40 protein-coding genes and 3 pseudogenes (2 of these 43 only partly in view) are annotated in these 57,671 nt (G+C 61.1%); 18 read left to right on the top strand and 25 right to left on the bottom strand.

Going from position 1 to position 57,671, the window contains the following annotated elements:
• From ACX12D_RS36085 to ACX12D_RS36055, 7 genes are all read right to left on the bottom strand, one after another.
• Positions 1-269 carry the 5' end (the start) of an ABC transporter permease gene (locus ACX12D_RS36085; protein ID WP_459376630.1) on the bottom strand. Its footprint begins 622 nt before the window's first position, so the window shows 269 of its 891 coding nt (coding positions 1-269); its start codon is at positions 267-269; the stop codon falls past the left edge of the window.
• A gap of 30 nt (positions 270-299) precedes the next feature.
• Positions 300-1,403, bottom strand: coding sequence for an ABC transporter substrate-binding protein (locus ACX12D_RS36080; protein WP_459377396.1), 1,104 nt, complete (start codon positions 1,401-1,403; stop codon positions 300-302).
• On the bottom strand, positions 1,400-2,191 hold the full coding sequence (locus ACX12D_RS36075; RefSeq protein ID WP_459377395.1) for an ABC transporter permease: 792 nt from the start codon (positions 2,189-2,191) through the stop codon (positions 1,400-1,402). Before ACX12D_RS36075 ends, ACX12D_RS36080 begins: the two co-directional genes overlap by 4 nt.
• Before the next feature lie 10 nt (positions 2,192-2,201).
• Positions 2,202-3,074, bottom strand: coding sequence for an ABC transporter permease (locus ACX12D_RS36070; RefSeq protein WP_459377394.1), 873 nt, complete (start codon positions 3,072-3,074; stop codon positions 2,202-2,204).
• A 26-nt stretch (positions 3,075-3,100) separates the two neighbouring features.
• Positions 3,101-4,174: an ABC transporter substrate-binding protein gene (locus ACX12D_RS36065; RefSeq protein ID WP_459377393.1), complete on the bottom strand. Its 1,074-nt coding sequence runs from the start codon at positions 4,172-4,174 to the stop codon at positions 3,101-3,103.
• 49 nt (positions 4,175-4,223) lie between these two features.
• Positions 4,224-5,750: a porin gene (locus ACX12D_RS36060; protein WP_459377392.1), complete on the bottom strand. Its 1,527-nt coding sequence runs from the start codon at positions 5,748-5,750 to the stop codon at positions 4,224-4,226.
• 306 nt (positions 5,751-6,056) lie between these two features.
• A complete protein-coding gene (locus tag ACX12D_RS36055; RefSeq protein WP_459377391.1) occupies positions 6,057-7,178 on the bottom strand; it encodes a sigma-54 interaction domain-containing protein in 1,122 nt (373 codons plus the stop codon).
• Between the two features lie 477 nt (positions 7,179-7,655).
• Between ACX12D_RS36055 and ACX12D_RS36050 the strand changes: the two genes are divergently transcribed.
• Positions 7,656-8,519 carry a TauD/TfdA dioxygenase family protein gene (locus ACX12D_RS36050; RefSeq protein WP_459377389.1) on the top strand — a complete coding sequence of 288 codons (864 nt, stop codon included), beginning with the start codon at positions 7,656-7,658 and terminating at the stop codon, positions 8,517-8,519.
• 55 nt (positions 8,520-8,574) lie between these two features.
• Here ACX12D_RS36050 and ACX12D_RS36045 read toward each other — a convergent pair whose 3' ends face one another.
• The gene (locus tag ACX12D_RS36045) at positions 8,575-10,107 is read right to left on the bottom strand and encodes an amidohydrolase family protein (RefSeq protein ID WP_459377388.1); all 1,533 of its coding nucleotides are present in this window, start codon (positions 10,105-10,107) and stop codon (positions 8,575-8,577) included.
• A 287-nt stretch (positions 10,108-10,394) separates the two neighbouring features.
• Here ACX12D_RS36045 and ACX12D_RS36040 point away from each other — a divergent pair, with 287 nt between their 5' ends.
• On the top strand, positions 10,395-11,477 hold the full coding sequence (locus ACX12D_RS36040; protein WP_459377387.1) for an ABC transporter substrate-binding protein: 1,083 nt from the start codon (positions 10,395-10,397) through the stop codon (positions 11,475-11,477).
• Between the two features lie 138 nt (positions 11,478-11,615).
• Here ACX12D_RS36040 and ACX12D_RS36035 read toward each other — a convergent pair whose 3' ends face one another.
• The 9 genes from ACX12D_RS36035 to ACX12D_RS35995 all read right to left on the bottom strand — a co-directional run bounded on the left by ACX12D_RS36035 (position 11,616) and on the right by ACX12D_RS35995 (position 23,650).
• Complete coding sequence (locus tag ACX12D_RS36035) at positions 11,616-12,914, bottom strand: LLM class flavin-dependent oxidoreductase (RefSeq protein ID WP_459377386.1); 1,299 nt, start codon at positions 12,912-12,914, stop codon at positions 11,616-11,618.
• A gap of 38 nt (positions 12,915-12,952) precedes the next feature.
• A complete protein-coding gene (locus ACX12D_RS36030; RefSeq protein WP_459377385.1) occupies positions 12,953-13,942 on the bottom strand; it encodes a Bug family tripartite tricarboxylate transporter substrate binding protein in 990 nt (329 codons plus the stop codon).
• A gap of 334 nt (positions 13,943-14,276) precedes the next feature.
• A complete protein-coding gene (locus tag ACX12D_RS36025) occupies positions 14,277-15,056 on the bottom strand; it encodes an ATP-binding cassette domain-containing protein (protein ID WP_459377384.1) in 780 nt (259 codons plus the stop codon).
• A complete protein-coding gene (locus ACX12D_RS36020; protein WP_459377383.1) occupies positions 15,034-16,140 on the bottom strand; it encodes an ABC transporter ATP-binding protein in 1,107 nt (368 codons plus the stop codon). Before ACX12D_RS36020 ends, ACX12D_RS36025 begins: the two co-directional genes overlap by 23 nt.
• On the bottom strand, positions 16,133-17,029 hold the full coding sequence (locus ACX12D_RS36015) for an ABC transporter permease (RefSeq protein WP_459377382.1): 897 nt from the start codon (positions 17,027-17,029) through the stop codon (positions 16,133-16,135). The genes ACX12D_RS36020 and ACX12D_RS36015 overlap by 8 nt, the downstream gene beginning before the upstream one ends.
• A 73-nt stretch (positions 17,030-17,102) precedes the next feature.
• Entirely contained in the window at positions 17,103-18,089 is a 987-nt protein-coding gene (locus ACX12D_RS36010; RefSeq protein ID WP_459377420.1) for an ABC transporter permease, read from the bottom strand.
• 21 nt (positions 18,090-18,110) lie between these two features.
• The gene (locus ACX12D_RS36005; RefSeq protein ID WP_441637327.1) at positions 18,111-19,718 is read right to left on the bottom strand and encodes an ABC transporter substrate-binding protein; all 1,608 of its coding nucleotides are present in this window, start codon (positions 19,716-19,718) and stop codon (positions 18,111-18,113) included.
• A 51-nt stretch (positions 19,719-19,769) separates the two neighbouring features.
• Positions 19,770-21,503, bottom strand: a complete 1,734-nt coding sequence (locus ACX12D_RS36000) for a hydantoinase B/oxoprolinase family protein (protein WP_459377381.1) — start codon at positions 21,501-21,503, stop codon at positions 19,770-19,772.
• Positions 21,500-23,650, bottom strand: a complete 2,151-nt coding sequence (locus ACX12D_RS35995) for a hydantoinase/oxoprolinase family protein (protein ID WP_459377380.1) — start codon at positions 23,648-23,650, stop codon at positions 21,500-21,502. Before ACX12D_RS35995 ends, ACX12D_RS36000 begins: the two co-directional genes overlap by 4 nt.
• Positions 23,651-23,989: 339 nt before the next feature.
• On the opposite strand from ACX12D_RS35995, the pseudogene ACX12D_RS35990 reads away from it, so the two are divergent.
• A pseudogene (locus ACX12D_RS35990) lies at positions 23,990-25,269 on the top strand (ISL3 family transposase); the annotation flags it as partial.
• A 1,136-nt stretch (positions 25,270-26,405) separates the two neighbouring features.
• On the opposite strand, the gene ACX12D_RS35985 reads toward ACX12D_RS35990, so the two are convergent.
• The 3 genes from ACX12D_RS35985 to ACX12D_RS35975 all read right to left on the bottom strand — a co-directional run bounded on the left by ACX12D_RS35985 (position 26,406) and on the right by ACX12D_RS35975 (position 31,746).
• Complete coding sequence (locus ACX12D_RS35985) at positions 26,406-27,476, bottom strand: ParB/RepB/Spo0J family partition protein (protein ID WP_459377379.1); 1,071 nt, start codon at positions 27,474-27,476, stop codon at positions 26,406-26,408.
• On the bottom strand, positions 27,476-28,192 hold the full coding sequence (locus ACX12D_RS35980; RefSeq protein ID WP_459377378.1) for an AAA family ATPase: 717 nt from the start codon (positions 28,190-28,192) through the stop codon (positions 27,476-27,478). The genes ACX12D_RS35985 and ACX12D_RS35980 overlap by 1 nt, the downstream gene beginning before the upstream one ends.
• A 2,207-nt stretch (positions 28,193-30,399) precedes the next feature.
• Positions 30,400-31,746 (bottom strand): replication initiation protein, encoded by a 1,347-nt coding sequence (locus ACX12D_RS35975; RefSeq protein ID WP_441637340.1) that lies wholly within the window; start codon positions 31,744-31,746, stop codon positions 30,400-30,402.
• A gap of 3,024 nt (positions 31,747-34,770) precedes the next feature.
• Between ACX12D_RS35975 and radC the strand changes: the two genes are divergently transcribed.
• From radC to ACX12D_RS35955, 4 genes and pseudogenes are all read left to right on the top strand, one after another.
• The gene (radC, locus tag ACX12D_RS35970; RefSeq protein ID WP_459377377.1) at positions 34,771-35,280 is read left to right on the top strand and encodes a RadC family protein; all 510 of its coding nucleotides are present in this window, start codon (positions 34,771-34,773) and stop codon (positions 35,278-35,280) included.
• Between the two features lie 239 nt (positions 35,281-35,519).
• Positions 35,520-35,759 (top strand): annotated as a pseudogene (locus tag ACX12D_RS35965) (tyrosine-type recombinase/integrase); the annotation flags it as partial.
• 60 nt (positions 35,760-35,819) lie between these two features.
• Positions 35,820-36,095 carry a hypothetical protein gene (locus ACX12D_RS35960; protein WP_459377376.1) on the top strand — a complete coding sequence of 92 codons (276 nt, stop codon included), beginning with the start codon at positions 35,820-35,822 and terminating at the stop codon, positions 36,093-36,095.
• A 4-nt stretch (positions 36,096-36,099) separates the two neighbouring features.
• Positions 36,100-36,627, top strand: coding sequence for a helix-turn-helix transcriptional regulator (locus ACX12D_RS35955; protein ID WP_459377375.1), 528 nt, complete (start codon positions 36,100-36,102; stop codon positions 36,625-36,627).
• 14 nt (positions 36,628-36,641) lie between these two features.
• On the opposite strand, the gene ACX12D_RS35950 is transcribed toward ACX12D_RS35955, so the two are convergent.
• The gene (locus ACX12D_RS35950) at positions 36,642-37,028 is read right to left on the bottom strand and encodes a helix-turn-helix transcriptional regulator (protein ID WP_459377374.1); all 387 of its coding nucleotides are present in this window, start codon (positions 37,026-37,028) and stop codon (positions 36,642-36,644) included.
• A 109-nt stretch (positions 37,029-37,137) separates the two neighbouring features.
• Between ACX12D_RS35950 and ACX12D_RS35945 the strand changes: the two are divergent.
• The 5 genes and pseudogenes from ACX12D_RS35945 to ACX12D_RS35925 all read left to right on the top strand — a co-directional run.
• Positions 37,138-37,380 (top strand): annotated as a pseudogene (locus ACX12D_RS35945) (reverse transcriptase domain-containing protein); the annotation flags it as partial.
• Between the two features lie 405 nt (positions 37,381-37,785).
• Positions 37,786-40,485 carry a TrlF family AAA-like ATPase gene (locus tag ACX12D_RS35940; protein WP_459377419.1) on the top strand — a complete coding sequence of 900 codons (2,700 nt, stop codon included), beginning with the start codon at positions 37,786-37,788 and terminating at the stop codon, positions 40,483-40,485.
• Positions 40,486-40,642: 157 nt separating this feature from the next.
• Positions 40,643-41,485, top strand: a complete 843-nt coding sequence (locus ACX12D_RS35935; RefSeq protein WP_459377372.1) for a DUF5677 domain-containing protein — start codon at positions 40,643-40,645, stop codon at positions 41,483-41,485.
• A gap of 144 nt (positions 41,486-41,629) precedes the next feature.
• Positions 41,630-41,917 carry a hypothetical protein gene (locus tag ACX12D_RS35930; protein WP_459377371.1) on the top strand — a complete coding sequence of 96 codons (288 nt, stop codon included), beginning with the start codon at positions 41,630-41,632 and terminating at the stop codon, positions 41,915-41,917.
• A gap of 551 nt (positions 41,918-42,468) precedes the next feature.
• The gene (locus tag ACX12D_RS35925) at positions 42,469-43,320 is read left to right on the top strand and encodes a hypothetical protein (RefSeq protein ID WP_459377370.1); all 852 of its coding nucleotides are present in this window, start codon (positions 42,469-42,471) and stop codon (positions 43,318-43,320) included.
• A 553-nt stretch (positions 43,321-43,873) separates the two neighbouring features.
• On the opposite strand, the gene ACX12D_RS35920 is transcribed toward ACX12D_RS35925, so the two are convergent.
• On the bottom strand, positions 43,874-44,695 hold the full coding sequence (locus ACX12D_RS35920; RefSeq protein WP_459377368.1) for a hypothetical protein: 822 nt from the start codon (positions 44,693-44,695) through the stop codon (positions 43,874-43,876).
• A gap of 147 nt (positions 44,696-44,842) precedes the next feature.
• On the opposite strand from ACX12D_RS35920, the gene ACX12D_RS35915 reads away from it, so the two are divergent.
• Positions 44,843-44,986 carry a hypothetical protein gene (locus ACX12D_RS35915; protein WP_459377367.1) on the top strand — a complete coding sequence of 48 codons (144 nt, stop codon included), beginning with the start codon at positions 44,843-44,845 and terminating at the stop codon, positions 44,984-44,986.
• A gap of 1,067 nt (positions 44,987-46,053) precedes the next feature.
• On the opposite strand, the gene ACX12D_RS35910 is transcribed toward ACX12D_RS35915, so the two are convergent.
• From ACX12D_RS35910 to ACX12D_RS35900, 3 genes are all read right to left on the bottom strand, one after another.
• Positions 46,054-47,241 (bottom strand): adenylate/guanylate cyclase domain-containing protein, encoded by a 1,188-nt coding sequence (locus ACX12D_RS35910; RefSeq protein ID WP_459377366.1) that lies wholly within the window; start codon positions 47,239-47,241, stop codon positions 46,054-46,056.
• 18 nt (positions 47,242-47,259) lie between these two features.
• Positions 47,260-48,852, bottom strand: coding sequence for a PAS domain-containing hybrid sensor histidine kinase/response regulator (locus ACX12D_RS35905; protein WP_459377365.1), 1,593 nt, complete (start codon positions 48,850-48,852; stop codon positions 47,260-47,262).
• 223 nt (positions 48,853-49,075) lie between these two features.
• Positions 49,076-50,389, bottom strand: coding sequence for a peptidoglycan DD-metalloendopeptidase family protein (locus ACX12D_RS35900; RefSeq protein WP_459377364.1), 1,314 nt, complete (start codon positions 50,387-50,389; stop codon positions 49,076-49,078).
• 387 nt (positions 50,390-50,776) lie between these two features.
• On the opposite strand from ACX12D_RS35900, the gene ACX12D_RS35895 reads away from it, so the two are divergent.
• The 5 genes from ACX12D_RS35895 to ACX12D_RS35875 all read left to right on the top strand — a co-directional run.
• Positions 50,777-51,619: a phytanoyl-CoA dioxygenase family protein gene (locus tag ACX12D_RS35895; protein ID WP_459377363.1), complete on the top strand. Its 843-nt coding sequence runs from the start codon at positions 50,777-50,779 to the stop codon at positions 51,617-51,619.
• A gap of 16 nt (positions 51,620-51,635) precedes the next feature.
• Positions 51,636-52,049, top strand: a complete 414-nt coding sequence (locus tag ACX12D_RS35890; RefSeq protein WP_459377362.1) for a RidA family protein — start codon at positions 51,636-51,638, stop codon at positions 52,047-52,049.
• 147 nt (positions 52,050-52,196) lie between these two features.
• Entirely contained in the window at positions 52,197-53,564 is a 1,368-nt protein-coding gene (locus tag ACX12D_RS35885) for a DUF1329 domain-containing protein (protein WP_459377361.1), read from the top strand.
• 86 nt (positions 53,565-53,650) lie between these two features.
• A complete protein-coding gene (locus ACX12D_RS35880) occupies positions 53,651-55,477 on the top strand; it encodes a DUF1302 domain-containing protein (RefSeq protein ID WP_459377360.1) in 1,827 nt (608 codons plus the stop codon).
• 64 nt (positions 55,478-55,541) lie between these two features.
• Positions 55,542-57,671 carry the 5' portion of an efflux RND transporter permease subunit gene (locus ACX12D_RS35875; protein ID WP_459377359.1) on the top strand. It continues 231 nt past the right edge of the window, so only the first 2,130 of its 2,361 coding nucleotides appear in the window; the start codon lies at positions 55,542-55,544; the stop codon falls past the right edge of the window.

Genomic DNA, 57,671 nt, shown 5'->3' with positions numbered 1-57,671 from the left:
TCGCGGAACGTCTCCGCCACCACCGGTGGCGCCGGCAGGATCTGCGAAGGCACCCACTCGTTGGCCGCCGCGACCCACCACAGCGCCAGCGCCGCTAGCGGGAAGGGCCAGGCCAACAGCAGGCGCCGGAGCCTGGCGCCGTTGAACCAACGCGCAGCGCGGCCTGGCCAGGTGCGCGCGCCACGCGGCGCGCTTGGCGCCGGGCGCCGCTTGGCTGCCTCGGCAAGCGGCCGCGACGGCACGTGCTCAAGGATGGGTAGGGATGACATGGGGCGATTTCCTCTTTGCTTTGGATGGGATCAGGGCGATCGGCGCGCTGCCGCCAGCGCCCTGCCTTGCGCGTCATTGGCGGTCCAGTAATGTTCGAGCTTCAACTCCGCCAGCGCCCGGTCGAGGAAGCGCCGGTCGATCCAGGGCTCGACCGCGAAACGGGTACGGGTCAGGCGGTAGCGCGGCGCCTGCTCGACGGCATCCTGGTAACGCGCTACCAGGAAGGGATCGAACAGCGGACTCAAGCGCTCGCGCACCGGACGCCCGCCAAGGTCTTCCAGCAGGTGCGCCTTCGGCACGCCCATACGGGCCCACAGCGCCAGCGTCTCGTCGCGGTGGGCATCCTCCGAGCCCCAATGCGCGGCCCGCACCACTGCTGTCACCACGCGCTGCGTAGCGTCGGGATAGCGGCCGGCGAAACTCTCGGTCACCAGCAGATGGCTTTGCCGGGTGAAGACCGGAGAATCTCCACGGCTGCTGTAGACGATCCGTGCCTGGCCGGCATCGCGTAGTTGCAGCAGGTCGTAGCCGCCGAACACGGCATCGATGTCGCGCGTGACCAGCGCCGCCTTGGCCGACGCGTTGTCCAGGTTGACCGCGCGGATATCCCGCTCGCTCAGGCCGTTGGCTTCGAGCAGCCGGTTGATCGGCAATTGCGAATTGGTGCCTTTGAACAGGGCTACGCGCTTGCCGCGCAGGTCCGCGAGCGAGCGCACCGGCGAATCCGGCGGCACGGCCAGGTAGATGTTGACCAGCGTGCCGCTGGCCATCAGCAAGCGCGTTTTCAGTCCGCCCGCGCGGCCGATGATGGACGGCAGGTCGCCCTGGAAGGCGAAGTCGATCTGGCCATTGGTCAAGGCTTCGTTGACGGCCGGGCCCGCACCCTTGAAGAAAGAGAATTCCACGCGCGTCGCCGTGCCGGCAAAGGCTTCCTGCACCCAACCTTTGGTGTAGGCTAGCCCCACAGCGCCCGAGGTAAACACCGGCGGGTTGCCCGGTGCCGGCGCGGCCACGCCAATGCGCACCGCAGCGGGAGCCGCCTCGGTACAGGCGGCGCCAAGCGGCACAGTGCTGAGCGCCAGCGCCAACAGCCCGCGCGCGCCCGCGTGCATCAACCGAATCACAGCGCTCATCCCTGCACTCCCCGCCAGCGCAGCACGCGCCGCTCAAGCCGCTGCGCGGCCAGGTTGAAGCCAGTCCCGACCAGGCCGATCGCCAGCATGCCGAAGATCACCAGCTCGACATTGAACGCCGCCCTGCCGCGAATCACGATATTGCCCAGCCCCTCGCCAAAATTCGCCAGCAGGAATTCGGCGCCGATGGTGGCCACCCAGGCGTAGATCAGCCCCAGGTGGATGCCGGTCAGGATCTGCGGCGCGGCGGCGGGCAGCACTAGGCGCAGCAGCAGTTGCAGGCGCGTGAAGCGGTAGACCCGCGCCACCTCCACCTGAGCCCGCGTGACCGCGCGCACGCCTTCGAAGGTGCCCAGCACCACCGGGTAGAAGGCGGACAGCGCAATAAAGGTCAGCTTGGAGAGCTCACCGGTGCCCAGCCACGTAGTCAGCAGCGGCAGCCAGGCAAACAGCGATATCTGCTTGAGCGTATGGAAGCTCGGCCCAATCAGCCGCTCGGCCCAGCGCGACACACCCAGCAAGGCGCCCAGCGCCACGCCGGCCAGCGCCCCCAGGCCGAAGCCGCCCAGGTCGCGTAGCAAGCTGGCAGCCACCCCGCTATAGAAGGCGCCCTGCGTCAATGACTGCCACGCCACCCGCGCCACGTGGGCCGGCGGCACGATCAGCCGCGTGTCTACCCAGCCGAAGGTGGTGGTCACCCACCAGGCACCCAGTATCAGCACCGGCAGCGCCAGCCCGCGCCAGTCGCGTGTTGCCAGCCCGCGCCGCAATGAATCGAACGAAGTCATCGCCCTCTCCTCAGAATGCCCCCCGCCGCCATCCCTGCAACCGCGCTTCCACCCAGCACAGCGACAAGTCCAGCGCCACCCCGACTACGCCGATCGCCAGCATGCCGACCACCACCAGGTCCAGCTGCAGCAATTGCCGGCCCCACACCATCAGGTAGCCGATGCCCTCGCTGGAGGCCAGCAGCTCGACGAACACCAGCGACAGCCAGGCCTGCATCACGCCCTGCCGGATGCCGTTGAACAGGCTGGGCGCGGCCGCCGGCAGCACCACCTGCCGCAGCACCTGGGTGCGGCTGAATCCGCACACCCGCGCCACTTCCAGCCACGCCCGCGGGATATTGGCGATGCCCTTGTAGGTGTTGACCGTCACCGGCACTACTACTGCCAGCGAGATCGCCGAGATCTTCAGGCCTTCGTCAATGCCCACGAAGATGATCAGCAAGGGAATCCAGCCAATCACCGGAAACTGCGACACGACCTCGAAGGTGGGATAGAAATACGCCCGCACCGAGCGCGACAAGCCCATGGCCACCCCCAGCAGCAGCCCTGCGGATCCACCGATCAGGCAACTCCAACCCACCCGGGACAAGCTCACCAGCAGCTGCTTCTGCAACTCGCCGTCCTGCCAGAGTTCCACTGCGGACTGCCACACCAACGTGGGCGCCGGAAGAATCTGCTCGGGCAACCAGTGCCGCGTCGCGCCGAGCTGCCACAAGCCGAGCAACAGCAGCGGCAGCACCAGCCCGGCCACGCCATAGCCGGCCCTGGCCAGCAGTGGCCCCGCCAGGCGGCGCAAGCTGGGCCAAGGGAATGCAGGCGCGCGATGCACGCCGCGCAGGCCGCCCAGTGCGGCGGGATGCGCTTCACGCAATAGCTCACTCATCGGCATGCTCCTGGTTGCGTGCGCCATCACCGTGCGGCGGTGCTGGTGCGGGTCTTGCCGCCGGCGGGCCAGGCCGCCCAATAGGCTTGCAGGCCAAGCTCCTTGAGCGCGACCTCCTGGTACTTGGGCTCGATCCAGCCCTCGATTGGTACTTCGCGCCGCGTCAGTTTGAAATCCTTGGCTTCGCCGATGGCCTTCTTGATGGCGGCCACGTAGTATTCGTCGAGCAGCGGCGAGAGTCTGTCCTTGAGCAACTGGCCTTCCCAGCTACGCTTGAAATCGATGTACGGCGTCGATCCAGCCTTTGCCCAGATCTGGAACTGCGCATCGCGGTTCTTCTCGTCGCCAGCCCAGGCAGCCGTGCGGTACAGCCGGGTGACCACGCGCTGCACGATCTGCGGATATTTCTTCTCGAACTCCTCAGACACCCAGAAGGTGCTTGGCGAAGTCAGCGTGGGATCGTCGACATAAGTCTCCAGGATGCGCGCCACGCCCCGCGCTTCGAGGTCGAACGGCGCAGCGCTGATGGTGCCGTCGATATCCTTGGTCGCCAGCGCGGCCTTGGTGGTGTCGTTGTCCATATTGACCACCTTGAAGTCCTTCTCGCTGAAGCCAGCGCGCGCCAGCACGCGGTTCAGCGTGAGCTGCCCGGCCGTGCCCTTGAATACCGCCAGGCGCTTGCCCTTCAGGTCCGCAAGCGACTTGGCGGGCGAGTCGGACGGCACCACCAGGTACTGATTGCCGCCGCGTCCATAGCTGGCGATGATGTGGTGCTTCAGGCCGGTCGCGCGGCCCACGATCAGGGGCAGGTCGCCATGGCCGGAGAAATCGACCAGGCCGTTGGCGAAGGCTTCATTGACTCCCGGACCAGCGGAGGGAAAGAACACCCATTTCACCTGGATGCCGTCTTTCTTGAATTCCTCCTCGAATGCGCCGGTCTGATGCAGCGTGGCCAGCAAGCCGGTGGTAAGCGGCCTGCCGCCCGTTCCTGCGTTGGGCACAGCGATGCGGATGACGGACGGCTTCTCCTGCGCCTGCGCGGCAGGCAGCACTGTGACAAAGGCAATGAAGGCGCCCAGCAGGGCAAAGAATCGTTTCATGATCGAGTCCTTCGAATGGCGGTAAGACGGTGAATACGGTCAAGCACAATCAGAATCCATACTGGAACTGCGCCAGCACGGCGGTGGAGTTCTTCATGGACGGGTCTTGATAGAAGGTCCGCAGCAGGTTGAGCTGCAGCTTGGTGGTCTCGGCGAAGAACACGTTCAGGCCCAGCGTGGCCACCTTGATCTGGTCGTTCCCCACGGCCGTATTGGGGTCGTACAGGTCGTAGCGCAGGAAGGCCTGGTAGGTCTTGGGCCACCAGTCGTCGTACTTGGCCTGGCCGCGGTAGCTGCGCAGGAACTGCTCCCCCCACTGGTAGTACAGCGTCACGTACTGGCCCCGCGACTTGATGGTGGACTTTCCGGTGCCGGTGGATCCCGCCAGCAACTCGGTCTCGCCATCGGCGTATTCGTAGGTGATGCCGTAGGGGTTGTGGTTGTAGTAGAGATCGAGGCCACGGCGGGTGAAGTTGTTGCTTGCCACCGTGGTGGTGGTGGTGCCGACCGTGCGGGTCAGGTTGCCCGTGCCCTTGAGGTAAGACACGCCCAGCTTCAGCTCGCGAAAGACGCTGTTGTAGTCCACCGGCAGCGTAAAGGCGAGACGCCCGATAAAGTCCTTGGCGCTGTTGTCGTCGGCCTTGTTGGGGCCATTGCCGTTGAACACGCCGAAGGCGTACTCGACCAGCGGCGCGCGGTAGTTGAAGCCGTAGTCCACATAGGAGTCGTAGTCGCCACGGAAAACCACGCCGATCTGCCGTGTGCCGACCCCGAGCGCATTGACGAACTGCGCGTTGTTGATCACCGGCCGCAATTCCTCGCTGGTCTGCGCTTCCAGGCCAAACGGGATCTGCTGCTGGCCGAAGCGCACTGTCAGCTTGTCCTCCTCCAGGCCGGTAGTGGTCGGCAGGAAGCTGTAGTCAAGGTAGGCATCGGTCAGGTTGAACTGGCTGCCGCTGCTCTGCGCGGTGGTGGTCAGCCCCGAGCTGACGTTCTGCGCGTAGGCCAGCGCCAGCCGATAGGTCAGGTTTCTCCCTTCCGCGTAGTCCCGGTACAGGCTGCCGCTGAGGTTCAACTGCGCGGAGGCGATATCGAAGCTACTGCTGCGGGCCTTGGCGCCTGGTGTGGAGGAGCCGGTGGTACCAGGATTGAAGTAGCTTCCGCGCACGGCCACCGTACCGCCAATGGTCGTGCCACGCGTGGTCAGTGCGGTCTTGGTTTCGCGGCTGCGGGTCTGCTCGTACTTGTAGTTCTCGAGATCGCCGCGGATGCCATCGATATCGGCTTTGGTCGCGTAGTCGCCTTCCGGGGCTGTCGAGGCTGGTGTCGGTGTCTGCGGTGCTACCGTGACATGCTCGGCGGTCAATGCGGGATTGCCGGCCACCACGGGCTTTGGCCTGGATGCTGCCAATTCTTGCCTGAGGCTCTGTACCGCGGCTTTCAGCTCTTCGACTTCCTTCTGCAATTGCTCCGTACTGGGTGCCGCGGCAGCGGAATGCCCGGCTATCGCCAATAGTCCCGCCCCCAGCAGGTAATTAGCTCTTCTTGTATGGGAATGATGCACGACATGTTCCATGGAGTATCCGCAAAGCGTGTGCACCGCAGTGCGTGGTTAACTTGAATGGCGCCTTAAGTGTGATTTGGTGCAGAGTTGCCGATCTCTAATTGCGAAATCCATGCCATGTCGGAAATCACGGCTTTCACGGCGAAAACGCGGCGATTCCCTATTGACCTGTTAGCAAGACAACAACGGCCTTGCTCATGGTGTTGAGCACGCAGCAAAGGTAGAAGACACCGAATTTGCAAAGAACAAGGGCCCGCATAAGCGGGCCCGTTCTTCGTCGCGGAGGTTCAGACCGTCAGACTATTGGCGATTCGAGGCCTAATCGACGGACACCATGAAGGTCTCCCCGAGCAGCCCGAAGCGCTTGAGTTGCGCGCGCAGGACGTTGCGGGAAATATCGAGGCTGCGCGCTGTGCGAACCTGGTTGCCGCCGCAATGATCATAGGCAACCGTCACCAGCGCCCGCTCGACAGCCTCGTGCAAACGCGGGTGTTGCTGTTCCAGCAACTGTCGCAGGATCTCCTGCATCGATTCCATCAGCACCTCCGGCCCGGCATCGCGCATGCGCGGCACTAGCGCTTCCCTGGCGATCTGTTCCGGCAAGCGCAGGTCAGAGTATTCGATGCATCCGGTGCCACTGATAATCAGCGCGTAGTGCACTACGTTTTCCAGTTCCCGGATATTCCCGGGCCAGTTGTAGCGCAGCAGCGCTTGCTCCGCCTGCGCGGAGATGGAACCCTCGGACAAGTTCAGCTTTCGCGCATAGATCTGCGCGAAGTATTGCGCGAGCGGCATGATGTCACCACGCCGCTCGCGCAACGGCGGCAGCTTCACGGGCGCGACGCTGAGGCGATAGAACAGATCCATGCGGAAGTTCCCGGCCTGCACCGCCTTCATCAAATCGACATTGGTCGCCGCAATCAGGCGAACATTGACCGGCACCGGCACGCGCGCGCCGATGCGCACCACCTGGCGCTCCTGCAGCACGCGGAGCAGCTTCACCTGCAGCGCGAGCGGCATGTCGCCGATCTCATCCAGGAACAGCGTGCCGCCGTTGGCGGCCTCGAACCAGCCCTGGCGCGCATGCGTGGCGCCGGTAAAGGCCCCGCTTTCATGGCCGAACAACTCGGCGTCGACCAGCGCCTCGCTGAAAGCGCCGCAGTTCACGGCGACGAACGGCCCGGCGCGGCCACTGCATTCGTGGATATGGCGTGCGACGAGTTCTTTGCCGGTGCCGGTCTCGCCAACGATCAGCGCGGTGACGTCGCTCGCGCCAACGCGCTCCACATGCGCCAGCAATTGCTCGGATACCGGATCGTTGAACACCAGCGCCTTGGCTCGGATCGACAGGGCCATTTCCTCCGGCTTGGCGAACTTCAGCAACTTGTTCTGGGCGACGCCTCGCGGCTTTCCATGCCGATCGGGATGATATTCGCTCATTCTTCTCCTGCCCTACCTCTGATCCTGTCTGGACGGTTAACGACGATGACGCGTGATGACCTCTGTCATGCGAGCCGCGCCGGCCAAGGGGCCCGTGGCACCGCGAGGCGGGGTCATCGACAACGTTGCGGCATGGGCATCGGGGCGCTCCCTGGAAACCGTCCATCTCCATTGTGTTCGTTTTGGCGCAAAGTTTCACAGCCCATTTGACATATGAATATTCGGGCAGCGTCACCAGCTCGCCACCACAACTGCAGCACGTTCCGTAAGCCCGCGCGCGCTGCCCTTCGCCCGGTGCACCTCTGCTGCTGCCGCAACAGTCGCCGGCTCGCGGCTGCACCGTGCGCAGCAGGCTTGCGGCAGACCTGCGCTGGCACCGGAGCACGCCAGCTGGTACGCGCCTTGCTCGCACGTACCGTCAGTCGCCATAACCTGCAAAGGGACGGGCATTCCCACCGACAACCGGAACCTGCCAAGATGACCATCCTCGCTGAGAGCACTGCGCACTCGCACGCAAGCCGGCCACGGCCGCGCGCACGCGGTGCCGACACACTCGAAATCCGCACAAGCGGACGCGGGCTCGGCGCCTTCGTCACCGGCCTGGACGCCCACTTCCCGCTGGACGCAGCGCGGCTCCTGCGGATCCGGCACCTGTTGCAGGAACATCGCGTGTTGATACTTCCCGGCCAGACCCTGGACAAGTCGACCTTGGCGGATTTCGCCAGCTACTTCGGCATGCCCGCGCCGGCTGGCCCTGCCGGCCCTGAGGCGATATCCATCAAGCCATATCTGCGCTTTGCGCATATCGACAGGCACTGGGCCGAGCTGCCCAGCGCTGCCTGCCTCCTTTATGCGGCGGGTGCGCCGCACGAAGGCAGCGAGATCCGCTGGATTGACCTGCTGCGCGCCTATGCCGATCTCGATGCAGAAACGAAATGGCAACTCGCCAGCCAGCAAATATGGGTCCGCTCGCCATCCACGCCGCCGAATTCCCGCAGACCAAGTGCGGAAGCGACCGCGACAGGAAACGCGATGGCAGGCGAGCCCGGGACGATTCATCCGCTGGTGCGAACCCACCCGGAGCTTGGCAAGCCCCTGCTCTTCCTCTCCTCGCAGTTGGAAGTGGATCTGCAGGGCATCGGCGCAGGCCCGGGCCACGCCCTGATCGAGCGCCTCCGCGCGCATATCGCCAAGCCGCAGTTCAGCTATACGCACCGTTGGCAGCGAGGCGACCTGGTCTGGTGGGACAACCAGGCGGTGCTTCACGCACACACCGGCGCGCTCCCTAGCGCCCCGGGGACCTTCCTGCGAGTCGACCTGGCTGGAGCCAGACCCTTCTAACTGTGCGAGGCGGGCCGTGGATGCCTTGCTGCCAAGGCATCCGTGGGGCGCGGACTCAGCCGCGCGATGCCGCGCCGGCCTCGAGCTTCCGCGCTACCGCCGTGCCCTCGAAGAAGCTGGCGTTGGCTTGCGTGTAGAACTTGTAGGGATTGCCGAACACGTAGGCCTTGAAGTCCTCCGAGCTGAGGATGCCTTGCTCCACCAGCCCCCAGCTATTGGACAGGGCATGCTGCAGGTCGGGCACATCCCAGTGGCCAACGTCGGACGAATAGATCGCATTGATCTTGACCCCCAGCGGGTTGGCCTTGTCGTTGAATGCCGCCGCGATGGTGCGATCGTCTGACTCGGAGCCGAAGAAGAAGCTGTCCACCCAGCGCTCGCGTATGTCCTCCGGCTTTTCGATGCCGGCCGCCGCAAAGTCTTCCAGCTCCGCGCCGGAGGGCTGGAGCGCGCCGCTGGTATATGCCGCGCCCAGCGTATCGCGGATCAGGTCTTCGCCCTCGATCGAGCGGCCCTTGCTCAGGTCCGCGCCGTACTGGCGGAACAGGTCCGTGAGCAAGGCACGGTCGGTGGCGGCGGGATCATATTGCTTCAGCCCTTCCAGGCCGCGCTTCTCGAAGCGGTCGATCAGGTGGATGAACACATTGGCGCCCCAGGCCGCGCCGCCTTCCAGCATGGCCACGCGCAGGTTCGGGAAACGGCGCGTCACGCCGCCGAAGAACAGCGCCTTGGCGAACGCTTCCGAGCCATCGGCGAAATGGCCGATATGGTTGTTCATGTAGTTGCTGATCGAGTTGCGGCCCGTCCAGCCCTGGCTGCCATAGTGCGTGGTGACGGGCACGCCTAGTTCGGTCACCTTGGCCCAGAAAGGGTCGTAGTCATACTCGCTGTCGATGCCGTAGAAGTCGATGTACGAGGCGTACTTCGCCACCTCCGGGTGCTCCGCCGGCGGATACTTGTCGGCGATGGCCTTGATGGGACGGCGCACACCGCCGCTGATATTGATCACCTTCAGGCCCAGCGTCTTGACGGCGAACTCTAACTCCTCGATCCCTTCCTGGGGCGTATTCAGCGCGATGCCGGCCACCGGGGTCAGCCGGTCGCTGTATTTGCGGTACAGGTCCGCGTGGTAGTGATTGACGGCACGCTGCAGCGCCTGGCGCACGTCGGCGTCCTTCTCCGCCAGTGGCGCCAGCACATTGTTGGGAAAGAGCACGGAGTAGTCGGAGCCCTGCTCCGCCTGCCGTTCGTAGAGCAACTCGGGTAGATGATAAGTGGCCACGTCCAGCGTATTGCGCGTGACGCGCGCCCACCACGGTGAACGGATGGTGCGGTAGTACTGGCGCTCCTCCAGGGTCTGCTCGTACCAGTTCTTGCCGTTGCCAACGCCTTCTTGCGTGCGACGGCGGGATGCGGAGGCCTTGCGCAGGGCGTCTACCAGCTTCACACCGCCGTAGTTCGCCACATAGTCTTCCAGCGCCGGGGTGTAGTCGTTGGTATGGACGTCGGTATCAATGACGGGATAGTCGAGGGCAGCCTTCACTGCCACCGACGGCGATGCGTTGTACCGGCTGAGACGGTCGTTCATGTGGGATCTCCGATTGAAATTGGACAGCACGGCGTGCCCTGTCGAGGCGGAACTGCGGCGCCGGCCGGCGGTCTTGTTTGCATAGTTCGTGCCATCCGCCTCTTCCGCATTCCGGCGCCGGATCGGCTTCTGGGAGCCCACCGCATTGCTGCCGTGACAACACTTGCGCGCACGCGTCCTGCTCGGAGCGCAGCATCTGAGTGGGGTGCCGTGGCCATATCTGCGGCAGATCCAGCAGGCACGCGTTTTGCGCCTACCGCCTTTCCCATCCTCATCCTTCAAACAACATGATTGCGTCCGGGCTGTCCATTTCTCTTCATCGTCTTACCACGCTCGCACTCATGCTCGCGGTGGCGACCGCGTTTGCGGAGCCCTTGCCGTCCGTGGTGCGCTTCGGGGTTTCCAACGCGGGCGTGGGCACACCACCGCGTATCGGCACGGGCTGGCTGGCGGTAGCGCAAACCAAGGGCTTTATCGAGGAGGCACTGAAGAAGGACAACATCAAGGTGCAATGGATCTTCTTCAAGGGACAAGGCCCACAGGTCAACGAGGCGCTGACCAACGAGCAACTCGACTTCACCACCCTCGGTGACCTGCCCTCCGTGATTGGCCGCTCGGTCGGCATCAAGGCGAGGCTGATCATGGTGACCAGCACGCGCGGCAACAGCTATGTCGCGGTACGTCCGGACTCCGACATCAAGACCATCGCCAATCTACGCGGCAAGCGCGTAGGCTTTCACAAGGGCACGGCCACTCAGCTCGCAGTGGACCGGATCCTTGAACAGAACGGCCTGAGCGAGCGCGACATCAAGGTGATCAACCTGGAACCCGCCAGTTCGCTGGCGGCGTTCCAAACCGGCGATCTCGATGCGATCTTCGGCACGCTGAATCTCAAGGTACTGGAGTCCAAGGGACAGGCCAGGATCATCTACAGCACGCGCGACAACCCCGCTGCGAGTGGCAACGGCCATGTGCTTGTGACGGATAAGTTTTCGAGCACCTACCCCGGGCTCACCCAGCGCGTGGTCACGGCGCTTGTCCGCGCCGCCAGCTATGCCTCGCAGGAAGCGCATCGCGACGAAGTGCTGAAGCTCTGGGCCTCGTCGGGCGGCATTCCCGCGGCGATCTACGACGAGGAGCTAAAGGGCATTCCCCTAGCCCACCGGCATTCACCGCGCTTCGACGACTACGTGCGCGCGGCCGATCAGCGCTCGATGGAAGACGCTTACCGCTTCAAGCTGATACGCAAGCGCTTCAGCGTGGATGCCTGGATTGACGACCGCTATGTGAACCAGGCCATAAACGATCTCGGGCTCGACCCAGCGTGGCCGCGCTTCGATGCCACAGCAAGGATCGTCACGAGGAACTAGGCTGGACGCAGGCTTACGCGATGTTCCTGGCCTGCTGCGCCGCGCGGGCAAGGGCGCGCCTGTTTATTCCCCACGGGTGTTCTCAGCACTAGCAAGCACGCCTGTGCGGAAGCGATCGCTGTGCATCCATACGCCATCTCAGTAGGGCCGCGGCAACCCAAGGTGCTCCCGCAAGGTGCTGCCTCGATACTCTGTGCGTGCCCGCCCTTGTGTCTGCAGCAGTGGAACCACCTCATTGGCGAAGTCGTCCAGCCCCCCGGGAAAGTACGCCGGCATGATATTGAACCCATCGGCGGCGCCTTCGTCCACCCAGGTGGTGATATGTTCGGCGACTTGCGCCGCCGTGCCAACGACGACCTGGTGGCCGCGAGCGCTGGCAACCACGTGATAGAGTTGCCGCAGCGTAAGGTTACGTTCGCGCGCGAGCTTCTTCAGAAGCCGGCTGCGGCTCTGGATGGATTCGGTGGATGGCAGCTCAGGCAAAGGCCCATCCAGCGGGTAGCCCGAAATATCGTGGCCCAGTTGCTCCGAGAGCAAGGCAGCCGCGTTGGATTGTTCGGTGCCATTCTGCAATACCGCCAGCTTTTCGTAAGCCTCTCGCTCGGTATGGCCGACAATGGGCATCAGCCCAGGCATCACCAGGCAGTGGGCCGGATCGCGCCCCTGTTTCGCCACCTGCTCCTTGATCTCCCCATAGAACTGCCGTGCCGCTGCCAGATCCTGTTGCGCCGTGAAGACGACCTCCGCATGACGAGCTGCAAGTGCCTGGCCCGGTCCGGAGGACCCCGCCTGGATCAGCACAGGATGTCCCTGCGGGCTCGGCGTCACGTTGAGTGGACCTGCTACCTCGAAGAATCTGCCGCGGTGGTTCAATGCGTGCATCTTGCCTGTGTCGACATAGATGCCCGCCTCCTTGTCCCGCACATAGGGATCAGGCTCCCACGAGCGCCACAACCCCTTGACCACCTCGACGAACTCATCGGCAATCGCGTACCGCTCGGCATGGTCGGGATGCCGTTCCCTGCTGAAGTTCACCGAGCCATCGGCGAAGGTCGTCACGATGTTCCATGCGGCCCGGCCCTTCGATATCTTGTCCACGGTGGCAAACATGCGCGCGAGGTTGAATGGCTCGCTATAGGTCGTGGATGCCGTTGCCGCCAGCCCGATGTAGCGAGTCACCATCGCCAATGCGGCCAGCAGTGTCAGCGGTTCAGGCCGCGTGATCATCGACGGATGCGAGTCGGGCGTGGTCAGCAAGCGGTCGCCAAAGAAGACCATATCGAACTTGGCACGTTCCGCTGCTTGCGCAGCCCGCACGATCAAGTCGATATTCTCCGTGCCGGACTCGGCGTCGGGATGGCGCCAGCCGGCGGCATGGTGACCGGCGGCCAGAAGGAACAGGCCAAGTCTGATTGGCCTTGGCAAAGGTGTGGACATATCAGGGAGTGAAATTGGTTGCGCCGGCACCGACGAGCCTAAAGCTGCGTTCCGCTGTTTTGAATGATGCGACGAGACAGGTCATGGACCGAGCGTATCGTGGCCTTGGTCTGCTCCGGCGTGAGCAAACGGGTTTCTACCTCAACACGGGCGAGCGCCTGGATAGTCGCGGGCTCTCGCAGGATCTCGTTGAGCCATCCCCGCAGCGCCGCCAGTACGCTCGCAGGCGTGTCCTTCGGTGCGGAGATGAAGAAGGAGCCGCCCAACGCATTTTCCCAGCCGTTGACTCCAGCCTGCGCGATCGACGGCACGCCCGGCAGTTCGGGTGATGTCTCGCTACCGAAGAAGGCGAGCGCCCGCAGCTTTCCTGCCTTGATGGATGCCGTGCTGAGGGGATCGAACACCACGTCCACATGTCCGGCGATGACATCCGCCACGGCAGGCGCGCTGCCCTTGTACGGCACATGGCGCATGTCGATACCCGCCAGCGATTTAAGCAACTCGCCGGCGATATGCCCGGGTGTGCCATTTCCCGAGGTGGCGTAGGTCAGCTTGCCAGGGTTCGCCTTGGCATAGGCAATGAGTTCCTTCAAGTTCCGCGCAGGCACGTGCGGATTGACCGCCACCGTGGCGCGTGAGTTGCCGATGTAGGCCACCGGGACAAAATCCAAGAACGGGTCGAACGTGGTCTTGACCAGTTGCGGCGCAATCGCGAGATTGCCGATCGACGTGTTGAGCAACGTATAGCCGTCGGCCGGCGCGTGCGCGACGTAGCCTGCGCCCAACGTGCCGCCGGCACCAGGCTTGTACTCGACCAGCACGCCCTGCCCAGTCTTCTCCGCCAGTCGTTTGCTGATGATGCGCGCCACATTGTCGTTGGTACCGCCAGGCGCGTAAGGTACGATATAGGTGATCGGCCTCGACGGATACGCCGCGCCAGCCTGCGCGAAAGAGGAAGCAGCGGTGACAGCCAGGACAATGGCTGTCGCGACGCGAATAGCGATAATAGACATGGCAGGGACCTGCAAATGGGCAAGTGACGAGTCTCACACAAGCGCGCAGTCCGGCCTAACGAACCATTCCGAGCTAGATAAGTTGAAGTCCTTCGTTGACGAAGGAACCACAGAGGGGTGATCAGGCGCCAGGGCCCTGCATCAGTTCCCGCCGACGGCGGCTGCTAGGACTCGGGGGGCACACGTGATTCCTCAAGCAGGCTCGTACGGTGCCGGGCGAAGGCTTGTATTGAAATTGGAAGACGCGAATCAGGGGACCAACTCACTTACGGTGACTCGCTTCTTCTTCATGCACGCGGCCGAATGCGCAGCAGCAGGAGGCGACCGCTCGTTGCATTGATCAGTGGCGTCAGTGTGCCCGCCTGATTACTGCCCCGGCTTCAGCAGCGATTAGCTGTCTGGTGTAGGGGTGAGCGGGATGACTCCACAATTGCTCCTGCGGCGCATTCTCGACAATGCGGCCGGCCTGCATCACCATGACGCGGTCGGCCAGGTAGCGCACCACGGCGAGGTCATGCGAGATGAACAGGTACGCAAGGCCAAACTCGCGCTTGAGCTCGACCAGCAGGTTTAGGATCTGCGCCTGGATCGATACGTCCAGCGCGGAGACCGGTTCGTCGCACACCACTAAGTCAGGCCGAAGGAGCAAGGCGCGCGCGATGCCGATGCGCTGGCGCTGGCCGCCAGAGAACTCATGCGGGTAGCGGGACAGCGATGACAGCGGCAAGCCTACCCGGTCGATCATGGCCGCCACCTGCCGTTGGCGCTCGCCCGCATCGGCCACGCCGTGCACGCGTAGCACTGTTTCCAGCGTGTCGCGCACGCTGCGGCGCGGGTTGAGCGACGCGTAGGCATCCTGGAAGATCATCTGCACGCGGGGGCGCAGGGCTCGCAACGGGCCGGGCTTCAGCGCGCCCAGGTCGATACCATCGAGTAGTACGCGCCCCGAGCTGGCCGGCACCAGTTGGAGCAGGGTCTTGCCCAGCGTGGACTTGCCGCACCCGGACTCGCCCACCAGGCCAACCGTCTCTCCTGCCGCGATATCGAACGTGACGCCATTGACGGCATGGGTCACACCTTCGCGGCTCGCGTAGCGGGTATGCAGATCAATCACTGACAACAGCGGCATGATGGTTTTGCGTCTGATCCTGGTTTTGATGTGGGCCCGGCATGGCGATGCGGTGTGCGGATACGCAGGCGACCCGGTGCGGCGTCGCGTCGGCTGGCACGGATACGCCCGGCACCAGCGTCGCGCTTGGTATCGGCTCGGCCCGCGGCGTCCCCGCCAGGCACTGTGCCTCGGCCTGCGCGCAGCGTGGTGCAAAGGGGCAGCCCGTGGCGAGCCGGGCGGACTCGACACTGCCGGGAATCTCGGTTAGCCGGGTGTCGCGATAGAACCTGCCCTGCTCCAGCCGCAGCGAGGCATCGAGCAGCCCTCGCGTGTACGGATGCGCCGGAGCGGCAAAGAGCTCGCTCACTCGTGCCTCTTCCATCTTGCGCCCGGCGTACATCACCACCACGCGATCCGCCCATTGCTCCACCAGCCCAAGATCATGGGTGATCAGCAGCAACGCCATCGACAGCTCACGTCGCAGGTCGTCGAGCAACGCCAGCACCTCCGCCTGGGTCGTGACATCGAGCGCGGTGGTGGGCTCGTCGGCGATCAGCAATTGCGGCTTGCAGGCGATGGCCATGGCGATCATCACGCGCTGGCGCTGGCCGCCCGACAGATTGTGCGCAAATGCGTCAACCCGTTGCGCCGGCGCGGGAACGCGCACCAGGTCCAGCAGCTCGATGGCCTGCGCGCGCGCGGCCTTGCGGGACAGGCCCTGGTGGTGGCGCAGCACCTCGGCAATCTGGTAGCCCACTGGTAGCACCGGATTGAGCGAGGTCATCGGCTCCTGGAAGATCATCGACACGGAGCGCCCCCGCAGGTTGCGCAGCGCGGGCGCGGGCAATCCCAGCAATGGCTGGCCAGCAAAGCGAATGCTGCCGCCGCTGATTCTCCCCGGCGCCGGCAGCAATTGCATCAATGCCAGCGCGGTGGCTGATTTTCCGCAGCCTGATTCGCCCACCAGGGCGAGGGTCTGCCCTGCTTCGATGGCAAAGCTCAGATCGTGCACCACGGTGTGCGCACCGAAGCGGATCTGGAGCTGGTCAACTTCCAGCAGGGTATTCACGGTGCGCGGGCCCGTGCCGTTGATCTCATGCATTGCGCAAGCGCGGGTTGAGCGCATCGTTAAGGGCGTCGCCCATCAGGTTCAACGCCAGCACCGTCAATATGATGGCGGTACCAGGGAGCGCGGTTAGGTACCACGCGCTGCGCAGTACCTCGCGGCCGGCACCGATCATGCTGCCCCAGCTCACCACGTTGGGGTCGCCCATGCCGAGAAAGGACAGGGCCGATTCGATCAGGATCGCGCTGGCCACCATAACGGAGGTGGTCACGATCACCGGCGGCAACGCGTTGGGCAGGATTTCCGCGACGATGATGCGGCTACTGCGATACCCCACGCTGCGCGCGGCCAGCACAAAATCCGCCTCCCGCAAGGTACGAAACTCGGCGCGTACCAGGCGCGCCACGGTTGGCCACGAAGCCAGCCCAATCGCCAGCGCAATAGTGGTGACGGATGGGCTGCCAATAGCCACGATAACGATCACCAGCAGGAAGCTGGGCACCGTCTGCACCAACTCGATAACACGGCTCAGCACCGCGTCGACGGTGCCGCCAAAATAGCCGGCCACCGCGCCCACCAGCATGCCGATTAACAGGCTAAGCGACGCCGCCGCCAGCCCAACCAGCAGCGACACGCGCGCGCCGTGCACGATGCCCGCCAACACATCGCGCCCCAGCGAATCGGTGCCGAGCGGGAAGGCCGGTTCGGCGCCCGGCCACAGGAACGGCTGCCCCACCATATCGAGCGGATCGCCGGGGAACAGGAAGCCAGCCAGCGCAGCCATCAGCACCAGCGCCACCAGCACCAGCACGCCAGCCAGAGCGGTAGGGTTGCGCAGGATGATGCGTAGCGTGCGCCAGCGCGGCGCGCTTTGCGGTGCGGCTGCCGACGCGGCGGCCGATGTGCCGGGAATAGCAAAAGTCATGTCGATCCGACTGTGAAGGGTCCGATTAATGAATTCATTGTGCGAGCGATTCAGTGATACCTAAGCCGGTTCTTCAGCGCGCCTTGATCCGAGGGTCCAGCCAGGCATGCAGCAAATCGACCAGCACGTTGGCGAGCACCACCAGGAAGGAAGACAGCAGCAGCACGCCCAGCAGCACGCTGAAGTCCCGCGCCATCACGGCCTCCAGCGCCAGCCGACCCAGCCCCGGCCAGCTGAACACGGTCTCGATCACCACCGTCCCGCCTAGCAAGGCGCCAAAGTGCATGCCAGCAACCGTGGTAATTGGCAGCAGCGCATTGCGCAGGACATGGCGCACAGACACCCGCAGCGGATGCAGTCCCTTGGCAGCGGCAGTGCGCACAAAGTCCTGGCGCTGCACCTCCAGCATGGCCGCGCGCGTCAGGCGCGCGTAGATGGCGATGAAGAAGGACGACATCGCCAGCGCCGGCAGCGCCAGATGGCTGGCCACATCGCGCAAGTGCGCCAGCCCGCCCAGGCCCGCGCCGATGGTGCTGGTGCCTTCGCTGGGCAACCAGCCCAAGTGGACCGAGAACAGCACGATCGCCATCAACCCGATCCAGAAGCCCGGCACCGAGTACAGCAGCAGCGCGGCCAGCGACAGCCCGCGGTCCACCCACGTGCCCACGCGCGCGGCCATGACGGCGCCGCAGGCAACGCCGAGAACCAGAGCGATGCACAGCGCGGCGCCGGTCAGCAGCAGCGTATTGGGCAGACGCGCCAGGATCAGCTCCGCCACCGGCGTGTTGTACCGGGGCGAGAAGCCCAGGTCGAAACGCGTGAGGTGCCCCAAGTAGGCCAGCAACTGGTGCAGCACCGGCTGGTCCAGCCCGAAGCGCGCCCGTATCAACGCCATGGTCTGCTCGGTGGCCGAGCCGGACTCGCCCGCCAGGACATCGGCGGCATCGCCGGGCACCAGCTGCAGCAACAGAAAGTTGAAGACGATCACGCCCAGCGCCGTGGGCAGCGCGCGCCATAGTGCGCGCCGCAGGGCCGTTCCGACTCGAAGCACAGTTGGCATCATGGAAATCCGGCCACCGGCCTACTTGTCCAGGTAGACGTTTGCGAGGTTCGACTCGACCCCATCCGCCGTCAGCGAATGGTCATGCACCCGGGTGTTGGCAATGGTGATGAACTGCGGCGACACCAGGTTCAGGTCGGGTACTTCCTTGCCCACGATCTGTTGGAACTGCTTGAATTGCGCCACGCGCCTGGCTGGATCGGTCTCGGACGTGGCGTCCTCCAGCAGCTTGTCCACCTCCGCATTGCTGTAGTGAGTGGCATTGGAGAAAGGCACGCCCTTCTTGAAGTTCTTGGACCAGTACAGGCGCTGCACGCCCACGGTGGGGTCGAACAGGTTACTTGCACCGTTGACGGTGAAGTCGTAGTCGCGCTCGGTGTAGATGCGCTTGACGAAGGCCGGCAGGTCCTGCGAGCGGATCGTTACATCGATGCCGACCTTGCCCAGCGCGGAGCGCAGGTAGTCGGCCAGCCGCTTGCTGTCCTCGCTGATCGGGTTGTAGTCCAGCGTGACGCGGAAGCGGGCGGCGCCACCCTTGCGGGGATAGCCGGCCTCGTCGAGCAGTTTGTCCGCCGCCTTGGTATCAAAGGGGTAGGGCGTCGGCGTGGCGTCGTGGAACGCGCTCAGGCCAGGGGCGATCGGCGACGCGGTGCGGGTGCCGTAGCCGTAGTAGACCGTGTTCAGCACCACATCGCGATTGACGGCCTGCGCCACTGCCTGGCGCACCTTCAGATTCTTGAAATAGGGATTGTCGAGGTTGAACTCCAGCCGGGTCACGTTGAAGGAATAGCTGTTGCCCTTGGTCTCGAAGGCCAGCTTGGGCACCTTCTTCAGCCGGGCCAGGTCGGACAGCGGCACCGGCGTGCGGTAGCCCAAGTCCACCGCGCCGGTCTCGAAGGCGATGGCGCGCGCGGCCGGATCGGGGATGAATTTCACCACGATGCGGTCCACGTACGGCTTGGGCTTGTCCCAGTAGTCCGGATTGCGCTCATAGACGATGTGGCTGCCACGAACCCATTCCTTGAAGCGGTACGGGCCCGTTCCCACCGGCGCATTGTTGTTGGGGTTGGCGATAGGATCGGTGTTCTCGTAGATATGCTTGGCCACGATCGGCGATTCGGTGGCTACCAGCGCCTTGATCAGGTAAGGCGCTGGTTTGGACAGCACGATCACAGCGGTGTACGGATCCGGCGTCTTGACCTCGGTCACGTTGGCAAACGTGCTGCTGCCGCGCGGGTGGACCTTCTTGAGCAGCAGAATCGAAAAGGCAACGTCGGCCGAGCTGAAGTCCTTGCCGTCATGCCACTTCACGCCCTTGCGTAGGTGGAAGGTGTACTGCTTGCCGTCCGGGCTGATGCTCCACGACGTGGCCAGTTGCGGACGCGGCGTCAGGTCGTAGTTGTACTCCAGGAGGCCCTCAGTCACCTTGGCGCTGACGCTGAGCGCCGGCGTGGCCACATTGGTGAGCGACACCAGGGTGGGCGGCTCGTAGTTGAGCAGCAGGTTGAGCGTGCCGCCTGGGGTCGGCGTCGCACGCGCGGGCAGTGCGGCAGCGCCGAGGGCCACAACCAGGGCGGAATACAGCCCGGCGGACAAGAGCCGTTTAAGCAGCGAAGGCGTCGAAGACATCGGCAATGGTTCCTGATGGAAAATCGGATGAAAGAAACGGAATGACGGTACTCAGGCCGGCGTGGCAAGATCGGACGCAACGACACCCGAGGGTTGCGCGCCGTAGCATTCGATTGCAGCCGCGCCGCCTACCAGCCCATTGCGCAGGTCCGCCGCCAGTTGGTGCGGCTCCCGCCTTGCCGGGTCGCCGATGCCGCCGCCGCCCGGCGTTTCCACTACCAGGCGATCACCGCCCGGCACCAGTTGCCGGCCCTTGCCTTGCAGGACCTTGCCGGATGCCAGCGAGACCCGGCCGGGCGCCCCTGCCAGGCCGCCATCGGCGCCCCGCGCGGGGAACAGCAGCCGGTCCCATGCCGCGGCCAGCACCATTGGTGCACCGTCGGCGTTGGACACCTCGATGACCTGGCCCAGCCCGCCACGCTGTTGTCCGGCGCCGCCCGAGTCCGGCCGGTACTCCTTGCGCCAGAACACCAGCGGGCTCACGGTTTCGAGAATCTCTACCGACACATTGCGCACACCGCTCGGAAAGGACGTGGTGGAAAGCCCGTCTTTGCCGGGGCGCGCGCCCGTGCCGCCGGTGGAGAAGCTGGTGATGGCGAAGGGCCGCCCCTTCATCAGCTCGCTGGCGGCGGCGCCGGCAAGCGGCTGGCCGCCCGACAGCTGGATATTCCACAGGCTGGATGCGCCCTCCGCCGGCACCGTGCCGGCGCGGGCCTGGCGCAGGCAACCGAACACCACGTCCGGCAGCATCTGGCCGATGATGTGGCGCGCGGTCACGGCGCAGGGAAACGGCGCATTCAGGATCGAGCCTTCCGGCGCATGCACACGCACCGGCGCCAGCGAGCCCGCGTTGTTGGGTATATCCGCGCCAATCAGGCAGCGAATGCCGAAGGAGGTATAGGCATCCGTATAGGCCTTGGGCACGTTAATGCCGCGCGCGACCACCGGGGACGTGCCAGTGAAGTCCACATCGATGCCATCGGCGGAGATCGTCAGGCTGGCGACCAATGTGATCGGCGACTCGTAGCCATCGATAGTCATGCTGTTGTGCCAGGTGCCGTGCGGCCACGCGGCAATCGCGGATTGCATGGCCTGGCCGGCCTGGCGGATGATGTACTCGCCTACCGCGGCGAGGTCGCCGAGACCGAACTCATCCATCATCGCGTGCAGGCGGCGCCCACCGATCTCATTGCAGGCCACCAGCGCGTGCAGGTCGCCAATGACCTGGACCGGCTCGCGCACGTTGGCGCGCACGATGTCGAGCACGGCTTGGTTGGGCTGGCCTTGCGCGAACAGCTTCAGGATCGGCAGGAACAGGCCCTCGTGATAGACCTGCGTGCCATCCGGTCCCGCGCCGATGCCGCCAATGTCCACCACGTGCAGCGTCGAGGCGAACAGCGCCACCACCTGCCCCGCGCGCACCACCGGTGTGACCATGGTCATGTCGAACAGGTGCCCGGTGCCCTTCCACGGATCGTTGGTGAGGTACACATCGCCCTCGGCCATGGTGTGCGAAGGAAAGGCGCGCAGGAAATGCTTGACCGATTCCGCCATCGAGTTGACATGGCCGGGCGTGCCGGTCACCGCCTGCGCGATCATTCGACCGTCGGGCAGGAAGACGCCGGCCGAGAGATCGCCCGCTTCACGCGTGGAGGTGCCAAAGGCGGTGCGGATCAGCGTTTGCGCCTGCTCTTCCACCACCGACAGCAGGCGGTTCCACATCACCTGGGCGTGGATGGTATTGCGCAGCGTGGCATGGCTGGCTGCTGGGTGTTGCGTGCTCATTGTGCGGCCTCCGCGAGTGTGGTTTCGTCTGTCGTAGCCTCGGCCAGCGGCGTTGCCTCCAGCACCAGGTGGCCGCCGGGGTCCAGCGAAAATACGAAGCCAGCAGGCACCACCGTCGTGGTTTCGTCCTCCACCACCAGCGCGGGGCCCTGCACGACGGCGCCGTGCATCAGCGCACCACGCTCGAACACTGGCACATCGCGTCCCGCGCCAAGCTCGCCGTCGAACAACGCGCGCTGGCCGCTGCTGGCCACCCCGCCGGCGGCCGTCTCCGCCTCACGCGTGCGCGCGATCGGCGGCGGCGCCGTGCTGACGTTGACTGACCAACTGATGATCTCGACTGGGTTGCCCGGCAAGGTACGACCGTAAAGCGCCGCATAGGCGCGCTCGAACTCTTCGCCCAGCGCCAATGCATCCTGCGCATCCAGGGCGCGTGCGTGCAACGGAACGGGGATCTCGTGCCCCTGCCCGGCATAGCGCATGTAAGCCAGCCGTTGCTCGCCCAGCGCTTGCCCCGGCGCCGCCTGGCCAACGATGTCGCGCGCATTGGCGACAAGCTGATCGAGTACGGCGTTGACCGCCGCCGCGTCAAAGGCGTCCAGACGCTGGTAGTAGCTGCGCACCGCCTGATAGGCGATCGGCGCCCACAGGAAGCCGAGGGCGGAGCCCACGCCGGCCGATTGCGGCACGATCACGCGGCGGATGCCCAGGCGCCGGGCAAGCGCCGCCGCGTGCAGCGGCGCGGCGCCACCAAATGCGATCAGCGTGTAGTCCTCGACAGCCTTGCCAAGCTCGGTGGCATGCACGCGTGCGGCGTTGGCCATGTTCTCGGTAACGATCTCCGTGACAGCCAGCGCGGCAAACTCCGGGGTGGTGCCCAGCCCGAGGGCGATGTCGGTGCCGAGCGCCTGGCGTGCCAACGCCGGCTGCAGCGCCACCTTGCCGACGGCAAAGCGCTGCGGGTCGAGCAGGCCAAGCACGCAATTGGCATCGGTCACGGTGGCTGCGCTGCCACCCAGGCCATAGCTGGCCGGGCCGGGGTCGGAGCCGGCGCTGTCCGGGCCGACCTGCACGCGGCCCAGCGCATCGATGCGCGCGATAGAGCCACCCCCCGCGCCAATCTCCACCATCTCGATCACCGGAATGCGGATCGGCAGGCCCGAGCCTTTCAAGTGCCGGTGCATGCGGCCAAATTCAAAGCTGCGCGTAATCTGCGGCTGGTAGTCGTCAATAAAGCAGATCTTCGCGGTGGTGCCGCCCATGTCGAAGGACAGCGCGCGGCCTATGCCGGCCTGCTCGGCCACGCGGCGCGACAGGATAGCGCCGCCCGCAGGCCCTGACTCGACTAGCCTCACCGGCTGCGCGATGCCAGCCTCTATATTGGTAATGGCGCCGCCTGAGGTCATCAGGAACAGCGGGCTGCGCAGGCCGAGCGCCACCACGCGTTCCCGCAGGCGCTTGAGATAGCCCGCCACCAGCGGCTGCACATAGGCATTGGCACTGGTGGTGGACAAGCGTTCGTACTCGCGGATCTCCGGGCACACGTCCGACGACAGCGACACCCAGAGGTGTGGCGCCAGTTCGCCCAGGATTGCGCGCACGCGCTGCTCGTGCGCGGGATCGACGTAGCTGTGCAGGAAGGTCACCGCCACGCTCTCCACGCCTTGCGCTTCCAGTTGCGGCACCAGCGCGGCCACGGCATCGTCGTCCAGCGCCAAGAGCGTTTGGCCGCGGCCGTCGACGCGTTCCGGCACGCCGAAGCGCAGGTAGCGCGGCACCAGGGGCGCGGGCTTGTCGAGGAAGATGTCGTACTGCGCGAAGCGATCCTCCCAGCCAATCTCGACCAGGTCGCGAAAGCCCGCGGTAGTGATCAGCGCGGTGCGCGCACCCTTGCGCTCGATCAGCGCATTGGTGGCAAGCGTGGTGCCGAGTATAAAGAGGTCGACCTGTGCCAGGGTCAGCCCTGCGCTAGCCAGGATGTCCTGCACGCCCTGGATCACACCGTTCTCGGGCGCCGTTGGCGTGGTCAGGACCTTGCTGGTATAGCGCTGTGCGCCCACCAGCAGCACGGTATCAGTGAACGTGCCGCCAACATCAACGGCGAGCCGTATGCCCGCCTCGGGTGAGTTCTGGTTGTGTGCAAGCATGTCGGTGTCTGGAGTGAGAGGGGGTCGGTTTCATCCCACGCGACGTGGTGCCGCGGCGCACTCGACAAATGACGTCCGTCGGGGATCGGAGACCGCCCATGGGGCAAAGTTCGGTAGACAGCTTCGCCGCATCAGGCCAGCGAGGGAGAGCCGATAGCGTTGAAATCCAGTGGTGCAGGATAACCATCGGCCTAGGCCTGGCGGAACGAAGTATTTCACGCATGCTTATGCCCCGACACGGGCTATGGATATGCGCAATGCTTAGTTGATTTGCGCGGCAACTGTGGCAATGGCCTTGTTGATGCTTCGAAGCGCGGCGCCAGTGACTCCCGCACCTTCGGTGGTGTGGCAGCTGCCCGGCTTGCTAACGTCTTGGGCTTGCGCACCAGTGCCGACACCGCACTGCAGGAGTTGCGAAGAGCTCCTGGACGCAAGCGCAAACCACGACCGCGGGTCGTCGGCATCGATGACTCGGCGATCGCGCGCGGTCACCAAGACGGAACGTATCATCGTCGTCCTGGAGCGACGTGAGCCGATCGAAGTGTTCGCCCCGGCAGGGAAACAACTGCGGTGACCGCGTGGATGCGTGCGCACCCATCGATCGAGATCGTCGCCAGGGACCGGGCGGGTGCCTACTTCGAGGCGGTCGACATCACGCTGCCGGCAGCCAAGCAAGTCTCCGATCGCTGGCATCTGCTGTGCGACCTGCGCGACAACGTCGAGAGGCTGCTGTACCGACTCGGACCGCAACTGCGTCAAGCCGCGCAGCAAGTCGAGACCGGTGGCGTGACCCTGGGCCGGCGGGGGGTGCTGTGCCGCACCTCACTACGGTCATGGCAGCGCGTGAGCGGTGCGCCAAGCGGCTGGCGCTGTAGGAGCGGGTGATGGCGCTACGCGCCCAGGGCGGCACGATGTGGGGAATCGGGCGCGAGTTCTCAATCAACCATCGAACCGTGTGCAAGTTCGTCACCGCGGGGGTCTTCCCCGAGCGCGCACCCAAGGCGCGAGGTCCGCGCCTTTGGATCCCCATCGCAGCTATATTGCGGAACGAATCGCCCAGGGCGGTCGCTTTCCTGAACTGATCTGGCAAGAACTCAAGCAGCGAGGCTATATGGGCAGTCGCTACGCCATGCAGAATTGCGTGGTCCGCCTCCTCTTTCCGCAAGGCAAAGTACCGCTTGTCCAGGCATCCGGGCGCACGATGCCGTGCCCGTCGGCCCGGCGCGTGTTCGGATGGCTTGTCGGATGGAAGAAGCTTGCCGTCGAGGAGCCCAGGAGTACGGACCACAAGCGCTTCGTGCAGGCGCTGTGCAAGATCGAACCCGTGGTGGGCGAGGTCCGCAGCCTCGCGCGGGAGTTTCTCGGGCTCATGCACCGGCGAAGTCTGCTGCAGTTCGATCGATGGTTGAGGCGTGTGTCGCGCTGCGACGCTGCGGAAATACGTAGGTTCGCGCAAAGCCTGCGCGCCGACTTACCGGCTGTGCGGGCGGCCTTCAAGCTGCCGTGGCAGCAATGGTCAGATCGAGGGTCACGTCAACCGGCTCAAGTTCCTCAAGCGCCAGATGTATGGCCGCGCGAACATCAAGCTTCTGCGGCTGCGGGTATTGAAGCCAAACTGAACGACCGGCCTGCCTTGTCTTGCTGGACGCTAGGCCGATCGCCATCGCAGGCGGGTGAACTCGTGCGGCCGGCACAAGGCTGGCGGGCTCGCCCACGTTCGTCAACAAGAAGAATGGTGGTGGTGGGCGGTGGAGACGACGGTCGTTCCACGCCACAACATCCTCCGCGCCAGTGCGCCCTCGTCACATAAAGTGCGCAATACACAACATTGCTGCGCGAAAAAGCGAAGTAATGTTGGTAAGGATGCGCACGCAAGAAATGCTAAGTTATTGATTTACCACATCTTTTGTGCAGCCTCGAGGTAGCATCTTTACTACACTTCACGACAAACAACGGTGACAGGGACCCGCGAGCCGTCGCGAAATAGACAAGTGGCTGGCATTGCGCGCGAATTATCGGCATTTGATTTTGGTACGCAACTTCCCATGGCTCGGATTTAACGGTGACGATTAATGTTGAAAATCAATCACTTAGCACCGTTTCGCGCCGAAAGTATTGCGCGGAGTTGACGGTGACCTGACCGTCCGCTCGAAAGGAGATTTGCTGATAGCAGACGAGATCTGAGTCTCGGGGCTAGCGGGCTCGCCTCCGACCGGTGCCTTGGACTGACTAGTTGCCAAGGCAGGTCCGCCGAGCTGGCCAACGCCGGCGGCGGCTCCGGACCGTCCTGCGTGGCATGCCATTCTGAATGGCATGCGTGTTCACCAGTTCCCTCGCATCGAGGTCGCAGTGAAGACTGTCATGCGAGTCGATCCCACCCATTCAGGAATGCCCTATAGCACGATTGCACAATTGACATCCGTCGCGAGCGTGGCCGCACCCGATCGTCGCAGTGATGCTTGCCCCGACTAGATATTCGTACCCCGCCATCGGCCAAGGTAACGCAAAGCAACTCGTTGGAGAATTCGCCGGACGTTCCATTAAGCAGCGCAATTAGCTCGTTTGGAGCACGAGGAATTCGCATGCGTCGGACCGGCAACTCCCGGGGCAAAACGCCGCGCATTATTTGCGCCGACTCACCCCTCCCAGTCAATGAAAGATGCCATTAGATCACTTTCATGCGTGAAAGTGCGAAGATGGCCACGTCTAAACCATCCTCCCGCCGACATCTTTGCAGCACGGTGCGGCTTGAAACTCATTTGGGGTGGCGGGCTGGTGCGAATCGCTCCTTCAATTCGTCGACAAGCGCACGCCGTTGAGCCGGATCGAGCAGCGTGATTTCGAATGACACCTTCCCAGAATCCCAATCTTTCAACACCCCAAGTGGCTTGCCGTCGGAATCGATGAGACGATGCTGGCGGGACGTCTCCTTCTGCTTACGGGCTGGCTTGGACTCATAACGTGCGCGGGCCTCTTCTACGTCCCGGCAGAAGGCCTGTTCGTCAGCAATTTTAGTCGCCATGGCACCGGCTACGGTGCTGCCCGCGACCTTCTCCAGAAGAGTGAGTTGATACAGTGTGGAAAGGGCAAACGCCTCCGGCTTCTCCCGCACTATCTCGAGCACGGGCTCGGAGAGTTTCATGATGGCCAGCGTCTTATTGATATTCGGCAGTGACATCCCCGTGACTTCAGCAATCGCCGACTCGTTTGGGTAGACGCCTTGGTCAATCAACGATCTCCAAGCCAACGCGTTATCCAGGGGGGATTGGGCCTCCCGCTCTGCATTCTCTTTGTAAGAGAGTTGATAGAGTTGCTGATCACTCAAGTTTGGGTGTACCAGCAAGCGCATACTCTGAATGCCAGCAACCTTAAGCGCCTTGAAACGATAGTGCCCACCGGCGAGAACACGGCGGCCGTCCCGAATCGTTGCGATCCCTGGGACCAGCTGGCCGTCGGCCCGAATGCTCTCAGCCAACTCGTGGACCCGTTCAGGGCGATAGAGTCTACGGGCATTGAATGGGTTGTCATCAATCAGGCCAAGGTCCGCTTCCTCATAGTACGGTCCACCCTGCGCGTCCACCGCTCTGGTCACAGTTGCGACCGCTTTCGCTGCGACTTCCCCGGCCCCATCATGCTTAAAGTTAGGCTTTAATACCTCAGCCGAATTGGGGGGGATAACAACGGTCGTCTCGGGTTGCTTTTCAGCAAATCCGTTCGGTTGGCGTTCAACAAGAGCCTGGGCACGCGCGAAACGGTCTGGCGGCGGTGCCGCAGCGACAGCCTTGTTAGCCTGTTCACGCATCATTTCGAGCTTGCTCTTCCCCATTATGCGACCTCCCGTTGCTTGTTCATGCTGCCCTTACCTTTCACTGGCTTGCGCGTCGACTCAATTCCCAATTTGCCCAACACGACCTTCGCTAGTTCCTCTACTTCTTTGACTGCAGCGGAAGATCCAGATAGTCCATGCACTGACAGACCAAACATCTGCGACTCTCCATAGGCATTTCTCTGCTGGAGTCCGGTCTCGAGCAGGGGAATGCCTTGATCCTCCTGCAAGATTTCCGTGCAAGCCTTGAAGACATTCCCACGCCTGGCCATTGACGGCACGCAGAAGGTTTGCAGATCCGGATTTTCTTCGAGGGCACGCCTAGCGAGTTCCTTCGCTTCTCGGCTCGCCCATACGTTGTCCATAAGTGGAATCACTGGAATCAACGCGAGATCGGAGATGTTCAGCGCAGCCCACGGGATCGAGGATTCGATGGCTGGAGGGCAGTCGATCAGGATGACTTCGTGATTCTCCGCGTGCTTCGCAATTTCGCCGATCAGCTTTTCGCGCAGCGGTGCAAGGCTAATGACCGTCGCTGGAAAGGGCTTATCCTGAGAGGCCTGCCCCGCCCAAATCGTACTGGTTCCTTGCTTGTCCATGTCGACCAGCATCGTCCGGTGCCCGCGCAGAGCGAAACTCGCGGCAAGCTGCATCGACACCATAGTCTTGCCGCAGCCCCCCTTCTGGTTGAAAACGGTCACGATCTTTGCCGGCATACACTCCCCAAGAAACCTAACTCAAATAAAAAATATCAGCCACGTGGAACTTTAACTTGCCTCGAACTGTGATAGGCATTTTCACGCATAAAATCCAGAAATTTATGAAGGATGCGTTGCATGGCGACAACAGAGAGATGGTTGCGTATGGCTCCCCTTAGCGCCCAGCCACCCAACCTTCCTCGCGCTTTCATGCATGAAAGCTGGTCGGAAGTTCAGGCGTCATCTTTCAAGCATGAAAGTACGGAGCCAGAGGACCCGCATGCAACGAAGGCTTGTGACGCCATTTCGTACTCCCGCGGCACAGACACTGACGGCCGGCTTTCATGCATGAAAGCTCCCACTTAGTCTGCGCAAAGGAGGCCGCCGTCTCTCATTCCTGCCCTGGCCGTCGGTTTCGTCGCCTATCACGCAATCCGATTTAGCCCCGATGCATTGCATGTCGGAAAGGACGATAGGCGATTCGTGCAACCCTCAGGTACGCAACACCCGAACCGCCCCCGGTCCTTTGGCAAGAGGCATCTACTTTCATGCGTGAAAGTGGACAAGAACGGCCACGTCTCCGCATCGATAAGCGAGCGCTTTTACGCTCGAAATTCGGATTCGAAACTCCACTGAGGGAGGCTTTGGTGCTGCAGCTTTACGTGATGACTGACTGCCAGTTTCACGCATGAAAATCACCGGCTGCATTTGCAACAACAGAGTAAAGGTATGGGCTTTGATTGGTTTATGCCAACAAATGACAAACCTGTGCAGGGCGGGGATAGCTTTCAAACATGAAAATCTTCGATGGCGTGTGCCTAAGAGATTTTGATCTGAAACGGCTCAAAGTTCGCGGCCAACCCTCGATCGGACTTTCATGCTTGAAACTCTGTCGCTGCGGGTCCTCACCACCCGTGAACTGATCTGCTGGCGGGGTAAAGTAGGCGACGACGTCTGCACGTGGGATCAGCGAAGCTGCTGTCAGAGCAAGACTTTCATGCTTGAAAGTACACCCGCACAACAACAGATATGTCTCCTGAGGATCTAGTCTCTCGAATCCAAGAATATTTGGAATACGCACGGGAGGTAGTGCGTAGCACGTTAAGGTGCCCGTATTCTGCGCGCAAGAAATGTTTTCAATATATTTTATACATATTTAAAATACATCTACTCGGAACAAACGATATGAGGGCACTTTCACGCGTGAAAGTGTTGTGCCGCGGTACTGCTGCGTGAGTAGTACAAACTGTCGACGGGTTGAAATCTAATATTGAACTCTGACGCTTGGTCATATTCGGGTCGGCTTGCTTCAAGTCAATGACCGGCTGGCAAGCCAAACGCGGACTCAGTTGTGACGCGTCAAGGCCATGGGTGCGCCGCCAAAGGCAAGGACGAAATAGGGCGGCTCAGGCCCGTCGCTCAAGAACCAGGTCCGCGCTCCTCGGGGCAGAGCGTTCACGTCACATGACAAGGTACTGCGATGGAACAAGCCTCCCCTCAGGGTGTCTCCGCATCACAGTTCGCACGAGCGTAGTGAATGTGGCCGCATCAACCCGAGCAATTGGTTCTCGCAAGGTGTGTTTGTCTGCCAATGCTGCGACTTGCCGCGCCAACGCGGACCACAATGCGAGCCAGGTGATCCTCGACCGGAGGGGATTGCTCCTGTCGGGAGGACTCTCAACCAAGGGCAGGAAAAAGAGGATACGCCTCAGAACCGCGATACGGGCAGCACGATCCGAGCCGGGGTCCGTAGGTACCCCTACGCCGAGGGAGACTTGAACGAGGCACCGAAGGGCGCTGCCTCGAACACAATTGCACGATTCGCTGCACCCCGCCCCCTTGCTACAAGCCGAAGGCTTCAGAGCGGGAGTATGCATCACGGAGGGGACGAGCCGGCGAAGCAGCGCACGTCACACTGCTGTAGGCCATTCGCTGTCGGCTCGACCTCAAGGGCCTAGAGTCATAGCAAAGGGCTGATCGTAGCAGCCGCCAGCAGGCTTGGCTCGTTTGCAGAGACGCCCAGCGTGCAGATTGCATTTTCGGGGTCTGTGCAGGTCTCACAGAAATCCAGCTCGGAGCCAGAGACTCAATACCGTGCCGCCGCTGCTTTTGCTCCCGTTCCGCGAAATTCAAAATCACTCAGAGGAGGCTCACGCCAAGCTGGACTTGCTCAGGACGTGGGCCTGAGCAACTAAGGTGTAATTGATTGGTGCAACCGCCCGGTGTTAGCTGACAAGTTCGGCGGTAGATGCCCGGCCCATGAACGAACCAAGCTCCAGGCGTAGGGCAGAGTGCCCAAGGATCTCCAATTCGTCTGGCACGGTTTTGACCTTCACGCGCTTCGCGGCCATCTTGAAGGTAGCTTCCTTTTGCAGTGCTTTGCGCACTCGTGCCCGCGCATCTTCGCCCAGGTCAAGATAAGCCGCGATGCCAGCCTCGGCCTCGCTCTCCGCGGTCCTTGTCAGCTTCCGTTGCGCTTCGGTAGTCTCGGCGATCGGCTCGGCCACCGTCAGCTTAGGTGCGCCCGCATTTGCCATCTGCACTTCGATCTCGCTAAGTCGCAAATTGTCGCGGATCGCCTTCATCAGGTACATCGCTGGCGCCTTCACCTTGCCACTCTTCACGCGGAAGCGCGTCAACTCGATTGCAGCTTTAATCCGCTCATCGGTATATTCGTCCCGGTTCTCCACCAGCTCGTCCAGATGCTTCTTACTAAGACCAAAGCCTTTGACCAGCGTCTCATAGAGGTCCTTCAGTTCGTGAGGCGAATTGAAGTCGAGAACAAGCTTACCGGAGGCGTTGTCCCGCAACTTGAACCGAAGCGCGGCAACGCGGCGAGAGCCTTGTGCGTTCTTCGTTTCAAACTCAACGTGCAAGTCGGTCAACTCATTAATCTGCTTGATACCCTTGTCAAGCACCTGACGCTTGAACTCTTTATATTCAGTGAGCGACTTGACCGAGTCGGCATTCACCCAGCGTCGTATCTCGTCCAGAGGAATCCACTCCGTGGTTCCCATGAATCGCAGGGAGCTCAAGCGTTCGTAGAGAATGTAGGCATAGCTGAAGAGCGCCGCCGACATCCGCAACGATAGATACGTATAGCGCTGAGGATCCTTCAGTTGTCGGTGGATCATCTCGTCAACTTTGAACGTGATCCTGCCGCCAGCAATCGCGACAGGCCCGAGCAAAGGTATGGAGGCCCACTGAGGATCGCCGCCTTTGCCGCCCTCAACGGTCACCTGCACCGACGACTGTTGGCACTCGCGCAGCACCTTCTTGAGGTGAGTGATGTTGTTCGACTTCTCGTACTTGGCGAGCCACTTGAAGTAGCCTAGATCAAGGTCATAGTGGGTCTGGTCCGGCCGCTCCGACACCTCGAGCCAAAGCGCGTTGATCGTTCGGCGTGCCAACAGGCTCAGCGTGGTAACGTCAATCAGGACATTGGTCTTTCGGTACCCGATATCCCGTGGCGATTCGGTAATTGCGCTGTCAGGTCCGAGTTGCTCTCGCACGGCAGTGAAGATGTCGAAGCCGAGCTGCTCCGGCGTCGTTTTCCTCACGATGTTAGCCATGCTTTCCCTCGCCCCTCAGCGTCAATGGACGTTACTATCGTGGCTAAGGTGTAATTGGTCAAGTTAACAATGCCACCATCGTCAGCGGTTGGTTGGCATGCGGCCCAGAGCAAAATTCCCAAAGTGGTATGCATTGGTGCGAATCTGCTCTTAAGCACGATTCTCGCCATTGCCGCTATGCCCGAACCAACCAATAGCACCATCGCGACCAACCGATATCACCATAGAAATCCTGTGACGACGGCAAAGCGAACTACGGCGCGGGTTCCAGGGACTTATCCACAGCCATAACCAATGAACTACACCTTGCACCAACTGTTAACGCCTTGGCACCAATCAATTACACCACGATGCACCAAAGGCTTACACGTTAACGTACCAATCAATGCCACCTATCGACCAACCACTATCACCTCCTGACCAAAGGTTAACGCTTTGCTCATCGTAACTATTTGATTTAAAAGGAGAAAATGGGCCCTGTAATAGCTGTTTGTTTACAAGCAAGAAAGCTTGCTAGCAAGTGCCGAGAGCGATACAACCTCAACCCACCGTTGCTCCCCTGACAGGCCACGATCCTCTGCCTATGTCCACCTAGTGGATGCCGAGCCCTTTTTGACAGAACATCGCAGGGATCTTTCCGCAGGTCCTTAGCCCAGCAACCCTTATGGCATAACGCTCCCCGGGCGATGACCAATTTCTAAGGTGTAGTCGATTGGTGCGATTTGCTGTCGCTGGCAACGTGATACGCGTTCGCGCACTACAACGTTCAGATGGACAGGCACCGAGGTCCTCAAGGTGTAACTCATTGGTGCAAACCCGGATCCTGCGTAGCTCCGCTCGGGCTAAAAGTGACGATAAGTGACCAAAAAGGAAACGTTCAGTCGTTCCAATCAGTGCTCGGCGCCAACCTTCATCATTTCCGGCACCAACGAATACCACCTTAGCCGTGCTCGCGCGTGAAAAGTTAAACGTAAAGCACTTATTGGTAGTGTTTGTGAAGTTCAGCACCAATGGATATCACCTTGACTCGTGGATCGAGCATCATCCGCGGTGTCGGCCCGAATGCTTCGAGCTTTACCTAACTGGAGTGAACCAGGCGACCGGGTACATTCGTTGGCGCAAAGGCCCGCCAACGGAGATCCGACAAAGCTCACATGACGGCCCACTCCGCACAACCTGTGCAATCAGGGGATCGGGCAAGACGGCAGCCGCTGCTCCGATCGTCAATGCCAGTGCCAGTGCCAAACTAGCCGGCAAGTCACCAGCGAGTTTGCCCTGCAACGTGTAATCGATTGGTACCGGGAAGACGAGGCAAGGTGGTAGTGATTGGTATGCTTCGCTTGTCGAACACACTGCCTTTCGCAAAATGACGCCATGACACCCCCTCGCCTAGTCCGATGGCTTTTCGTTAATCTCGAACGTTAGGGTAACGAGCCAAGGTGGTATTCGTTGGTGTGCACACGCCAGGGAAACCTCGCAAAGAGTGTCATCCATTGGTGTGACATGCGCGTCGGTGGCCTCGGCGACGCAGGAACAAGGTGGTATCCGTTCGAGTTGGAGCGACGAGCCCCGGGGTCGCTATGGTGTAAGTGATTGGTCTGACACCGCCGGCGCAAGAAGAATAGGTGAAGTATGTAACCTATTGATTATTTTGATAAAAAATCGAAGTTAGCGTCGCTCCATCTTCTCGTGCTGCCCAAAGTGGTAGTGATTGGTGGCGCCCTAAAGCAATGGCGACACTAAGGTGCTATCCATTGGTGCCCCTAGCTGCGAAGGTGTAATCGATTGGTACAGTTAGCGATTCGTCAGTTTACTTCGTGTTACTTCTAAGATTGAGCTTGTAAGTTATTGATATAAAAGAATGTAGCTTACCGGCGTAGCACCGCACAATGCACCAATCGCTACCACTTTGCCTTGGGTAAGAGAGCGTTGCCGGTCCCCCGGAGGCCCGCGACGGTTGCCAGATCCACCAAACGGTACCACCTTAGTTCACGTTTCAAGTTGATTGATCGGCTATATAAGGGTTACAGCGGTAGCAGTCACTCACAAAGGTGAATTGACGTCGCCCAGAATCGGCCAGGGCTTCACCAACGGATATCACCATAGCCCAACGCATACTTCCGCGAACCTCCCGGAAGCCTGCGAATCTGGACCAATCAATGACACCTTAGACATCTTGTAGCCGTCAGGGTGAAAGTAATCACTAACATTTCCAGCCAAAATACCACCAATCGCTATCACCTTGGCTCCTTCGCCGATGCCCGTTCTCTGCGGATGCTAGCGGCCACCTGCTTCAGGCCGAAGGTCTCGTCGCATTCGGCAGTTGGCGAGAGCGGGCCGTGTTAAGGCGATAGTGCCTGTCGCTGGCAATCGCAAAGGCCGACTGAATACCCCGCTTATGGTTGGGAAACGCTATCCGCATCAGGCGCGCTCCTTCCAAGCTATCCGTCTATCCGGTTGGAGTGCTCCGCCTGGTCCGCATCCCGAGAATCGCCCGGGCCATGTCAAGGGCTGTGGAGAAAACGCGAGGGGAGGACCGCGTTTCGCTCATTTGCGGCTGCTGTTCGGCCGACCTGGTAGCGTCTCGTTCTGCTACCGCCCTGACCAGTCGAGTCATTTCCTCTAGACAATCGAGAGCTCGCTGGTGAGTGGCTGAAGATCAGCTAGTCACCAACGGTGTTCGCTTTCAAGCAATTTCAACGGTTCTCCCCGGGCGTCCCGGCGTGCCGCCGTCGGGTTCGCGGGCTGCGCCCTGCGCCTCGTGCCGAGTCGCGGCCATTCGGCTTTGATCCCTGACGCCTCCGGCCCTGTGGGCCTGCGCGCTCCGCTTGCCCATCCGTGTCTTCGTTGGAGGTGGATGGGCGGTCTTGCTGGTTCCTTCACCGTATCACGGCGTTCTCGCCGTCAAGGGCTGCGCGCTTTGGGCGCTTGCGGGCGTGGCCGTCTTCGACCCTGTGACCGCTTGCGCTGCGCCGTGCTGGACGCGGTTCCGGGCAATTCCGCCCGAGCAACTGGAGCACGATCATGTCGCAACTGTCCTTTTCCTCATTCGATTCCTCGCTGCTGGTGCGTGACGCGCAGGGGCGCTATCTGCCGGCGTCGGTGGAGCAGATTCTGGAGGCGGCGCGCCAGGTCATCGACCAGAAAATGCGGCGGGGCACGCCCTTCACGTCGTCGATGCTGGTCAAGGAGTACCTGAGCACCAAGTTGGCCGGCTTCGAGCACGAAGTCTTTGCGGTACTGTTCCTGGACTCGCAGCATCGGCTGATCGAGTATGTCGAGATGTTCCGCGGCACCATCGACAGCGCATCGGTGCATCCGCGCGAAGTCGTGAAAGAGGCGCTGCGGTTCAACGCGGCAGCGGTGATCTTCTCGCACAACCATCCAAGCGGGAACCCCGCGCCGAGCCAACCCGACAAGCTGCTGACCCAGAGGCTCACGGATGCGCTGGCGTTGGTGGACGTACGCACACTCGATCACATCATCGTCGCTGGCAATGCCACAGCGTCATTCGCCGAGCGTGAACTGCTCTAACCTCGGGGGCCAAGGCCCCCTTTTTGCTGCGTCCGGCGCCGTGACTTGGTCCCGCTACGTTCGCGCTGGCGAAGCCGCTTCATATACGCATCGTCCACCAGATCGTCAGGGCCGAGGTCCAATGCACCGTTCGCCAATGAGGCCAGCGTCCGATCGGTGAGCTTGAAGCCCCTTGGCCGTTGGCCGTAGTTCTTCGCACTGTTAGCGAACAGTGCCTTGAAAAAGTCGGCCCGGGATGGACCGGCTCGACGCTTCTGAACGAAATTGGCTTCAACCGCGACTGGATCGAGAAGTGTCTGGCCCATGAGGACGGACGTTCTTCGCGCTCGATCTATAACAAGGCCGAGTACGCCGAGCAGCGGCGCCACATGCTCCAAGAGTGGGCCAACACGGTCGATGCCTGGATCGGCGGGCAGATCTACGTGCCGAAGCTGATGCTGGAGAGCGTGTCGGTGCCGGTGTTGAGCGCGACGGTCTGAAACAGCGGTTAGGTTGTCACTTGACAACCTAACCGATCACCCCGATACTGGAGATCACTGATGGCCCGTCCCTCCCATCCGAAGAAAGAGGTCGAGGAAGCTCTAAGGCACGCCGAAGGGCGGGGCTGGCGCATCGAAGTCGGCGGCAGCCACGCCTGGGGGCGGATTTATTGCCCATACAACGATGAGGAGTGCCGCTGCGGCGAATTCTGCATCACCAGTGTATGGAGCACGCCGAAGAACCCTGGTAACCATGCGCGTGCCTTGCGGCGCGTCGTGGACAACTGCACCACGCACCGCAAGCAGCGTGAGGCTGATGGCAGCATCGAGGAATAGCGCGATGGAATACACCTTCACCCTGAAGTACCAACTAGCCGACGACGACGACCGTGATCCGGATGCGTTGATCGAGCGCCTGGGCGAAGCCGGCTGCGACGATGCCCTGGTCGGCATTGGGCAACCGGGGCGGCTGGCGCTGGAGTTCACCCGTGAAGCCGCTGATGCCGAGGCTGCCGTGCGCAGTGCGCTGGCCGATGTACGGCGTGCCGTACCGTCGGCCAAGCTGATCGAGGTGGCGCCGGATCTGGTTGGGTTGAGCGATGTGGCCGAGATCGTAGGCGTGTCGCGGCAGAACATGCGCAAGCTGATGCTGGCCCATCCGGGCAGTTTCCCGGCACCGGTGCATGAGGGCAGTGCGTCGATCTGGCATCTGGCCGACGTGCTGGCCTGGTTGCAGGCAAGGGGCAGCTATTCGCTGACCAGAGACATTCTGGAGGTGGCCAGGGTGGCCTTGCAGGTCAATGTGGCCAAGGAGGGGCGTCGGTTGCCGCGTTCGGCTGTCGATGATCTGGAGGCCTTGGTTGGATAAGGGGCAACGTCGCCTCATTCCCGACTCGAACCCGCTCGGACAGGGCGGGTTTTTCGCAGGTGGACATCCGGTTTCGGGGAGGCGGCGCTACGAGACGCCTGCTTGCGTACCTCGATCCACGCTTGCACCTCGTCCAAGTCCCAGACGACGCAACGCGGTGTCAGGTTGAAGCGTCGAGGGAACTCGCCGCGACGCTCCATTTCATAGATCGTCGTTTCGGCAAGGGGAATGATCTGCCGCAGCTCTTGGCGACGGATGGTTCGACGGAAAGGAAGAGATTTGCTCTTCGGAAACTGCGGCAGTGCCTCGTAGGCTTCCGTCCCTGGCAAGGGTATGGCATGGCTGATATCGGTGCTTGGCGCGCTGGATGGCTGCGAAAGGATTTCCACTTCGGACTCCATGAGTATGAAAGACCTTGCTGCATGGGGACATGTTGAAGTTCAGCACCTATCGGGACAACTTGTTGCGGCGTAGCCCAGCGAATTTGGCGCGAATTGCAAGTCCTCATACCTGCTTGCTTCATCATTTGGGCCGGTCTTCTGGTATGGGCGCGGAAGGCTTTGCGGCATTCCGCAAGGTTCTCCCATCTCACCCTTGCTGGCGAATGTTTACATGCGCCGGTTTGTGTTGGCATGGAAGAAGCTCGGGCTTGAGCCCAGTCTTGGCAGCCGTATTGTGATTTACGCGGATGATCTTGTGATCCTTTGCAAGCGGGGCAAGGCGGAAGAAGCCTTGGTGCGAACGCGCGAGATCCCCTAGTGCAGGCGGAAGGAAGATCCGCTTATTCCTGCAAACAGTGGCAGTCCGCAGAGTTGCGCCTCGGCGCGTCAGACCGATGGCCACCGACTCGATCGATCTGGTTTTGCACTTTGCCGCATCCACTAACATCGGATCAGCATGTACAAAATGTACGATAAGCGAACAGTCGTCTAATGACCTGCTTTGGACGGCTCGGCGGCACGGAAATCTAGACGCGAGCGACGGGCAAGCATGAGCGCACCTCTCAATCGCGCCAACCAATTTCGCATCCCTGCTGCCAAGCCATCTACCCTGATCCCGGAGGGTGGTATTTCGGAGCAGTCTCTCGTAGCATCTTCCGGAAAAATTCGCGCGAGCGTGCATCCACGCTCGATGCCTGATGGCCTTGCAAGGGGATACGTGGTGCGGGAAACGATCGCGGAGTCAAGTAGCGGTGCAGCATTCTTTCGTGGAGATCTCCACATCCATTCCTACGGCGGGTCCTACGACGTCAGTGACGCTGGCGCGACGCCAGAGGCGATTATTGGCGTAGCACAGGCGGAAAGGCTTTCATTGATCGCGATCGCGGACCACAACGAAATTGCAAATGTCAGATTAGCCGTGGCTGCGGGTAAAGCATGTGGCGCTATGGTGGTGCCGGCCGTCGAGCTATCAACCCCAGAAGGCCACCTGCTGTGCTACGTCGCAACACCAGACGCCTTGGAGCGCTTTTTTAACCGACTACAAATTGCGGACAGGGGGACGCCGAACTGTCGATGTCAGACGGGGGCTTTGCAGTGCCTGGAGTTGATCGCCGTGGAAGGCGGATTTGGAATCATGGCTCATGTCGACCTAGGTGGAGCGTTCGAAAGCAACATGCCGCGATTGACACCGGCAAAACTAGATATTCTCTGTCATCGAGCGCTCCTTGGTATTGAAGTCACGCGCGCCGATTGCCCCATCACTTACACGGCGGAAGACTCCGATGCGGACAGGAGACACGCAGTGGCAGATCGCATATCGCGCCTGCGCCTCGGGTCCCGCCAGTTCCTCGCTCGCATCCTGAATAGCGATGCTCACTCCCTTAGCGCAATCGGGCGCAACGCGAGCCAGAATCGCCGCATTACCCGCTACAAGATGGAGAGTCCTTCATTTGAAGGACTCAAGCTGGCTCTTCAGTCAGCAGACACGCGTATCCGGATCGAAGACGAAGTGCCGATGCGCGTGCCTATGGTGCGCGGCGTGCATTTCCAAGGTGGCTTCCTAGATGGAGAGGCGATCAACTTTAGTCCGAATTTGACCTGCATCATCGGCGGGAGAGGAAGCGGAAAGTCAACGGCCTTCGAGAGCATCTGCTTGCTTGGAGGATGTCCTACTGACGAGGTGAGTGTGATCGACAGCGACGTATGGCCCGATCTGCTTAGTCTAGTGTATATCGATCAAGCTGGGCAGGAGCACAGCCTTGCGCGCAGCAGGCAATCCAACCTTGAGAATCTCGACAATGTCTTCTCCGGCCCTTGTATCTTTCCTATGGAGAATTACCGTCAAGGTGCGACCAACGAGATCAGCCGCAAGGTTCAGTCTGATCCGCTAGCGCTGCTCACATTCCTGGATACCTTGGTGCAACTAGAGGAAAGTGTTCAGGAAGAAGATGCAATCCGAGAAAAGCTCATCGAGATTCAGCCGGCCATCGCAAAAGCACTGACCAATGTCGCAAGAATCCCAAACGCAGAAAAGGATCTAAAGCTCAAGAGCGGTCAGCTAGAAAAACTTCGAACAGACAAAGGGGAAGAAGTCATCGCTCTGCAGCAGCAGCTTGAATCGGAACGACGTACTCGAGGAACACTTGAGCAGTCAATTGGCAGCCTTGAGAGTGCAGTGAGTTGCGAAGCGCTGATCGAGATCACCGAGGGAATCAAATTGCTGGTGAGCCCTTCCGGGATTAAGCTTGCCGCTGATGAGGCCACTGCCATCCTGAACGGAACTCATGCCTTCGAAGTGGAGGTGCGTGCGTCGAACCAGACACTCAGCAAGGCAGCGGAACGCTACGTCGCGACGGTTCAAAGCCAGATTGATTCTTGGAAGAAGAAGGAGGAAACATCGATCGGTCAGATCGAGCAAAAGAAGGCCGAATTGCTCAAGCACGGCATTCGGCTTGATATGCCGTTCATTCAAAAGCTCGTGTCTGATGAGGCGAGGGCAAAGCAGACTCTTGCGAATTTGAAAACATGGATTGCAGAACGTGATCGCCGTCGTGGAGAGTATAACGACTTACTTCAGCGACGATGGGCAGCTCGAGCGGAGGTATCAAAAAAACGTACCGCCTTTGCTGCCAAAGCAAACGCCGCACTCAGGGGAACGCTCTCAGATCTCTTCGTATCATTGAAGTTCGATGCGAACGGGCTTGCGCCTGAGGCCGAGCGGATTGTCATTGATGCAATGGGTTGGCGCACCCTGCAACAGTTGAAGGCCGGGGCGTTGATCCGCGGCCTCACGATGCCACGGCTGCTCGAGTGCATTCGTGCGAAGGATATCGATCGAATCGTCGAGCTCAAGAACGAGGACGATGCGCCAATTTTTGGGAAGAGCGAAGCAGAGCAATTGCTTGAACGCCTTTCCGAAGCGGAGACGCTGTTCAATCTCGAGACCGTGGCCGTGCATGACCGCCCGCGTCTAAACGTGACGAAGCGTTTCGATGCGGCCGACGGCCGGCCGAAATTTGTGCCTCGTGACTTCAAACGACTATCTTTGGGCCAACAACAGTCCGTACTGCTGGCGCTCATGCTCACTAGCGAGAGCAACGCGCCTCTAGTTGTGGATCAGCCAGAAGACAATCTCGATAGCGAGTTTATTTACAAAACCCTGGTGCCCGTGATACGCGCGGCAAAGGAACGCCGCCAGGTTATCGTCGTCACCCACAATGCGAACATCGCTGTGCTTGGCGATGCCGAGTTGATCGTTGCGCTAAAGGCAACGAACGACCGCGCCAAAGTCGTGACGCGAGGTTCAATCGACCATCCCCAGACCTGTGAGGCCGCATGTTCAATTCTAGAGGGTTCGCGAGAGGCTTTCGACCGGCGGGCGGCAATCTACGGTGATGGGGCGAGGGTACGCGTATGACCGATAATTGATTCGAAGCCGACACGGGGATGTCAGACCTCAGCTCGAGGCGAAAGACTCTCCTGACCGACACGGGCCGATCGCCACGAACCTTGGACTAACAGTCCCGTAGGGAGCAGGACCAGCGTCGATAGCCTTCGAGGCCAAGGAGAAGACCATGACTCTGAGCCGTGACGGCTTCCTATCCACGCACATTGACGCCCTCGCGGATGAGGCGTTGCGGGACTACTGCCCCGGCCATGTGGCGCTCGTAGAGCATATCAACCGCTTCGCCATCGCGCTACTGATCGTGCCGCGCGACATCCGACAGCGTGACGCTGACCTGTTCGCCGTCACCCTTCTGGGGAGAGCCGTTCAGGACTTCGAGGGAGCTGTGCTCCTGGGCACCAGGGGGCTGCGTGCGCAGTCGCGCGCCATGGTGCGATCTACCTTCGAAACTGCGCTGTACTGCGTGGCCGCCTCTCGCGACGTGGTGCTGTCGCAGGGTGCCAAAATCAAGCCCAAGAAGGGCAAAGCGCCGACGACGCGGTTCGTCGAGGCGTTCGAGGGCGGGCACCAGCGATTTCGCGGGCAGGTCGCGGCCGAGTTGCGGGATATGCCAGAGGTGCCAGCCGAACAGGGAGCAGCGCTCGACGCGTTGCTCGACGAGATCGGCACGCCAGGGAAGCACCAAGACATTGACCTTCACGGCTTGGCGGAAGACCTGGGTCTGTCTGACCTCTATACAATCGTCTACCGATCTCTCTCTCAGGACGCCCACCCGTCCGCCACCTCTCTTCAGCACCACGTTGAAGTGAGCGCCACAGGGAAGATAGCCGGTCTGCACATCGGCCCCGACTACTTGCAGTTTGCCGACACCTTGGCTCTCGCGGCCTGCTCGTTGCTGGTCGCGTTAGATGGGTTTGTGGGCCGCTTCGGCACACCGGAAGAGCGGGAGGCCTTGCAGGCGCTCGTGAATGCCTATCGAGAACTCCATGAGCCCCCTGGCGCCCAACCCTGATAATCCCATCGCACCTCCGTGTAGGTCGCTCTTCGAGCACCGCATCAATGCCGTGACGACCGTGGGGCTGAGCCTGAAGATCCCTACTCAGTGGGCCGCTCGCTCGAGAGGGGACGCTTGACCATTCACACTTCGGAGTAGGCCATGAACCCCTACCGCAAGTTACTCGCCACTACCATCGCTCGCAACGCCGGCTACAGCGATCGGCACAGCCGCTGGCCGCTCGAATTCAACGTCGCACTGGACTACGTCGACCTCGATCGCGACCACATCGAGGCGCTCGCCGTACAGGACCACGGCGTCACGAAGGCGCAAGTCGACGCGACTCGCGCCTTGGTCGAATGGAACCCGGAAAGCGAATGGACGGACATCCAGTCGCACATGCAAGACGGCCTCAATGACGACGATGGGAACCGTACGTACACCTTGTAGCCCTGGGTGAGAGCAACACCGAGATAGGCGGAGACGGCGGCAGAGAGGTCAGGGGTGCTGGCCGCCAGGTTTCGGATTACCGTTCGGCTGTCGGAAGCCGTGCGATAGCTAGCAATGTCCAGGTTGGCAAGGCCGCGGTCGGTTCGCGTCACCTTCTCGCTCGCCTTATCGATCCCCTTGGCGTCTGAAGGGAAGCCCTGCTGCTTGAGCTTGTCCTTGGGCGGCGGGATGACGGGCAGCCGGGACGAGGATGTCACGGCTGCTTTGAAGCGCAAGTAGGTGCGACTGAGCCAGTTAGGCATTACGGCATTTTCATTGTTCTTGTATCGCCAGCCTCCACTATGTGGCAAACACTGCTTTCAGATCAATGGGTCAGGAACCCCGGTGGCACTTCGCCGCTCAGTCCGGCAACGCTCTTATACTTGGGCGGCTGTTGGGATTGCTTCCGATTGGGCGGGCTAAGCACGGAATAACTCACCAGGCGTGCCGATACCGGTGTGGTAGCACTGGTGCGGTTGTGTCTAGCAACCATTTGGGACGGGCGGAGGAAGATGGGCGATTACTCGAAAAAGATATCGGAAAGGTTCTCGAACCGCGGACTCACCAATGAAGGCTATTGCGCAATTTGCAGAGAGTTTCGTGTCCTTACCCGCGATCACGTGCCGCCAAAGGGTTGTGGGAACGTTCGTGATGCCGTAATCAAGGAACTCTTGCCGCCGAAGGTCGGTGAGCAAGGTGGCTTTAAGATATCGCAAGGTGGCGCCCATTTCAGAACAGTCTGCAAGGAGTGCAATAGTGGCCGGCTGGGCACCGACTACGATCCAGCATTGATCAACTTGGTTGGGGACGTCAATAAGTACATGTCGCTGCTGTTCCGCAAGCGGCTGACGTTGCCACGATACCATCGGTTTCGCTTCCAACCTCAAAGGGTTGCGCGCTCGTTGCTGGGTCACCTGCTTGCTGCTAACGCTGTGCCGGAACTAGAAACCAACCACACCGGTGGGCCTCTGGACAAGGCGCTGAGAGCCTATGTTTTGGACCCGAGCGCCAAGCTGCCTCATGACGTCAAGATCTTCTACTGGTTCTATCCGTTCCGCCGCCAGGTAATCATGAAGCATGCCGCAATGAGCGAGTTTGGCACCGGCGGAATATTGTATGGCCACATACTGAAATTTTCACCCATGGGCTTTTGGGTAGTGAATGGTTTGACCGAGCAGAGCGCCTGGAAGATCAATCTGCCGACGCTGCTCGATGATGATGAGAATCTTGCACTTGATGACGAGCGGTATCTATGGCTTCACTTTGACCCAATTCGGCCCGCAAGTTTTCCTGAGCAGCCTGAAGGCAACCGGATCTGGCTGATGAACGACCAGTTCGTTTCCCAAGCGTCACCGCGCGGCTAGTTCCCGGCGACCAAGGCGCCGCAGGTGACGCCATCCCAGGCGCGTCCACCGTAGCCTCTACAGCCTCCGCGTCTGCTTAAACGACCGGACCAAGATGGGCATGGCAGTCGTGTGGGTAACTTCTGCAAGCATCTCCCATAGGGGAGAACCACAGGAGACGATCTTGATACCCCGCACCGCACTCGCAAGCAGCACCTGATTAACCCGAAACCTCACAGACCTGACCCGGACCCGATATGACGACGATCCACTTGCCCAAGACCTTCAATATCGGCAACCGTGCGCCGCACGGTGAACAACGTGGCAGCCACTGAGCGGCGTAAGAATGGCGCTGGCTTTCTCAGCGCTCGCGCGGATGCACACAAGGCTGTTCTGCAGGCTTGTGTGCGCCAGGCCAAAGACTTCGCGCAGCGATGCGGTTGATGGTCGTTGCGCTGTGAAATGAACAACCTGCTCTCCTAAGGGGAGGGCAAGCGAACATCCCTCCCCACGCGAGGCTGCTCAATTGTGGCATAGCACCGCATGCCGCATGCCTTTGTGAGAGAAAACTGGGCTACTTTACGGCTACCGTGCCTTGGGCGGAAGGGGCGGGAGCTTGTACTGAGCCAGGAGAGCTGCCGGCACCTTCTCCCGCTGCCTTGGCGAGATTGGCGGCCTTCTCTGTGTCCTTCAACTCCAGCTTCTTGGTGTTGACCGCGGCGAGCAGTTGCTCCGCGAGGCTTGCCATCTGGAGACCCTGCTGTCGGATCTTCTCGTTCTGCGCGGTGACGTCAGCTTGAAGCTTTGCTCGTTCCTGTTCGTTTGTGGCGGCAGCTAGAGCGGCGGCAGCTTCATCACGCTTTGCAGCAGCAATCAGGTTCTCAGATTTCTTCTCTTCGATTCTTTCTGCTATCAGCTTCGCATCGTTATCAAGTGCCTTATCGGCACCCAATCGGAGGGCAGTGTCAATGATCTTCTGGTACAGAAGAACTATTTGGTCGGCACTGAGCTTATTGTTCTGAGCTACTTCGCAGACACGGAACAGAGCTTCGCGCGAGAATTGAATCATCTGCGATCTCTCGGCCAGCTTCACTGCGCTGACGGCGAGATCTCCTTTCGCTTGAGGGCTGATATTCGCTGATGAGAGCTTTGCGTCCAATGCCGTCGTGAACGTGAGAGCGATGTCAGGGGAGGGTTCGGCACAGGAATAGGGCGACTTTGAATCCTTGTCCGTGGGAGCGTGAGCAAAGAATGAACCTCTCCGGCTTGCGTCGTACTCAAACCAATAGTTCTTGCCCGAATCCAATTCGTGGAGCCGCGCCGGCGGTGTAAGTATAGAGCACCCAGAGATCAACGCAGTCAGAAGACCGCCAGCAACTAAGGATGAGGTCCGCATTGGATTTGCTCCGTTCAGTGTGTGCTGGCAGTTTCGCGACTTGCGATGACTCGCAGTATCCGTGGCGCTCAAATGCCGACAACCCCACGGGAGTGGGGGGCGAAGGAAACCAGCAGTCCTTTTGCAGCGCAACTCTCAGGAGTCAGCATGCATACCGATAAGTACGGCCGCACCTGGCGGTTCAAGCCCGACCACGACACGGACCACATGGTGCAGGTGCCGTGGGACGTCATGGCGAAGTTCATGAACGCCGATCGCATCCTGCTCCAGAGCACTGCTGCCGAGGGCTGAATGCTCAAGCAATTCGCAGATGGCAAGCCCGACTGCTACATCCTCAAGCTGCAGGGCGCCTCAACACCGGTGCCCGCTACAGCGATGAGCCGAGCGACTACAGCTCGTCCTGCATCATCAGCAGGAGCACGCTCGATGCGATAGTGTGGCACCTGTACCGACATGGGCCGAACCAAGGCGCGATGGCCATTCTTGACTTGATCGGCCGCCCCGAGCAGCCGGCGCAGTGCTGGTAGGGCCGCGGAGGCGAGCTGCGCCGCGCGGCGTGAACGTCAGCGGCGATGACGCGGGTGCATCTCCGGCGGTGCAAACGAAGTCGGGCCCTTTGCTCCGCTGGAAAAAAACTCGTCGTAGCGGATGTTGTTCATTTGGACATTGAAGATGCGGAAGCCACTGCGACTTGCGGTGGACCAGTATCAGAGTCGCGGCGAGATTCTTGCGAGTTGAACGGGACGCGATCATTCGTTGGGCTCAAGAAGGGCGCTTGGGTATCGTGCTTCCTGGTGTCCCGAATGATGAAATGGGTATTCCGCGGGAGGCGCTATGACGCATACGTCGGAGTCGGTTGGGCTGGCACTTGCCTGAGAGCAGAATGGACTGGACGCAGTAGACTCCATCGTCCCGCATGATGAACCAGGCGTCATTGTGCATGGGGCAGCGAGTGCGAAAGCAATGGGCCGATGCCATTAGGTTGTTGCATTGATCGGTTGAACCCACACCCGCATCTGGGACATCAGCGGCGATATCCCGAAAAATTCGCTGTCTCCTTGACTGGGGCTGCTCAGATGCGGAATCCCTTTTGCTGAGGTCGAACGCCTGTCTCGCCTGTTCAATGACCGGGAGATGCGCGATGGCCCATAGACCGAGTGTTTCCACAGGTGTCCTTAGCGAGTGACCGAGGGAGGTCAACGCATAGTCAACGCGCGGCGGAATCGTGGCGACCCATGTAGTTTGCGACAGGGCTCCGCAATTCCTTGATTTTCCTATGTCGGCTCTCCCATTTACTGTGAGATGGGACAGGGGCTGTCATGCTGATATTTCGACACGCGGTCCGCAGAAACGTGCTCCTATCCCCGCGCATCGGTGGCTCTGCCAACCAGGAGCCATGTACGCAAGTCACCGATGCCCTTCGCGGTGACCACACCGCGCTCTTCGAGCTGGAATTCTTCTCCAAGCTGAAGTCGTGTGGCTTCCGTCACCTGAATGCGATCGGCGATGCCATGGGATTCCATCCGGCTGGCGATATTCACAGTATCGCCCCACAGGTCATAGATGAACTTTCTCCGCCCGATCACGCCCGCGACGACGGCTCCACTGTGGATGCCAACGCGCAACCGCAGGTTGTAGCCGCTCCGCGCATTGAATTGCTTCAGTGAATCAATCATGTCCATTGCCATGTGCGCGGCACGAGCCGCATGATTGGCGGCAGGGGCAGGCAGTCCAGCGGCCGCCATGTAGGCATCGCCGATTGTCTTGATTTTCTCGAGCCCCCGGTTGTCGGCGATATTGTCGAAGTCGGCAAAGATCTCGTTCAACACCGCCACCAGCTGTTCGGGGCGCATGCCGGGAGAAAAGCGGGTGAACTGCACGATGTCGGCGAATATCACCGATACGTCCTGGAACCTGTCTGCGATGATCTCCGGTGGACCGCTGGCGACGAGATCGGAGCGCAGTTTAAGCCGCTCCGCGATGGGGGCGGGCAGCACGTTGAGAAGCAGCCGATCGGTTACCTGCTGCTCACGCACGAGCTTCTCGTAAAGGTGTCTGAGTTCATCGCCTTGGTGAACGATCGTCTCCCGGCTCGCCTCCAGTTCGCGCACCTTCTTCTCGAGTTCCTTGCCGTAGTTCAATGCCTCACCATGCAGCAGGCGCACTTCCAGCATATTGCGAACCCGCATCAGTACCTCGGCAAGTTCAAACGGTTTGCTGACGAAGTCTCTGGCTCCCGCCTGCAATGCGCGTAGTTTGTGATCAGGTTGGGCGGTGACGACGATCACTGGAAGGTAGCTGTCTGGCTGGGTGTCCTTGATGGCTTCCATGACCTCGAAGCCGTTCATGCCGGGCATCTGGAGGTCCAGCACGATCAGGTCATAGTGGTTCCTGTCATGAAGCTGACGAACCATGCGCGGATCGGTGGTCGACGCAACACAGGTATATCCGGCTCCGCGAAGTATTTGCTCGAGCAGCAGGACGTTGGCCTCCAGATCGTCAACAATCAGGATGCTCGCCGCCAGGATGTTCGATGCGTTGATCATGGCGAGATTCCACTTTCATTAGCCTTGGGTCGTCCGGCCTTGCGGTTGTTCAAGCGCGGCGCTCAGCGCATCCATGAATTCACGGATCTTGATCGGCTTGGTCAGATAGCGGAAGAATCCTGCCTTGATGCCTCTTTCAATGTCGCGTGGCATTGCATTCGCACTGAGGGCGATGACCGGGATATGCCTGGTCTTCGGGTCTTCGCGCAGGCGTTCCAGTGCCTCGATGCCGTTGATGTCAGGCAAATTGATGTCCATCACGATCACATCGGGCAGGGAGGCCCGGGCGAGCGTGACACCCAACGCTCCCGTGACCGCGGATGAGAAATGTATATCGGCGCGGCGGGCGATGAGTTGCTCGACGAGGTTCAGGTTGGCAGGATTGTCTTCCACGTACAGCAGGGTGCGTACCGAAGCGGGTGACTCGATTTGCGCCTTGACGGGCACGTGCGTTGCCGAGCTTTCGCCAGCCATTTCGGGTGGTCGCGCAGCGGGTAGTTCGACCCAGAATACGCTGCCCTCGCCCGGCGTACTCTCGGCGCCAATGTCCCCCCCCATCAATTCGACCAGTCGCTTGGCTACCACCAGGCCGATGCCGGTACCTTCCACTGGGCCAGCTTCATGCCCCAGACGATTGAACGGCTGGAATAGTTGTGCCAGCCGTTCCGGCGTCAAGCCCGCGCCGGTGTCGCAGACACTGATGCGCAGGCGATTGCCATTCGGGTTCAACTGTATTTCGACGGATCCCTGGTTCCGGTTGTACTTGATGGCATTGGAAACCAGGTTGACGAGAATCTGCTTTAACCGGGTCCTGTCAGCGCGCACAAAGCACGGGGAGTCGCCCCCGGGAAATCGCATACGAATCTCGCGCCTGAGTGCCAGTTGCTCAAGCATTGCGTGACATTCGCGCAAGATATCCACGACCGAAACCGGCTCGGGGGACAGCGACATGTGCCCGGCCTCTATCTTCGCAAGATCGAGAACCTCATTGACCAACTCCAGCAAATGCCAGCCCGCCTTCAGAATTTGGTCGATGCTTGCCTGTTGCGAGGGAGATGGCGATGGGGAGTCGGAGGCCATCAGTTGCGCGAAGCCAAGGATGGCGTTCAACGGGTTGCGCAACTCATGGCTCATGCTTGACAGGAACTCGGACTTTGCGCGGTTGGCACGTTCGGCCGATGCCTGCGCCTGCTTGAGGTCCTCGATGTCGGTGCAGGACGCCAGCCACTTCACGATCTTCCCATCGATATCCCGGAGTGGCGACCCGCGCTCAAGGTGCCATCGATAGGCGCCATCGGACGCCCGTCTTAAGCGATATTCGATCTCGTATTCTCTTCCTGCCACCACCGCCTCCGTCCAGCGGTCGATGTTGTTGTTGAAGTCTTCGGGGTGTATGGCGGATTGCCAGGCTCCGGACCGCGTTTGCTCGAGGCTGAGGCCGGTATAGGCTGACCACCGCCGATTGCAGTAATCGATCTGACCATTTGCATCGGCGGTCATGACCATGTGAGGGATGCCGTCAGCGAGCAGCCTGAAATGCGGCTCGCGCGCCCTGAATTCGGACGCCACGGGACGATCATTGTTCGAACTGTCCTGAGGCCGCTTGCGCATGATCTACCCCCACTCGGCGGTCTGACGTCTCCGTGAAGGAAGAGACCGGTCGCGACCGGCCGGAATCGACGTGAATAAGGAACCATGAACCAGAATACGCGTTGCCGCAGCCGGTGCAAGCCCGGTGGGTCCGCTCGCTCGATGTTGGGTATCTAGTGAGCCACTTTGTTCCGTCGTTGCCAGATGGCCTTCGATCGCCAGGGAGTCTGGCAGCCAGGATGCCTCAGTTGCGGCTCGACGCCACGTCAATGGTGCGTAGCGCGTCGAGGCGGCCCAGCAAGGCGCTCTTATAGGTCAGGAATCGCTGGCGCGCTAGTCCGGTCAACGTGGCCGGTTCCATCAGTACGACGCTCAAGGGGTTCTGCGGCGCGTCGTGAAAGCGAAGCTCGTAATGCAGGTGCGGGCCGGTTGCCCAGCCAGTTTCCCCGACGTACGCGATCAGTTGCCCCTGCGTGACGCGCACGCCTGGCCGGATGCCAGCGAATCTCGAAAGATGCGCGTAGTAGGTCGAGTAGCCGTCTCGATGCTTGAGGACAACGACGTTGCCGTAGCCGGTTTGCTGGCCAGCAAACTCGACCGCGCCATCCGCCGTGGCGAAAACCCTGGTTCCCGTTGGTGCGGCAAAGTCGATGCCGTTATGCTTGACCCATTGATGGTGCAGTGGGTGATCGCGCCAGCCGAAGCCCGAGGACACGCGCGTAAACTCGACGGGCGAACGTAGAAACGTGCGCGTCATGCGGCGGCCGTCGAAGGTGTAATAGGCGCCGTCGTTGCTACCGTCGGCCGGGTACCACACAGCCTGGTGGGGCTCGGTCCGATTGACGAGTTCGACCGCAACGATACGTCCGTTTCGTACCGGGGTACCGTTTCGGAATCCAGTCTCATAGACAATGCGGAAGCGATCGCCTGGCACGATACCGGAGTGGAAATCGACGACACCTGAGAAGATAGAGATCATTTGCCGGACGATGTCGTCGGGTACGTCCGCAGCATCCATCGCCTTGAAGAAGCCATCCGCTGCGACGAGGCCGGAACGCATCTCATAGCGCAGTTCGTTCTTGACGGCATGCAGGTTCGTCGTGAAGTCCGGTCGGTTGGGGCCGCCGGTCCGCTCGACAACCATTTCGTGCGCGACAGATACGTCGCCGCCAAGCGTGGCACGCAACGAGACAAGGAGGTTGTCCTGGTCGACTTCGGCCAGCACGATCTGGCCCGGTTCGAGATCGAAGAATGGGCGCGCAGTAGCGCTCTTGCGAATGAATTCCTGCGCGTCGGGATCATCGACGCCGAGCCGAACGAATAGCGTGGCGATGGTGTCGCTGCGCTGTATGGACGCCTCGTGGACATAAGTGGCGCCAGCATCCGCCAGTTTCTCAAGTTGCCCTCGCATGTCTGGCATGCGCAGGCTTTCCCGATGGAGAGGCGTCTCGGCATCATCGTAGGCGTTGAGCGGGGCAACGCCCAGCGCCGCCGCCATGCAGAGCATGAGGGCTGCCGCCACGCCCGCTATCACGCTGGACGGTATGCGTCCTCTCATTGCCCGTTTGCTGCTCGACTCGCCACTCATTTTGCCAACTTCCCCTGCCGTCCCGCCGCAGTTAATGGTGCTTGTGTCCTAGAATAGGACAAAGAGACAAACACGTAAAGTGCGATTGTGAGGCGTGATGGGCGTGATGGCGGGATAGCATTCGTTTCTCGATGGCCCTGGTCTCGGGCCCTACTACGGCGATGCCGGTTCAAGCCTGCGTGACCTCCGTTGCGCCGGATGATGTCAACGCCACATCGATGACAGGGAAATCCCTGTCTTTCTTTTTCGTCCAATTTTTATCATAGTTACCTAACTTTGGTATTTCGTACTACTAAAAATGTGGCGGCAAGTACTCATGGTTGGCTGCCATGCAACTGTCGAGTCAGGAGATCAGCGATGAATGAATCCACGCGCAAGGCCTTTGCCGAGGATGGTGCTGTTGTCATTGAGGGCTGCCTCAACCAGGAGGCGCTCGCGCAATGCAGGGCCGTCTTTGACTGGGGCATCAATAACCCAGGCCCTAGCGTCAGCACGGTCTTCGAAGGCACCGAGCAAAAGTCGCATGTCGACAACGCCAATCCGCTTGCGAAGAAGCGGTTGGATGACCTGGTCAGCGAACTCCCACTTGGCCAGAGGTTCGCTGAGCTATGGGGTTCCAAGCACGTCTGGTATTTCGCTGAGGAGCTCTTCCTCAAGGCCGGTGGCAAAGCCGCACGCTCGTGCTGGCACCAGGACACCTCCTACCTGCCTTGGGCGGGGAAACATTGGGGCAACGCCTGGATCAGCTTCGAGGCTGTTCCGAAGCGCAATGCGCTTGAGATCGTTCGCGGGTCGCATCGCGGCACGCGATATGACGGCACTACGTTCCAGAGTCTCGATGACCCAACCGACCCGTTGCATGGCGACTCCGCTGTGCCGCACTGGCCGCGGATGCCTGATATCGAAGCTGAGCGCCGCTCCAACCCGGACGCCTACGACATCATCTCGTGGGCCACGAAACCGGGCGATGTGCTGTTGCTGCATCCGGCCTCGCTGCATGGCGGCGGGGCGACAGACGCCGATTTTCCTGATCGCCACACGCTCGTACTCCGCTTCTTTGGCGACGACGCCATCTTCAGCCCACTTCCCGAAAACAGCCGCTCGGGCTACGGCACGGCGGGCGTTCTGTTCGTCGATGAGCTCTCGCACCTGAAGGCGGGCGATCCGTTCCGCGCTTCCTGCTTCCGTCAAATTTTCTGAGAAAAGAGGTTCAACCATGGCATTGACCAACAAACGGCAATCGATCGTCCCGGCCCCGTTCCAGGCGTTCTACGACGCCTACCACTTCTCGCCGGCAACGCGCGTCGGCGACACGATCTGGGTGTCCGGGCAGGTCGGGATCGACGCGCAGGGCAAGGCTGGCGAGGGCATGCAGGCGCAGGCACAGATTGCGTTCGAGTGCCTGAATCTGGTTCTCGAGGAGGCGGGCGCCAGCCTGGCGGATGTCGTTGAGCTTACGACCTTTCACACGGATCTTCGCGGCGAGATCGAGACATTCACGGCGGTCAAGGACGCGTATTTCCCGAGCCGCTATCCATCCTGGACGGCGGTGGGGGTAACGCAATTGGCGCTTCCCGAGTTGGTCATCGAGATACGGGCAGTGGCGGTGGCTGGGTCAGGCAAGGAGTGACGTGGCCGTCGGGCGAGTAGCGCGGCTGAGAACAGCGGCCTAGCCTGCAATAGCACGCTGTGCTTTTACGCGCGACTCGCAATTTTTCCCTCGACAAATGCGTTGAATCCTACGCAAGCGAGCGAGGAAGTTATCGGTAGGAGACTCATGATGAAAATGTCCAGATTTGCAGCCGTGTCCACGATCGCGGCTGCGGTATGTCTTGTGATCGGGACCGCCGCCATGGCGGAAGATCTCACGCCGGAGGGTGGCGATCGCGCGGCCAGCAAGGATGGCGCCGTGCCGGCCTACACAGGCAAGCAGTCGCCCGACGCTGGGTGGGAGTGGGGCAAGATTCGTGGCGATTTCTGGAAGCATCGCAACGAGAAGCCGCTGTATTCGATTGATGCGTCGAACGTCGACAAGTATGCAGACAAGCTGACTCCGGGCCAGGTCGCGCTGATCAAGCAGAAGAAGGGCTATCAGATGGACGTGTATCCGTCCCATCGCGAATGCCAGGTGCCTGACTACGTTGCGCAGAACTCCAAGGCGAATCTCGCCGAAGCGAAGATGGACTCGACCGGCGAGCAACTGCAAACCGCAGTCCTCCCAGGGATCGCTTTCCCCCAACCGAAGACTGGTGCCGAAGCCATCCTGAACTACATCTACCGGTACCGCGGCGAAGGACTGGAGTGGCCGCGGATGGCGACCGTGGTTTCCCCTCGTCCGGGCGGTGGCGATTGGATCGATGCGATCGCTCCGCAGCACGTGTTCTTCCCATGGGCGAAGCCTGGCAAGACGACACCGCAGGACGTCGATCAGCTCAGCAACGCCGCGTTTTTCAAGATCGAGTCGCCGCCAGCGCTGGCCGGGCAGGCGTTCGTGCAACGCCAGTACTTCAACAAGACGTCGGAGACGTTCTACTACTTCCCGGGGCAGCGGCGTGTGCGCCGTATGCCGGCCTATTTGTACGATGCGCCGGTCATCGGCATGGAGAACCAGTACCTGATCGACGAAGCCAACATGTTCTATGGCGCCATCGATCGCTTCAACTGGAAGCTCGTGGGCAAGAAGGAGCTGCTCGTCCCGTACAACGCGTTCGGCATGCTCAAGTTCAACGAGAAGCTGCGTGACGTTGCTACGCCTGACGGCATCGCGTCCAAGAACCGTCGCTACGAAATGCATCGCGTCTGGGTGGTCGAGGCAACCCTCAAGCCCAGCGCGCGCCACGTTGCGTCGAAGAAGGTCCTCTATCTCGACGAGGACAGCTGGATGGCACTGATCGGAGAGGACTACGACGCGCAGGGCAAGTTGTGGAAGGTGCGGGAGAGCTACCCCATCCCGGTGTGGGAGCTTGGTGGCGCGTGTGACAACGAACCGTTCGTGCAGTACGACGTGATCAATGGACGATACGTGTTCGATCAGTCGACGATCGGCCAGGGCAAGGATCTTCACTGGTATCAACAGACCAATGATTCGCGATTCAAGACGGACTTCTTCTCCGCGGAAACGCTGAGATCAGTCAGCGAGCGATAGAGTTTGCTGCTTCGGGCGAGCCGGGGCCGGCGCCGGCGCGCGTTTGAGGAGGCGCGCGCCGGTATGGGAAGAGATGGAGGAGAGAGATGAAAACAAAGAGAACTCTGGCGCGCACGACGATCTCGCTTGCTGTGTTGGGGGCGGCAACATCAGGTGCGTACGCTTTTGATTTCACCGCGGGAACGGACGATGCCATCAAGGGATCGCTGGTGAGCAACATCACCGCCGGCGCGGCGGTACGGACCAAGACCCCAAGCTGCTCTCTCACCGGGGACCCGAACGCGAACGGCTGCGGCGCTGCGGCCAATGTGGATCAATGGGGTGCCGGCGACAACGGTGACCTGAACTACAAGAAAGGGAAGCCGTTCAGCACGTATCTGAGTGCGACCAGCGAGCTGCTGCTGACGATGCCCAGCCAGGGACTCAAGTTCATGGCGCGTGGCACGGGCATGTACGACTTCATGGCCAAGAACACGGAGCGAACGCAGCTCACAAGCGAGGCGCAGCAGCAGATTGTCTACAACGCGCAACTGCTTGACTTGTGGGCCCAGAAGGACTTCACGATTTCCGACCGGAATGCGCACGTTCGCCTCGGCAACCAGGTGATCAACTGGGGCGAGAGCATGTTCGCCACGGGCGGCATCAGCGCCACCAACTCGCTCGATTACCAGAAGCTGATGATCCCGGGTTCGCAGCTCAAGCAGGCGGTGTTGCCGGCGCCGATGTTGAGCTTTGCCGCCGATCTGTCCCACGGGGTAAGCACCGAGGCCTATTACCAGTTCATGTGGAACGGCAACCGCTTCCCGCCAGTTGGGTCGTACTGGTCGGTGTCGAACGTCGTTGGCCGCGGCACCGAGCCGTTCACCGTCAATCCGAACAACCTGAATGCGAACGGCCCGAGCGCAGGAACGATCGCGGGCATGACCGGGCGGAACGCCCATGATCCGGCCACGATTGCCGCGATCAACAATGGTCTCGTCAACGGTGAGTTTGCCGATTCCTTCGGTCTTCCCGTCTATAGCAGGCTGCCTTCGAAGTTCAAGCCGCAGTTCGGTGTGAAGTTCAACTACGCGCCGCGCACCATCGATGCGAACTTTGCGTTCTATTACGAAAACTACACCGACAAGTCGCCGGTGCTGACATCCTTCGCGAACAATACGCTGCAGTGGTCGAACCTTGCAAACCGTCAGCTCTTTGGCGTCAGCGCCAACTTCCCGCTTGGCCCCTGGGCCATCGGCACCGAACTGTCGTATCGCCCGCGAGACGCCGTGGCGCTGTCGAGCTGCTACGGCGCCGGCGGCCCGCCCGATCTGAATGTGAACGCAGCGGGGGTCAACTGCCAGCAGTGGGTTGACAAGAAAAAGCTCCAGTTCGGCATCAACGGCTTGCTGGCGCTCACTCGCAGCGAGTATCCGTTTCTCAAGCTGCTTGGCGCGGACTCGGGAACGCTGACGACGGAGCTCACGTGGATCTACTACCCCGGCCTGAGCTCGGGCGGTGTCACACGCACCATCAATGGGCAACAAGTCACGCAGTTGCCCCAGACCGGATACCTGACCTGGCTGAATCAGAACTCGGGCACGGGCTACCCAATTGGAATGGGGCGGGGTACGTCGAGTTCAGTAGGCACGACGATCGATTTCAACTGGACATATGACGGCACGCTGATCCCCGGCTGGCAGGTGACGCCCGGTGTGACGTTCTCCGCCGGACTCTATGGGTACACACCGACGTTCTCAGCCAATTACATGCAGGGCTTGAAGTCGGCAAACCTCTACATCCTCTTCAACCAGAACCCAACCGTCTGGCAGGCGGGCATCAATTACACAATGTTCTGGGGCGGCCACAATACGGTGGGCAACCCCTACTCGGATCGAAATTTCGTCGGCTTGTTCGTGACGCGGAATTTCTGACGGGGCGCACCCGCGAGAGGTGGCACCCGTGAGGCGCCGCCGGAATACTTGAAGGAGTAGTGTCGTGTTGAATCGTCTTGTCAACGGGCTGGAAAGAGCCTTCTTTGGCCACCGGGCAGTTGTGCTCGCAGTGATCGGCATTTTTACCGTACTGATGGCGGTGTTCGCCGTGCAACTGCGCATGGATGCCGGCTTCGAGAAGCAGATGCCAATTGGCCATGAGTACATCCAGACGTTCCAGAAGTACCGGTCTGATCTGCTGGGCGCCAACCGGATCACCGTGGTCGTACGTGCCAGGAAAGGTTCGATCTGGACGCCGGAAGGGCTGACGCGCCTGTACAAGGTCACCCAGGCGGTCACCTACCTGCCGAACGTCGACCGCATTGGGGTGCGGTCGCTGTGGACGCCCAACTCCTTCGTCAACGAGATCACCGATGAGGGATTTCGCGCGGAGCCGATCATCTCCGGTTCGATCACGCCCGATCAACTGACGCCAGAAGTGGTGGCGAAGATCCGTCGGGCAACGACGCTCGGTGGCTACGTGGGCACGCTCGTCTCGCACAACGAAGACAGCGCGATGATCACGGCTGAACTGAACGAGCGGGATGGCGCCGGCAAGGCGCTTGATTATGTGGCGTTCAACCATCTGCTCGAAGCGCAGATTCGCAAGCCATTTGAAGATGCTGGCTACGAAGTCCAGATTATTGGCTTCGCCAAGCAGATCGGAGACATCGCGGACGGTGCAACGGGTGTCCTGGGCTTCTGTGTCATCGCGCTGTTGTTGACGGCACTCGCGGTGTACTGGTACTGCCATTCTGTGCGCTTCACGGTGCTGTTGATCGTCTGTTCGCTGACGTCGCTGGTCTGGCAGTTCGGTACGCTGAAACTCCTTGGCTTTGGCCTGGACCCGCTCGCGGTGCTGGTGCCATTCCTCGTGTTCGCGATCGGGGTCTCCCACGGTGTCCAGCAAGTGAACTACATCGTTCGCGAGATTGCGCACGGGCATAGTTCGTTCGACGCCGCGCGTCACAGTTTCAGCGGACTGCTGATTCCGGGCGTGCTGGCACTCATCACAGCCTTCGTGTCGTTCATTACGCTGCTGCTGATTCCAATTCCGATGGTGCGTGAGCTCGCGATCACCGCATCGCTGGGTGTGGTGTACAAGATCGTGACGAACCTGATCCTGCTGCCGGTTGCCGCCTCATGCTTCAATTTCTCGCAGGAGTATGCCGACAAGTCTCTGGCGCGCGCCCAGCAGCGCGCAAAGCCGCTACGTGTTCTGGCGCGGGTGGCTGAGCCGAAGTTCGCGGGGGTCACGCTCGCCGTGACCGTACTGGTGTTTGCTCTCTCAGCGTGGCAGAGCCGCGACCGCGTGATCGGAACACTGCAGCCGGGTGCGCCGGAGTTGCGTGAGGATGCCCGTTTCAACCAGGACGCGACGTCGATTGCAGGCAACTACGACATGGGTCTCGACTGGCTTTCCGTCGCGATCGAGTCAAGCGGCAAGGCGTGCGACAACCCGGCTGTAGGGTTGTATGAAGACGAGTTCGCGGCAACCATGCGCACGGAGCCTGGCGTAGTGTCCGTACAGTCGTACTCGGGAATGCTACGAGCCTATAACAAGGGCTACAACGAAGACTATCCGAAGATGAACGTCGTTCCGATCGATCCGGAGACCTATGGTGCGGTCTCGGTCGACGTCGGACGTCTGAAGGGCTTCATGTCGGCCGATTGCGGCATGACCGCCGTCCACCTGTTCCTGACCGATCACAAGGCGACGACGATCAACAGGATTCTTGACGACGTAAAGCAATACCGTGCATCGCATCCGTTCCAGGGCATCAACATCCGTCTCGCGGCAGGTAACGCCGGCGTGCTTGCCGCCACCAATGACGAGGTGGAGAAGAGCGAACTGCCGATGATGCTGTACGTATACGCGGCGATCCTTATTCTTGTGTTTCTCGCCTATCGAGACTGGCGCGCGATGCTGGCCTGCTGCGTGCCGCTGTCGGTAGCCACGTTCATCGGCTACTGGTTCATGAAGGAATTGAAGATCGGCCTGACGGTCGCCACGCTACCCGTAATGGTCCTGGCAGTGGGTATTGGTGTCGACTATGCCTTCTACATTTACAACCGGCTGCAAGCTCACCTGGCCGGTGGTCAGAACATCGTCAAAGCCGTGCAGCACGCGATG

Source organism: Cupriavidus sp. PET2-C1, assembly GCF_054515855.1.
This window is presented reverse-complemented; position numbering and strand designations above follow the sequence as displayed.

Excerpts from the sequence above, each read along its gene's own strand:
- ACX12D_RS36080 (WP_459377396.1), bottom strand. The coding sequence starts at position 1,403 with ATGAGCGCTGTGATTCGGTTGATGCACGCGGGCGCGCGCGGGCTGTTG.
- ACX12D_RS36075 (WP_459377395.1), bottom strand. The coding sequence starts at position 2,191 with ATGACTTCGTTCGATTCATTGCGGCGCGGGCTGGCAACACGCGACTGG.
- ACX12D_RS36070 (WP_459377394.1), bottom strand. The coding sequence starts at position 3,074 with ATGAGTGAGCTATTGCGTGAAGCGCATCCCGCCGCACTGGGCGGCCTG.
- ACX12D_RS36065 (WP_459377393.1), bottom strand. The coding sequence starts at position 4,174 with ATGAAACGATTCTTTGCCCTGCTGGGCGCCTTCATTGCCTTTGTCACA.
- ACX12D_RS36060 (WP_459377392.1), bottom strand. The coding sequence starts at position 5,750 with ATGGAACATGTCGTGCATCATTCCCATACAAGAAGAGCTAATTACCTG.
- ACX12D_RS36055 (WP_459377391.1), bottom strand. The coding sequence starts at position 7,178 with ATGAGCGAATATCATCCCGATCGGCATGGAAAGCCGCGAGGCGTCGCC.
- ACX12D_RS36050 (WP_459377389.1), top strand. The coding sequence starts at position 7,656 with ATGACCATCCTCGCTGAGAGCACTGCGCACTCGCACGCAAGCCGGCCA.
- ACX12D_RS36045 (WP_459377388.1), bottom strand. The coding sequence starts at position 10,107 with ATGAACGACCGTCTCAGCCGGTACAACGCATCGCCGTCGGTGGCAGTG.
- ACX12D_RS36040 (WP_459377387.1), top strand. The coding sequence starts at position 10,395 with ATGATTGCGTCCGGGCTGTCCATTTCTCTTCATCGTCTTACCACGCTC.
- ACX12D_RS36035 (WP_459377386.1), bottom strand. The coding sequence starts at position 12,914 with ATGTCCACACCTTTGCCAAGGCCAATCAGACTTGGCCTGTTCCTTCTG.
- ACX12D_RS36025 (WP_459377384.1), bottom strand. The coding sequence starts at position 15,056 with ATGCCGCTGTTGTCAGTGATTGATCTGCATACCCGCTACGCGAGCCGC.
- ACX12D_RS36020 (WP_459377383.1), bottom strand. The coding sequence starts at position 16,140 with ATGCATGAGATCAACGGCACGGGCCCGCGCACCGTGAATACCCTGCTG.
- ACX12D_RS36015 (WP_459377382.1), bottom strand. The coding sequence starts at position 17,029 with ATGACTTTTGCTATTCCCGGCACATCGGCCGCCGCGTCGGCAGCCGCA.
- ACX12D_RS36010 (WP_459377420.1), bottom strand. The coding sequence starts at position 18,089 with ATGCCAACTGTGCTTCGAGTCGGAACGGCCCTGCGGCGCGCACTATGG.
- ACX12D_RS36005 (WP_441637327.1), bottom strand. The coding sequence starts at position 19,718 with ATGTCTTCGACGCCTTCGCTGCTTAAACGGCTCTTGTCCGCCGGGCTG.
- ACX12D_RS36000 (WP_459377381.1), bottom strand. The coding sequence starts at position 21,503 with ATGAGCACGCAACACCCAGCAGCCAGCCATGCCACGCTGCGCAATACC.
- ACX12D_RS35995 (WP_459377380.1), bottom strand. The coding sequence starts at position 23,650 with ATGCTTGCACACAACCAGAACTCACCCGAGGCGGGCATACGGCTCGCC.
- ACX12D_RS35985 (WP_459377379.1), bottom strand. The coding sequence starts at position 27,476 with ATGGGGAAGAGCAAGCTCGAAATGATGCGTGAACAGGCTAACAAGGCT.
- ACX12D_RS35980 (WP_459377378.1), bottom strand. The coding sequence starts at position 28,192 with ATGCCGGCAAAGATCGTGACCGTTTTCAACCAGAAGGGGGGCTGCGGC.
- ACX12D_RS35975 (WP_441637340.1), bottom strand. The coding sequence starts at position 31,746 with ATGGCTAACATCGTGAGGAAAACGACGCCGGAGCAGCTCGGCTTCGAC.
- radC (WP_459377377.1), top strand. The coding sequence starts at position 34,771 with ATGTCGCAACTGTCCTTTTCCTCATTCGATTCCTCGCTGCTGGTGCGT.
- ACX12D_RS35960 (WP_459377376.1), top strand. The coding sequence starts at position 35,820 with ATGGCCCGTCCCTCCCATCCGAAGAAAGAGGTCGAGGAAGCTCTAAGG.
- ACX12D_RS35955 (WP_459377375.1), top strand. The coding sequence starts at position 36,100 with ATGGAATACACCTTCACCCTGAAGTACCAACTAGCCGACGACGACGAC.
- ACX12D_RS35950 (WP_459377374.1), bottom strand. The coding sequence starts at position 37,028 with ATGGAGTCCGAAGTGGAAATCCTTTCGCAGCCATCCAGCGCGCCAAGC.
- ACX12D_RS35935 (WP_459377372.1), top strand. The coding sequence starts at position 40,643 with ATGACTCTGAGCCGTGACGGCTTCCTATCCACGCACATTGACGCCCTC.
- ACX12D_RS35930 (WP_459377371.1), top strand. The coding sequence starts at position 41,630 with ATGAACCCCTACCGCAAGTTACTCGCCACTACCATCGCTCGCAACGCC.
- ACX12D_RS35925 (WP_459377370.1), top strand. The coding sequence starts at position 42,469 with ATGGGCGATTACTCGAAAAAGATATCGGAAAGGTTCTCGAACCGCGGA.
- ACX12D_RS35920 (WP_459377368.1), bottom strand. The coding sequence starts at position 44,695 with ATGCGGACCTCATCCTTAGTTGCTGGCGGTCTTCTGACTGCGTTGATC.
- ACX12D_RS35915 (WP_459377367.1), top strand. The coding sequence starts at position 44,843 with ATGCATACCGATAAGTACGGCCGCACCTGGCGGTTCAAGCCCGACCAC.
- ACX12D_RS35910 (WP_459377366.1), bottom strand. The coding sequence starts at position 47,241 with ATGATCAACGCATCGAACATCCTGGCGGCGAGCATCCTGATTGTTGAC.
- ACX12D_RS35905 (WP_459377365.1), bottom strand. The coding sequence starts at position 48,852 with ATGCGCAAGCGGCCTCAGGACAGTTCGAACAATGATCGTCCCGTGGCG.
- ACX12D_RS35900 (WP_459377364.1), bottom strand. The coding sequence starts at position 50,389 with ATGAGAGGACGCATACCGTCCAGCGTGATAGCGGGCGTGGCGGCAGCC.
- ACX12D_RS35895 (WP_459377363.1), top strand. The coding sequence starts at position 50,777 with ATGAATGAATCCACGCGCAAGGCCTTTGCCGAGGATGGTGCTGTTGTC.
- ACX12D_RS35890 (WP_459377362.1), top strand. The coding sequence starts at position 51,636 with ATGGCATTGACCAACAAACGGCAATCGATCGTCCCGGCCCCGTTCCAG.
- ACX12D_RS35885 (WP_459377361.1), top strand. The coding sequence starts at position 52,197 with ATGATGAAAATGTCCAGATTTGCAGCCGTGTCCACGATCGCGGCTGCG.
- ACX12D_RS35880 (WP_459377360.1), top strand. The coding sequence starts at position 53,651 with ATGAAAACAAAGAGAACTCTGGCGCGCACGACGATCTCGCTTGCTGTG.